Here is a 56793-nt window from a genome sequence, read left to right as displayed (position 1 = left end):
CATCTTGGCTTTGGCCTTATTAAAAGAGTAAAAGATAGCTTTTTCTAAGACTTCATAACTTAAAAGCTCTATACCTTTTCTGCCTATTATCACACAAGCTAGTCTTTCTTTTTCTAGGTTTTTGTAAATGTTAAAGCACACGCTTCTAAGGCGTCTTTTAGTGAGGTTTCGAACTACTGCCCCTCCTATCTTTTTACCTATGCTAAGTCCTAATAAGAAGTTAGGGGATGCAAGAGTAGAAGGAGGAAAGCTAGAAGTTTTATTATTGCTATTTAGTGGTCTTTGTTTTTTAAGTTTATAAAAGCTACTTAAGTCTAAAAGTATGACTGTGAAAGCATCTTGATTGTACTTAAAACCATTTTTAAAGACTATATCAAAGTCTTTGCTAGTTTTTAAGGAGTCAAACTCTTTTAAGGTCATACTCTGGAGATGTGTATCATTTAAGAGATGCTTAGTCTTTTTCTACCTTTAGCACGTCTTGCGTTTATGACTTTTCTGCCATTTTTTGTACTCATCCTTAATCTGAAGCCATGAGTTCTTTTTCTTGGTGTGTTGTGTGGTTGATAAGTGCGTTTCATAGTTAACCTTAAGTACAAATTAAAAGTTGTGATTCTAGCTTATGTAATATTTAACAAAGCTTAAGGCAGTTTTAATGAGAAGTTTTTAGTGCAGTATATAAAACATTAAAAACAAGTACTTTTTGGAGATATATCTAACTTATAGCCATCTTCTAGATCAAAAAGTATAAGTTTCAAGTCTTTTAGTGATATAGACTTTAGCGTGCTAGCACCTAGTAAGGTGTTATCTTGCAGTAAGGCTTCAAGCCTTCCTATAGTAGCCCTTGCTATCATGGCGGCGTTGTCTGAGCAAAACTCTAGTGGGGCTAGTTTTAACTCCTTATCTCCAAGTAAAGCAAGCATCTTTTTTCTTAAAAGCGAGTTAGCAGAAGCCCCTCCTATTAAAGCAAAAGTATTGACATCACTTTTAGAATCTAGATACTTTTTAGTCTTTTCTATTAGATGGGTTGTAGCACTTTCTTGAAAGGCTAGGGCTAGCTCTGCTTTATGTGTCTCATCTAGATTGCTAGCTTTTTTTAGTTCATCAATCTTTAGTCTCACTGCATTTTTAAGGCCTGAGAAACTAAAATCAAGCGTATTTTTATGACGTAAAGGCACTGGAAAGCTAAAGCTAGGAGAGCTTTTATGGCTTTGAGCAAGCTTATCTATAACGGGTCCTCCTGGGTAGCTAAGCCCAAGCATCTTACTTACTTTGTCATAGCACTCTCCAAAGCTATCATCTAGCGTAGTTGAAACTAGCCTTACATCACTGTAGTTTTTAAACTCTATAAGCATAGTGTGACCGCCAGAGACTAAGAGGGAACTAAGTGGCTTTTCTTCTTCTCCTATAAAGCAAGAGTAGATGTGGCCTAAGAGGTGGTTTATACCAAAAAGGGGTAGTTCATAGATGAGACTAAGCATAGATGCTAGCATGAGGCCTTCTAAGAGTGAAGTGGCAAGACCTGGCTCATTAGTAACGCCTATGCATACAACTTGTGACATGGAATCTAAAAGTGTTTTATCCAACAGGGTAGGTAAGTCTTTGGCGTGGAGGCGGCTTGCAAGCTCAGGGACTATACCTCCATGCATATTGTGGAAGTTTTCTTGGGATATCTTTTGATGATGGAGTAAGGCCTTTGAGTTAAGGTCCATTAAAGACACAGCACAGTCATCACAGCTTGTTTCTATAGCAAGTACTAGCATTTTTATCCCTTTGATCGATCTCTTTGGTTAGGTATAATTTTACCTTTAAAAATTAATTAATAAAAAGGTTTTATTATAATGTACGCAGAATGGGAAAAACAAAGGGCAGTTGTACTAATCTACCCTCACAAATTTTGTGATTTTAAAGATGACTTAAAGGCTGTAAGGAAGGTCTATGATGAGATAATCTCTAACATAGAAACAGAAGTTTGGCTTATAAAACACACTCAAGATTCAATCAGAACCAGTTTTAAAGAAAATGTAAGAATTATAGAAATAGATACTAATGACTTATGGGCAAGAGATAGCCTAGCTATAAGCATAAAACCAAGTAAAGCTAGCCCTAAGGCACATTTAAAATACACTTATAAAAACTTTGGCTTTAATGGCTGGGGGTTAAAGTTTGCCGCAGATTTGGATAATCAGATAAATGCCAAGCTTGCTTGCCTAGGCTTTTTAAAAGATATGAAAACTGAAAGCTTGATACTAGAAGGTGGAAGTATAGACTGCAACTCAAAAGGCGACTTACTTACTAACACACAGTGCCTTCTTTCTCCTAATCGCAACCCAGCCCTAAGTAAAGACAAAATAGAATCTAAACTCTTAAAAGAGCTTAATGTAAAGCGTGTACACTGGCTAAGCCATGGCTTTTTGCTAGGTGATGATACAGATAGTCATATAGATACTTTAGCTAGATTTATAGATGATGAAACTATCGCTTATATAAAGTGTGATGATCCTAAAAATGTGCATTTTAAAGGTTTAGAGCTTATGGAACAAGAGCTAGAAGCTCTACCTTTTAAGCTAGTAGCACTTCCTTTTTGTGACTATGTGCACGAAGGTGAGGCCTTGCCTGCAAGCTATGTGAACTTTTTGTTTACAGAAGGTAAGCTTTTAGTGCCACTTTATGGCAAGCCTAGTGATGCCAAGGCTTTAGAAGTCTTGCGTGAGGCCTTGCCACAGTATGAGGTTATAGGTATAAACTGTGAAGCCTTAATAAGGCAGCATGGAAGCCTTCACTGCATAAGTATGAATGTGCATTAAAACCCTCTTTTAGATTCTATAGTTTTATAGAATCTATTTTTTATTAAATACTCCATTTTAATCTATTACACACTCTCACCCATTTTGTAGCTTACATTGCAAATCTTTTTCTAAAACACCACCACTATAAAAAATTTAGCTTTTAAATAAATATGCATTTTTGTTGATAATTGTCAGCTTTTTTATAAAACTTTATTATTTTAAGTGATATTATGATACTTATTTTTAATTTATAAAAAGAAAGGCTGGATAGTTAGCATGGTTGATGATAAGAATCAAAAAAATAATATTTTAGAAGATGTAAAAAACTATTGGGATGCAAGATCTCAAAGCTACTCAGAGCTAAACAACAAAGAACTACAAAGCTTTAAGTCTCAAGCTTGGGAAGAGCTTATAAGGGCTAATGTAGATATAAAAGAAGGCATGAAAGTGCTAGATTGCGGTTGTGGGCCGGGCTTTTTTAGCGTGCTTTTATGTAAGCTTTTATGCAAGGTAACTTCTATAGACTACAGTGAAGACATGCTTGCAAGGGCTAAGATTAATGCAAATACTCATCTAAGCACTAACAAACCAGAGTTTTTTAAGATGGATGCACAAAACTTAGACTTTAAAGACGAAAGCTTTGATCTAGTCATAAGTAGGAATCTTACTTGGAATCTACCTAATCCTCCCCGTGCTTATAAAGAGTGGCTGCGTGTGCTTAAAAAAGGAGGCACGCTTTTAATCTTTGATGGCAACTGGTATTTGCACCTTAGTGATAGCAAGCAAAAAGAAAGGTTTGATGAGGTAAGAAAGGAGCTTGCTAAGCGTGGGCTAGAAGATCATATGAGTAGAACTAAAGACGGGGTAGATACAAAAATCATGGAAGATATAGCAAAAGATCTTTTCTTTAGCTATCACAAAAGACCAGAGTGGGATAAGCAGTTTTTCCAAGACATGGGGTTAAGGGTTATGATAGATGAAGATATAGCTAGAAGAGTTTATGATGACTTAGAGCTTTTAACTTATAACTCAAACCTCCCTTTTATGATAAAGGTACTTAAATGAAGCCTTATATAAAATATAGCCTACTTTTAGGTTTGCTTTTAGGAGCAAGTAGTCTTTTCGCAGATGAAGCAAAGACTGTAAAGCTTGATGACTTAGTTAGCACAGGCAGCCTTCTTGCTACTCCTATATCAAAAGTCCCGGGTAATGTCAGCATAGTCACAAACAAAGAAATGAAAGAGACTGATAATCAAAAAGTAGCTGATTATGTAAGACGCCTTGAAGGAGTGCATGTTAATAATGACGCTGGGTTTAACCCTCGCCCAAGCATAAGGATAAGGGGTATAAACTATGGAACACTTATCATGCTTGATGGTGTTATATTAAGTGACTTAGAAGGGGAAAATAGAATCTTAAATCAGATCTCGCTTTATGATGTAGAGCGTGTTGAGGTCGCACGTGGAGCATTTTCTAGCCTTTATGGCACTTCTGCTATTGGCGGTGTTATAAACTTTATAACTTCTATGCCAACTAAGCTAACCACTCAAGTAATAGTTGGCTATGGCAATGAGTTTAAAGATAGAAGTGCAGAATTAAACCTCATGCGTGCTTACTTTGAAGTGGGTAATGCCTTTTTTGACAAAAGGCTTAAGCTTAAAGTTAGTGCAGGACTTACTAACTCAGAAGGCTATCCTAGTGTGCCAGCTTTTACTACAGGTGCCCCAAGTGATGTAAGTGGCTACATTATAGATAAAAGTGGACAGACTATAGCAGGTGATGCTGGGAGGCGTGAGTGGAGGAGCTTTGATGTAAGGCTAAAAGCTAACTATGATAGTGATAACTACTCTATAAAGTCTATGTTTAGTGTCTCAAGCCATAACTACACTTTTGTAGACCCACTAACTTTTTTAAGAGATGCTTCGGGCTTGCCAGTTTTTACAGGTAAGTTTGGGAAGCAAACTAATGGAAGCATGACTGATATAAACCCATTCATCGGCACGGGCTATGAAGGACATGGACGTTATACTCACTATATAGGCAGTCTAAGCTATACCTACTTTTGGGATAATGCTAGTTTAAAAGTAGCCCTTTCTAGTGTTAATCTTGATAGCTACTGGCTAGACCCAGAAGTACAAGATGCTAGTAAAGTTAGCTTTGGAGGCGGACCTGGATACTCTCAAGATATCTATACTTCAAGTAACTATCTAGATATCCTTTATGACTATAAGATAAATGATATCCACTCTATCACGGCTGCTTTGCAGGGACGTTATCTAAACTATGACCAGCTAAACTTTACTGCAGCTAACTGGAAGGTTAGGAAGTATAATGGCAATCCGCAAGCTTATGGAGGTATGGCACTAGTTGGAAGTGCTTATGTTAACTGGAATGCTTCTTGGAGTGAGTACTTAAGCTCAACTTTAGGCTTTAGATATGACTACTGGCAAGACTTTGCTAACTATTTAAAAGGGCCAATAGCAGGCAAGACTAATGTTGACTTAAGTCCAAAAGCTACTAATATCCCTAGTCCAAAAGCAAGCCTTAACTATAAGCCCTTTGACTTCTTAAGCTTTAAAGCTGCACTTGGGCTAGGCTATAGGATGCCTACTATTAGAGAAAAGTATAGAATCTCTTTTGGAAGCTTTTGGAATGTCAATCCTAACTTAAAGCCAGAAGTTGGACTAAGTGGCGAGATAGGAGCTGAGCTTAATACTGAATACATTGCCTTTAAAGCCTACTACTATCAAACTGAGCTTAGTAATATGATCTATAGACAAGGTAATGGAAAAACTGAAGCCACGGCCTTTGAGCAAAAAAATGCTGGCTATGGGCGGATAAATGGGGTAGAGCTTGCAACCACTATACCAATCTATGATAGTTTGGAGTTTTATGCAAACTACACTTTAACCCTAGCTAGGATTATAAGTAACCCTGCTAATCCAAAAACAGTAGGCAAGCAGCTAGCTTCAACGCCAGAGCACATGGCCAACTTTGGACTAACTTATGGCAAGGCTAAAGGGGTTTATGGAAGTATAGAAGGAAGCTACGCCTCAGCTGCTTATGCAGATGATATAAACTCTCCTATACGGTTTAATACTTTTGGGCAGTATGACCCTCAGTTTAGGTTAAATCTAAAACTAGGTTATGTCTTTGAAAGTGGAATCGATATAAGTGGAAGCATCTTAAATGCTACTAATAATCGCTACTATGACTACTACCAAGTAGCAGGCATTAGTTACTACTTGCAGGCTAGATATAAAATCTAGATAAGTTATAAGTAACTTTAAGCTAGGGCTTATCACCCACAAGTAGGAGATAAGTGCTAGTTTTAAGCAAAACATAACACTAGCTAGCCTTCTTAAATGAAAGCTAGCCTCTCACATAAAAGTTTTCTTATATAATGCATTTTCTTTGTCTTGAACAAGACTGATGCAAGGGGAGTGATGAAGCACATATTTCAAATCACAATGTTTAGTCTTTTAGCTTTTTTTATATCATTAGGAAGTTTTTTAAAAGCAGATTCCTCCATGGATAACTCTTCAAGTGACTTTGTGAATCCTAATGGTATGAGTTCTAGTAATAGTGCTTCTATCCTAGCTTCTGGCATTAGATTTGATAAGAATTTATTTGCTAGTAATGATGAGCTTTACGCACTAGATAATCTAGTCTCAAGACTAGGTAGCACTACTAGTAATGATGCTTTAATAACAGCCCTAAGTCCTCTTGCTTCAAAGCCTGCATCAACCCAAAGACAAGTCCTTTCTTCCCTTCTTCCAAGTGGCGCTAGTAATGAAGTCTTGCTAACTGCTATTAGCTTAAGTGAGTTAGAAAATAAGATAATAGATTCTAATATGTATAGCTTTTATAACACCATAAAAGATAGAGGACTTGAAATCTTTCCAAGGTCTTATAACATCTATCTTCAGCCTATATTTAGAAACGCTTTTAAGGATGAAGAAGATGGTATAAGTGGCTTTAACTCTAACTCTTATGGCCTAGCTTTTGGGTTTAATAAACGTTTTTCTAGCGGGATGATATTTGGCGCTTTACTAGGCTATCTTAGGACTAGTTTGTGGGATGAAGGTGGGCTTAGTAACACTTTAGCACTAGATACCTACTCTTTAAAACTCTACACTTTAAGAGAGTTTAAAAGAATCTTTTTTCAAGCCATACTTGGCTACTCCTTGCATGATATAAGAACTACTAGAGATGTTACTTTTTTAGATGAAGCTTTAAGTTCTAATAGATTTGCTAGTCAGCTAGATGCTACTTTAAAACTAGGCTATAAGATAATAGGCTTTATGCCCTATGTCAGCTTAAACTACTTAGCTTTGATAGAAAGTCCTTATACTGAAAAAGGAGGGCTTTCTGCTTTAAGCGTGGATGCTAACTTCACTCAAAGTCTTAGTTTAAATCTAGGCCTAACTTATAAGTACTCAGTTAAAAGCTTTACTTTTGGAGTATTAGGCGAGATAGGCTATGACACTTTGGCTAGCAGGGTTAGTAATAGTGCACGTTTTATAAATACTAATATCGTTTTTAATACCCAGACTTTAGAGCGTCCAAGTTTTGGTTTTAGCACAGGGGCTAATGTTAAATACAGCTTTTTTAAAACATCTAGCTTATCTTTAGAGTACGTTTTTGCTATGAAGTCTAGCTATAAAGCACAGTATGTAGGGTTAAAGTACTTATTTAGATTCTAAGAATCTAAAAATGTTGTAAAATTAAGCATTCATATATAAGGAAGCACATGTCGTTTGTATCAGTGATAATAGGCAGCAAGACAGACTGGCAAGTTATGCAAGAGTGCATTAAAGTATTAGATAGCTTTGGAGTTAAAAACGAGATCTTAATCTCCTCAGCACACAGAACTCCAAAAAGGACTTATGACCACGTGCAAGACGCCTTAAAAAGAGGTGCTGAAGTCTTCATAGGAGCAGCTGGTATGGCAGCTCACTTAGCTGGCTTTATAGCAGCCCATACTTGCAAGCCAGTTATCGCTGTGCCACTTGGTGGTGGCGCTTTAGATGGACTAGATGCCCTTTTAAGTAGTGTGCAGATGCCAAAGACTATGCCAGTTGCAACTGTAAGCTTAGGGAAAGCGGGTGCTATAAATGCCGCCTATTTAGCTATGCAAATCCTTGCTTTAAAAGATAAAGACTTAGAATCTAAACTTATAAAAGATAGAGAGCAAAAGGCTAAGGCTTTGGAGATGGATTCTAAAGAGTTAGAGTTAGAAGTTAAAAAGTTAAGAGAAGCACGTGGATAGTAAAGATTACAAAGAGACTACTTCTAAAAGTAGTCCTATAACCAGCCAAGAAGATAAAGATGGCATACAAACATGGATGCTAGTAGATGAGTTTATAAAGCTTTCTGGCTTTAGTATAGAACAAATCAGCACTCTTATAAAACAAGGTGAGCTTAACAGCAAAGAAGAAAATGAGCTAGTTTATATAGATGTAAGTAGTGGGACTAGTGCTTTGATAAAAGGCGTGGAAAACACTCTTGTTAACCTTGATGTAAGTGGCACTTCCCTAGATCCTATATTTGTTGAAAAAACCATATCTACTATCTTAAGCCTGCATGAAAAAGTTATAAACGCTAAAGATGAGACCATAGCTTCTATAAAGTCTGAAAATGCCTTTTTAAAAGAAGGGCTAATTTCTATGCAAGATATCTATGATGATGATAAAAAGACTTTAGAGCTTTTAAGAGAAGAGCTTAAAAAGGCTAATGAAGAAGTAGAGTTTATGAAGCGAAAGTATAAGCTTATGTGGGGGAAGATTAGCAACTCTACTAAGTAGATAATAGGTAAGGTTTTAAGGTGTTAGATGTTTCTAGCTTAGATCTAAAAAGATATAACGAAACTAATAAAAACCATTTTAGTTACAAAAACAAAAGATATAAGATAAGAGCAAGCCATAAAATAGAGATGACATTAAGCTGCGTGCACTCTATAAGAAATAGGAGCTTTCACTGCTAGAATCTACTAAAAACTAAGACTAGTCTACATAGTGGGGCTTATAGGCTAACTCCCCGTATAACTACTATGATAGAAACTGCAGGTAAAAAACTTTACCTTGGCGTTATGCCTACAAAAATAGAGATTTTTTAAGTGATGTTTTAAGTTTGTTTGATAAGGAGTTAGTAACCTTGATAGACAAGGGATGCGATAAGGACGCACCGTATAATGTGATAGGGTTGTAGCCTAAAATTACAAACTTGCAAAGGGAAACAAGTTTAGTGCAGTTTCCCTGAAAAAAGCTAATTATCTAGTAAGTTAGGAAGGTTACATCTATATATCGACAAGACGACTATAGTATCATCATTAATTTCAAAAGGTATAACATAGCCTTTATAGATTAAGTCTCTTACGTTGTCTTTGTTAAGTGTTTGATTCTTTCTAAAACGATAGGGCATATGAGCTATGTTTTTAATCTTTAAAGATAGTTCGTCTCGAAATTTGTTTGCAACTTGTTCGCTTTTATCAAAGTAAAACTCTAAGATACTATTTAACTGTGCTAAAAACTGCTCACTTGGTATGATTTTCATCTTGAAGATAGTCTTTTTAAAAACTCTTTACTTCTTTGGTCAAACTCTTCCATTGTCATATATTCTAGCTCCCCACGTTTATGGGCTTCATAGAGTTCTATTAAGTTTTGTTGGTCTTCTTTGCTTAAGTAGTTTTCATCATCATAGCTTTCAAAAGTAGCATCAGGGTCAGATTTTAGTACTAGCTCTTTTATGGCTTCAAGGTTTTGTTTTGAAGCTGTTGTTGTGATAAGTGTCATCTCTTGCTCCTTATAACTTTTAACTTACATTATGCCAAAAGTGATTTAATATAGCTCGTGCGCGATATTGTTTTTCTTGAGTGATAAAAATAAAAGATTGCCACGGCTTAGGGCTAGTTATCTAGCAAGCTAGGAAGGTTGTATCTATATATAGATAAGATTTTTATAGAGTTGTCATTAATCTTAAAAGGTATAACATAGCCTTTATAGATTAAGTCTCTTACGTTGTCTTTGTTAAGTGTTTGATTCTTTCTAAAACGATAGGGCATATGAGCTATGCTTTTAATCTTTGCAAATAGCTCATCATTAAACTTATCTGCAACTTGCAAGCTTTTGCTAGAGTAAAAAAGTAAGATTTCCTTTAGTTCTGCTTTAAATTGTTTATCTAATATAATTTTCATTATGCTTTTAGGCTTTTTAAGTACTCTTTCATCTCAAGTTCTACCTCTTCTATAGGTTGGAATTCTAGCTCCCCACGTTCATCGGCTTCATAGAGTTCTATTAAGTTTTGTTGGTCTTCTTTACTTAAGTAGTTTTCATCATCATAGCTTTCAAAAGTAGCATTAGCATCTAGTTTTAATACTAGCTCTTTTATGATTTCAAGGTTTTGTTTTGAAGCTGTTGTTGTGATAAGTGTCATCTTTTATCCTTTATAGCCTTGTCTCTTATTATGCCAAAAGTGATTTAATGTGCCTCATGCGTGATATAAAATAGTGCTAGCATGATATTAATTATCTTGTATAAAGTATCAACTTTTATTATTATTTATGTAGACAATTAAGTACAGGGAGCTTAGTTATGATTTTTCTGGCATTTTTTATAGGGGTAATGTTCATTGGCTGGATGCTTAAACTCTTAATTTTCCTTGTAAACGGTGGTGGGGAAAAGATAGCAAAGGGTTTTAGTGATTTTGATAAAAGCATTAGTGAACGCATAAAAATACAAAACGAAAAACTTAAAATGCCAATAGATAAAAACGCACCACTGCAATGGAAAGACTTTAATGACGTAGGTACAAGGACTGGAAGGCTAGCTATGAGATGGTCAGGATATTTTTGTTTGTTTGTCATAAGCATCCCAGTTATAATAACTATACTTAACCTATCCTTAAATTAGTTTTTTAGTCACTATAAGTAGCTACTGCCCTTACTACTTCTTTAGGGTCAGCACTAGTTACTATAGTTATAGTATTTGCATTAGTTATATTAGAGTTAGTTGTATTAGAAGCAGTAGTGCTTTTAACTGCTAAGTTTTGAAGTTCATCCGCCTTTGGCGGGGCTTTGTGAGAAAGCTTAACAGTAGTGCTAAGCCCTAACTTATCCCCTATGCTAGCTATAAAGTTAGAAGTATCATTAAAAAAGCCACTTATTTTATTAATAATCCCACTTATAAAACTAAAAAGCTTAGAAAAGACATCTCCTACTGCCTTCCCTACTTTTTCACCAGTACTACTAAAGTCTTTTAAAGCCCCTGTAGCACTTTGCATATTACCAAAGAGGGCATTAAAGATAAAAGATATAGGTGTAAAGTCGTTATAAGGGAATATGAGAGGAGTTTTTAAGAAAGCTTGTTTTAGTACTTATCTTTCAAACTCCCTTAAAGTTGCTTGCTTTTTGCCTCTAGCCTTTCTTCTTTTTTAAAAAGACTATTTAGACGCAAAGAGTTTAAAACTACGCTTATAGAACTTATACTCATAAACAAAGCCGCAAAAAGCGGTATGACAAAGCCTAGTACTGCCACTGGCAAAGCTATGACGTTATAAACCAAGGACATCAAAAGATTTTGCTTAATCTTGCTTATGCTTGCCTTTGCTATCATAAAGGCCTTGCGAAGAGTTTTTAAACTATCATCTAAGATTATGATTTTAGATTCTTTTATAGAGGTTTGTGCTCCACTGCCCATAGAGATACCAACGTGGGCGTAGCTTAAAGCAAGGGCGTCATTAAGCCCATCTCCTATCATAGATACTATATGTCCCTTGCTAACTAGGTCTTTTACAAACTCTGCTTTACTGAGTGGGGTTTGGTTGCTAAAAACTTCAGTGATGCCAACTTTGGCTGCTATATCTTTTGCGACTTCTAGTCTATCACCACTTAAAAGTATGCAAGTTTTATGCTGTGCTTTAAGGTAGTCCATAAGTTCTTTTGCACCATCTTTTAAGGTATCAAGCAAGAAAAATCTAGCACATAGTTTATAGCCTTCTTTGGTTTTAAGTGCCATATTAAAAGTGATTGAAGAAGTCTTGTTTTCTAACTCTAAGCCAAGCTCGCTCATAAAGCTATCACTTCCACAAGCAAAGCTAAGACTATCATTACTAGCATAAAAGCCTTTGCCTGCGATGTATTTGATATCAAACTTGCCTTCTTCATAAGAATTAGATTCCACTTTAGAATCTAAAAACTCATATACAGTTTGAGATACTAGGTGGGTGTTGTGTTTTAGTATATCTTTTAAGGTGTGTTTACTAACTTTAAGGCTTTCATCAAAGTAAGAGTTTGTGACTTCTGGTCTTCCATTAGTAAGAGTGCCTGTTTTGTCAAAAACTACGTGAGTGACTTTGGCAAGTGTCTCTAAAAAGCTTGCTTCAGTAAAAAGGATCTTATGTTTAAAGCCAAGATTAAGCCCAACTACTGCAGCTATAGGCGTGGCTAGGGCTAGAGCACAAGGACAGGCTATGATGATGACACTTACTGCTATTAAAAGGCTATGATTAAACCCATCTTTTAGTAAGAAAAAGTACACACAAAATGAAATAGCAGCCAGCGTTAGAACAATCTTTGAGAACTTACCGCTAAAACGCAAAGCAAAGTTTGCAATCTGTGGACGTTTAAACTGAGAGCTTTCAAGCAGCTTAGCAAGCCTACTTGCACTACTATCTTGAAAAGTTGTAGTTGCTTCATAGAGTATATTAGTATCTAGTGCGTTATAGCCTGAAAGAAGGACATCTCCTTTTTTTAAGGATATAGGTAGACTTTCTCCTGTGACCAAAGAAGTATCAAAACTTGCATTAGGTGACTTTAAAACTGCATCTACTGGGAGTATGTCTCCGGGAAGAAGCATTAAGATATCACCTTTTTTTATTAGATCTGGAGATATCTCACTGCCATCTTCTTTCCTTGCAAGACTTGGCAAGATAGAAGTTAGCTTATCTAGAGAATCCCCCATAGACTTACTAGCCAAGCTTTCTAAAAACTTAGAGCCAAGCACAAAGAGGATTATCATACTTATGCTATCAAAGTAGGTCTCTCCTTGCCGAAAAAGCCAAGCATAGATTGAGTAGATATAAACTATAGTAGTCCCTGTTATAACTAGTAAGTCCATGCCTATCATGTTACGCTTTAAGCCATAATAGGCATTTTTATAAAACTTTGACCCACCAAAAAAGAGACAAAAACTACCTAGTATAAAGCTAGCAAAGTTTAAGATATCACGGCTATTTTGATCTATGCCCGTAAAAAAGCCAATGTATTGTCCGACATTTATCCACATGACATTCATAGCACAAAAGACAGCTACTACTAGCCTTGCGTAGTCATTTTTAAGTTTTGGAGTATTAGTGCTATCAAAAAAGATAGGTTTATAGCCTATGTTTCTTATACTTTGGACTATCTCTTTAAGTGTTATGACATTTGGGTCATAGGTCACTTTTGCTTTGTGATTTGTATAGTTGATATTAACTGAGTTTATGCCTTTTAGACCACTTAAGTATTGTTCATTAAGCCAGACACAAGCTGCACACATGATATCTTCTAAGATGAAGCTTACTTCATAGAGGTTAGGGTCTAGCTCTTTTACATAGCGTTTTAAAAAGCTAGGAGAGTCATAAACACTATCTTTAGCATCATCTCTATTTACAGGTTTTAAGGTCTTTTCACCAAGCTTGTCATAAAAAGATTCTAAGTTGTTATCTTGAAGTAGGTTATAAACAAACTCACAGCCATTACAGCAAAAATGGCACTCTTTCCCATTGATAACTACTTTATGTAGTGAGCTTTCTGGAAAGTCTAGTTTGCAGTGGTCGCATTTCATCTAAGTGCCTTTCTTAAAAGTGAAAAAAGTTTTTAATTTTAAGCTAAGTTGCCTTAAAATATTTTATTAAACCATGTAAGTTTGAAAGAGGGGGAAGATTGAAAAGTGTACTAATAGTCATAGACGGAGATATAGGAAGAGAGTTTCTTTCACAAGTGATAAATAAGCACTATAGTAGTAATAACTACGTTGTGCTTTCTAAAACGCCTTTGCAAGAAGATACTAATCTCCCTAGTACTTTTAGCTTTTATGAGTGCGACTATACTAGCACTTTTAGGTTAGATCAGATTCTTGGGTCTAGCATAAGTGATATATTTTTACTATTAGATGACTTAGAAGAAAAAAAGATAGTTTATAACTATATGCGTGAAAGGTATAAAAACGCAAGGATAGTTTCTAACTTCAAGTACGCAAAGCTTTGTGACTATAGCAAAGACACTAACTTAATCATCATAGAAGAGACAAATGCCCTAGCTTCTAAGCTACTAGCTAGACTTCCTAATGCACCTAGTGTTCCTAGAGGTTTTGGATTAGAACAAGGTGAGATAATGGAAATAGGAGTGCCAACTGGCAGCATCTATACTTACAGACAGATAGGGTCTATAGAGCAAAAAGACTGGAAGATAGTTGGAATCTATAGGGCAGGGAAGTTCTTGCTAGCACAAGATTCTTTTATGATAAAAGCTGGGGATGTGTTATTAGTAGTTGGTGAACCCAAGGTTTTAACTAGCATTTTTAATCATATCAAATCTGATATCGGACAGTTTCCACTACCATTTGGACATGATGTCTACCTCTATATAGACATGCTTACACAAAGCAAAGAAAGCATACTTTACGCCATAGAAGAAGCCCTTTTTGTGCACAACAAACTAAAGTCTTTTAGACTTTATATCAATGTCTTTAACACTTGTGATTTTAAGTTTTTAAAAGAGATAAAAGCCTTTGATAGCCATGATGTTAAGGTTAATATAGAACATAGTGGCATGGGCTTTAAAAAGCTTATAGAATCTAATAAGAGTAAAAAGATAGGCCTTATCATAGTTAGCAAAGAGATCTTTTCTAAAAGGGGTAATAGAAAAGCACTACATGCTTGCTTAAGCCCAGTTTTAAAGCTAGGAAGCCACTCTATGAAAGAGGTAAAAGAAAGCCTAGTTATCATTAATGGCACTATAAAAGAGGGCAATAATCTCTCATCAGTTATATTTGATGTAAGCAAGCAGCTTGATTTAAAGATTAAGATTTATGACTATGAGCCAGATGGTCACTTTGAGCCAAGCGTGGAAGAGGGCTATCAAAACGTCGCTAGAATCTATAATAAAAAGATAAGGTATCTAAAAGTCACTTCTAAAAATCCCCTTTTCCACCTAAAGACTTTAAAAGTCCCAGTCTTCCAGTTTATGCCCTTTACTAAGGCTATCACTAAAACTAAAGCCTTTGCCTTTTTTAAGACAAATATAGAAGCTTTATCTTTCTTGCTTGATAACAACCCACAGATTTTTATACCCATAGTTGAGGACTTATAAGGTAGTAATTAGTTATACTTTTAAGCTTAAAGTAGCCCCTAAAGGAAGCCCTATGACAGAGATAAAACTAGACTTAAATGCTAACCCATACACAGTTTATGTCGGCCCGCTAAATGAGCTTAGCATCAACACAAGCGTTTTGATAGTCACTTCAAAAGTTATAGCTAGCTTTTATCTTACTAACTTAGTAAATCTTATAAAAGATAGTTTTAGAGAAAAAAGTTTTGACATAGCAACTTGTGTGCTTGAAGATGGCGAAGAGACTAAAAATATGCAAAGTGTAGAATCTATCTTAGATGCTGCTTTTAAAGCTAAGCTTCATAGAAACTCGCTAATGATAGCCCTAGGTGGAGGGGTCATAACTGATATGGTTGGCTTTGCTAGTGGAATCTATCAAAGAGGGATAGACTTTATAAGTATCCCAACTACACTTTTAGCGATGTGTGATGCAAGTGTGGGTGGAAAGTGCGGGATAAATAACGCCTATGGGAAGAATCTAGTAGGGCTTTTTCATCAACCGCGTGCTGTCTATGTAGACTTAGTGTTCTTGCAGACTTTGCCAAAAAGGGAGTTTAACGCTGGGATTGCTGAGATGTTAAAGATGTTTGCAGGCTTTGACTTTAGTGCTTTAGAAAACTTTAGTGTTAATGAACTTGATAGCTTTATAGCCTACGCTATAGAGTTAAAAGCACGTATCGTGCTAGAAGATGAAACAGAAAAGCTTAATAAACGTGCCCTTTTAAACTACGGTCATACCTTTGCCCATGCCATAGAGTTAGAGACTAACTATAAAAGCTTACTTCATGGTGAGGCAGTGGCAGTTGGGATGATAATGGCCAATAGGCTTTCTTTAAAGCTTGGCATCTTAGAGGCACGTAAGGCTGACTTTATAGAATCTATGATTAATATCTTCTCTCTTCCTACAACCTATAAGATAAAAGATGTAAATGCCTTTTATGAAAGCTTTTTCTTGGACAAAAAAAGCATAGATTCTAAGCTTCACTTTGTTCTACTTGATGATGCTGGCTTAAAAGTTCATAATGATGTGCCAAAAGACTTAGTGCTAGAGGTTTTAAATGAGTTTGTTTAAAGCATAATAATTTAAGCCTGCAGTTTCTTAAAAAAAAGGGGGCTTAACCCCTATTAACTCCCCTTAGGTACCAAAAAAATGAAGTATCCTTGAAGCAAGTAGAGCTACTTAAAAGCAACTAGACTTTCTTAAAAGAAAGTCTTTTTTTGGCGTAATCAAAGAAAGGGTCTTTCTATGCCTACTTTGAACTAAATGCTTACAACTATAAGACTATTTTAAAAACTAAAAGTTTTTCTTTAAATCATATTGCAAGTAGACTACGTGAGTTGCAAGGTACTCTTCAAGTCCATGTTTACCATCAGCCCCACCTATACCGCTTTTTCTAAAACCAGCGTGGAATCCTTGCATAGCTTCAAAGTTCTCGCGATTGATATAAGTTTCACCAAACTTTATCTCACGACACGCCCTCATGGCGATATCAAGATTTTGAGTATAGATACTTGAAGTTAGACCATAGTCACTATCATTTGCCATCTCTATAGCTTCATCTAAAGTATCAAAAGTAACTATAGGAAGCACTGGGCCAAAGATCTCTTCTTGTATAAGCTCACTTTTTTGATTTAGATCAGTTACTACAGTTGGCTCATAGTAAAAGCCATCTTTATTGCTTCCTATATGACCTCCAGTTAACACTTTAGCACCACTTTTTCTAGCCCTTTCTACCATGCCATCTATGTTATGCACAGCTTTTTCATCTATCAAAGGACCCATGTCAACTTTTGTATCCATAGGATTCCCATAAGTTACATGTTTCATAGCCTCTACCATCTTTTTAGTAAAGCTTTCTACTACATCTTTTTGTACATAAACTCTCTCAGCACAGTTACAAACCTGACCTGTGTTTATAACTCTAGAGTTTTTGATAAAGTTAACTGCGGCATCAAGATTAGCATCTTTGCAAACTATAGCTGGAGCTTTACCGCCTAGTTCAAGGTTAACTTTTATTATGTTTTTACTAGCAGCTTCCATGATTTTAACACCAGTATCTACGCTTCCTGTAAAGCTAACCATTCCTATATCTTTGTGTCCTGCTAGTGTGTTTCCTACAGTGCCACCACTTCCGCTAACTAGGTTAAAAACACCTTTTGGGAGACCGACTTTATGGGCAAGCTTTGCAAACTCAAAGGCATTATTTGGAGTTTCACTGCTAGCTTTTATAACTATAGTGTTACCTGTGATTAACGCAGGGGCAAGCTTTCTAACGATAAGGAAGAAAGGAAAGTTCCAAGGAAGGATTCCACTAGTAACTCCTATAGCTTGCTTAAAGATAAATATATTTTCATTAGGCCTATCACTTTGGACTATCTCACCTTCATAGCGTCTAGCCCACTCAGCCATGTAGTCTAGGTAGTCAGCTGTAAAGTTTACTTCAACTGTAGCAAGAGAGATGATTTTACCTTGCTCTTCTGTTATGGTTTCTGCAAGCATTTTTGCATTAGCCCTTATCTCAGCTGCTATCTTTCTTAGGTAGTTTCCTCTTTCAACTGCAGGCAAGGCTTCCCAAGCTTTTTGAGCTTTTTTACTAGAAGCTATGGCTTCTTCTACTTCAGCGTTGCTTGCTGCAGGGATGTGAGAGATAACTTTTTTAGTGGCTGGATTTATAACTTCTATAGTTTTGTCAGTCTTGCTTGAAACAAAAGCGCCATCTATATACATCTGATAAGTACGCATGTTTTTTCCTTAATTACGAATTTGTACTTTCATTCTATAGCAGCTTTAGAAATGCAAAAGTAAAAGCTAGAAACAATGATGCTTAATTAGCCTACTTTGGAAAAAGTGTAACGTATATATGAACTAGGTTTGTATATACGACTTATTTAGCACTGTTTTAATTTATAAAAGCATGGCGATCATATATTTTTTAAATTCTTTAAAATTACAGAATCTAATTTTAATGACTAGGTCTAAAAAACTAGATTCTATCTCCTAGTGCTCCCTTCAAAAAAGACCAAAGCAAAAACTACCGTGCAAAAAAATGTTAACATCAAATTAACTGCTAAAATAAACAAATCAATATTGCATTACAAGTTACTAAAAACAACAAAAGAAATCTTTCTAAGTTGTTTTTATGGCAAAGATGCTTTATAAGGGAGATTGATGCAGAAGGCGTTTTTATATTTTTTTAGCATGGGCTTTGCTTTGATTTTGATGCTTATCTTTGCCTTTGCTAGTGGGGTAGCTACTATCATAGAAAGCATAGCTGGGAGTGAGGCAGCTTGGGCTATAGTCTATGGGACTAACTGGTTTGGCTTTGTGCAACTTTTAATAGTTATAAACCTAGCCTATAACATCTATAGATATAAACTTTATCAGTACAAAAAGTTACCAGCTTTTTTATTTCACATAAGTTTTATCTTTATCTTTTTAGGTGCCTTAATCACCAGATATGCAGGCTTTGAAGGCACTATGCACATTAGAGAAAATGCAAAAAGCAATGAAGTCTCTACTAGAGAAGTCTCTATACAGCTTACTAGTAAAGATAGTAGTGGTAAAGAGATAGAAAAAAGTCTAAGTAAGTATATAAATCCAAATGGCAGTGGTAATAGATTTACCCTTACCCTCCCACTTGATGATAAAAAAGCACAGCTTTCATACAAGGGACTTGTGAGTAATGGCGTATTAAGGTGGGTTGAAAGCAAGGATGGAAGGCCAGTAGTAGAGCTTTTATTCTCCGATGATAATAATAAAAGGCTAATAAGTCTAAAGGATGGAGAGATACTAGAAATTGGCGATATAGACCTTACTTTTAATACTAAGCCAAAGCAAAAAAAATACATAGAAGTCTCACTAAAAGATGGAAGATTTTATATCAAGACCAATCAAGACATAGACTATATAAACATGACTGATATCAATCAAGGAAAGGTAAAGCTAGAAAAAGACATAAATCTCCCACTAGATACTAAAGACCTCTACACTATAGATGGTGTTAACTTCGTTGCTAAGACCTTGCTAGCAAAAGGAATTAGGAAAGTCTTGCAAGTCCCATCAAGTGAGATAGGGACTAATGCTTTAAAGGCTACTTTAAGCTATAACGGTGAGACTAAAGAAGTCTTTACTTTTTTTGGTGATTTTCCAAGGACTTTTAAGGTAGGTGGTAAGGACTTCATGCTAGCTTGGGGGACAAAAACTATAACACTTCCTTTTAGCCTTTATCTAAAAGACTTTAAGATTGACAGATATCCGGGGTCAAACTCGCCATCAGGCTATAGCAGTGATGTGATAGTAAAAGATGGAGTTAAAGAGTTAGAACATAAAATCTTTATGAACAATGTACTAGATTATGATGGTTATCGCTTTTTTCAAAGCTCATATGACCCAGATGAAGGAGGCACTATACTTTCAGTAAACAAAGACCCGGGCAAGTGGCCTACTTACATTGGCTACTTTTTACTAACCTTAGGCATGCTTTTAAACCTCTTTAATCCAAACTCTCGCTTTTTAAAGCTTTCAAAGATGATAGATAAAAGTGCTAAAAGAGATAAGCTAGAAAAAAGCAGTGTTGTAAGTAAAGATGACGCTAGTAAAGCACAAACGATTAAGCTAGCAAAAACAGGCAAGATTCTAGCCTTGCTTTTAGTAGTAAGCCTAGCTAGTTTTTTTACCCCAAGCTTACAAGCTAGTACTCTACCAATCATAGATAAAACTCATGTCAAACATCTTGAAACCCTAGTCGTACAAGGCTATGATGGACGGATGGAGCCTTTTGATACTTTAGCAAGAGATGTGCTTCAAAAGGTGCATAGAAGTGATACTTATAAGGGGCAAAGTGCATCTTTAGTAATGCTATCAATTATGATAAATCCAGAATCTTGGAAAAGTGTGCCCTTCATCAAAGTAAGCGATAAGGAGCTAAAAAAGCTTTTAGGCATCAATCCAAAAGCAAACTATGCTAGTTTTGATAACTTTTATGGACTAGATCCTAATAAAGGAATCTATTATAAGCTTGGCAAGGTTGCAGAAGAGGTTAATAGAAAGCCACCGGGTAATAGAAGTAAGTTTGATAAAGATGTAATAAAAGTAGATGAGAGGTTTAATGTCTTTAATCTTGCCTTAATAGGCGAGCTTTTTAAAGTCTTACCAAAAGAAAATGACTTAAATAACAAGTGGATATCTCCTAATGAAGCTATGATGGATCTTAGTGGGAGTGAGGGCAAAAACGCTAGAGCTTTGGTTAATAACTACTTTGCAAGCGTTATAAACGCAGAAAAAAGCGGAGACTGGAGTAAGGCTAATAACGCACTAAGCGCACTAAAAAGCTATCAAGGCACTGTAGGGCACGCAGTTTTGCCGTCTTTAACTAAGCTAAATTATGAAGTGTTTTTTAACCAAGCTAAGGTTTTTGAAAGACTTATGCCTATTTATCTAATCGCAGGCTTTTTGCTTTTAATCTTTGTCTTTTTACGTATGATGAACCCAAAGTTAAATATGAATCTAGCCTTTAAAGTCATCTACACTATTAACATACTAGCCTTTGTTGTCCATACTTTAGGGCTGATACTTCGCTGGTATGTTTCAGAGCATGCCCCTTGGTCTAATGCTTATGAATCCTTAGTCTATATAGCATGGGCACTTTCACTTAGTGGGGTAGTCTTTTCAAGGACTTCAGCTATATCATTATCTTTAACTTCAATACTTGCAGGCATTACGCTTTTTGTAGCTAACCTTAGTCACATAGACCCGCAAATTACTCCTTTGCAACCAGTGCTTAACTCCTACTGGCTAACTATACACGTATCAGTTATCACTGCAAGTTATGGCTTTTTAGGACTTGGGTCACTACTAGGCTTTTTTACACTTATACTTTTTATCTTACAAAAGCCAAAGGCAAAAAGCGAGCTTAAAAATACTGAAGTTTCAAGAAATATTATAGAAGCTACTAGGATTAATGAGATGAGTTTAATCTTAGGGTTATGCCTTTTAACTGTAGGTAACTTTTTAGGAGGTATCTGGGCAAATGAGAGCTGGGGAAGGTACTGGGGCTGGGATAGTAAAGAGACTTGGTCGTTAGTTACTATCTTAGTTTATGCCTGTGTTATACATATGAGATTTATCCCAAGAGTTAACTCACAGTACTGGTTTGCTGTAGCTTCTATGTTTGCTTATGCTTGTGTTATCATGACTTACTTTGGTGTGAATTTTTATCTAACTGGTATGCATAGCTATGCAGCAGGTGAGAGTGTGCCAGTGCCAAGTGCTGTGTGGATAGCAGCTTTAGTAATGATAGTTTTAGCAGTGGCTGCTTACTTTAAAAGAGGCTATTCAACAAGGCTTTAAAAGAGTTTATAAAAGGAGTTACATACCTAAGAGGCTATCACCTTTTGGGATAACTTCTACTTTAGATTATAAAAAATCTATATTTTACTTTAATTACCATTTGTGTAGTTATGGTTTCTTTTTGTAAAAATATATTCTAGTAACTACTATTTTTAGCATTATGCTAAGTAGTTGGCATCATTGCTAGATGCTGTGTGATAGGGGCTTATCTTTTTATATATCAATAAATCTTTACTTTTTTATAATCTGTATTCCCCTTGTTTTCTACTACAATAAGACATAGAGTTATTAATAATCATATTGAAGGATGTTTTTATGAAGATGAGTAAGATTCCCTTAGTTTTACTAGGTGTAGGTGTGCTTTTAAGTGGGGCAGTTTATGCCAAAAGTGGAGTCTTTGTAGGACTTAATGCAGGCGTGCCTATAACTGCCACTAACTATAATCTTAAGCCAAATTACCAGCAGTTTAAAGACCAACTACCTACTTCTGGTATAGGCTACACTGTGGGTGCTGAGGTGGGTTATAAGCAAGATTTTAACTGGCAGTTTGGAATGAGAATCTATGCAAGCTATAACTTCTCTCAAAGCTATGGAAGTAAAAAAAGCTCTGAAAACGATCCGCTTTTACCTTTAGCAGAGAAGTTTGTCGCTAGCGATCCTACTTTATCAGCTTTTTCAACTACTGTCCCAATTGCACTAGATTCTAATTCAAGCGTGAAAACAGATACTAACTTAAATGCCACTTTAACTAATCACTTAGTAGCTGCTAATATGGACTTTACTTTTAAGGCTACTAAGCATATAGGCTTTTTCTTAGGTATGGGCGTAGGGGCTGACTTTTATAGTGGTTCTTATAAGTATGACGCCCACGCTGCTCCTAGTATCATCTTAACTGACTTTGGAAAAGCTGTCTTCCCTTCTACTTTAGTGGCAAACCCTAGGCTAAAAAGCTTAAGTAATCCAAGCGATCATAAAGGCTCTATAAATGGTGCCACCGCAGTGGGTCTAGCCGTGCCAGTAAACGTTGGTGTGAATTTAGACTTTGGCTCTTCTGCTTTTAGTATAGGTGCTAAGCTACCTCTTCTTGCTACAGCTATGAATATACAAGGGCCAAGTGATCAAACTGATGCAAGCAGTCCTTCTACTAGCTATGGAACCATAGATCTAAAAAACTATATCTTACAAGCAGGTTATAGCCATACCTTTTAGAGTATGATAGTTTTTATGTAGTGATTTAATGCTGCCACTAGTTATGTTGGAAGTGGAATCTTAAGTGTTAACATGGCAGTAAAAGCACATACTTGATAATAGACAAGATCGCCTCTTTTCTTATTAGAACAAGGTAACATCTCAAAGAGATACTCACCTCTTTGAGATGCTATCTCTACTTTGAGATTACAATAAAGCCACTTTTTACCCCTTTTTGCCATTTACTTACCACTCCTTTTAGCCTTCTTCTTTTTAGGTGATAACTATAATCATCGTATAAAACATAAGCATTATTTTTATTAAGTTTCAAACATTTACTTTTCTTCTTTTTAATTAATAAAAATTATTAATTATTAATATTCATTAACTTTCTGTTAGTTTTTATATATATTTTTGAAGTTTTCTTCTCTTTTACTACTATAATTCACTTACGTTCTAATTTAACTAAAGGAGAAGAAGATGGTTAAGAATGATAGACGCAGTGCACTAAAAACTCTTGCTTGCTGCTCAGCAGCGCTAATGCTACCAAGCATGGCTTTTGGCAAGATGTTTGAAAAAGACGTACCGAGGTGGGATGAGAGCTTTGATGCTATCGTCGTAGGCACAGGCTATGCTGGAAGTGCAGCTATGCTTTCGCTATTTAGAAATGGCGTTAAAGGTGCCATTATGATAGATAAGATGCCTTATCTAGGAGGTAACTCAGCTTATAGTGGGGGTTCGCTTGCAGCTTCTGAAACTCCAGATCAAGCAAGGGAAGGCATAAAAGATTCCCATGCCCTCCATTATCAAGACACTATGAAAAGTGGACATAACCTTAATGACCCAGCCCTTGTTAAGCTAATGGTTGATCAAAGTCCAGTCATACTTCAGTGGCTTAAAGATAATGGTGTTAAGTTTATTAACGTCGGAAGAAGTGGAGGGCACTCAGTTAGACGTTCTCACGCAACTGGTGTTGGAAGCTATATAACTAGACCTTTGCAAAAAAAGATTCTAGATGAAGGCGGCAAGATTAGAAATAGAGTCATTATGGATGAGATAATCTATAACGCCAAAGGTGAGGTTGTTGGCATTAAAGTTAGAGAAAAATATCAGTTTAACTTTGAGCGTGGCTTTGATGAAAATGAAAATAAAAGCGGGCAAGTTAAGTACTACAGGGCATATGGCGGCATCATAGTTGCCACTGGTGGTTGGGCTGCTGATCTAAAGTTTAGACAAAAGATGGATCCAAAACTTCGTCCAGATGTTTTAACTACTAACCACCTTGGGGCTACTGCCTACACTATAGAAAAGCTTATGAGTGATGGTGTAAAAGTAGTAGATATGCAATACATTCAAAGTATGCACGTTACTAGTCAAGATGAAGGTAGCTTTGGCTATGGCTATAGGTGGATAACTAAGGCCTATGTTTATGGGATGATGGTTAATCCAAAAACTGGCCTTAGATTTATGAACGAGATAGCTGATAGAAAGGTAGGCTCAGATGCTATATTAAAGATGAATGAAGGCGGCAAGAATCCCCCAGTCCTCATCATGGATATAGATGGAACTAAGACAGTTGATTTAGCCCAGCTTCAAAGAGGCATGATGGTTGATGCTGTAAAGCAGTTTGAAACTATGGATGAGTTAATTGACTACTACCATATCAACAAAAAGCCATTTTTAGAGCAGCTTAAAAGATATAACGGCTTTGTAGATGCAGCCGCTAAGGATCCAAACTACAGAGACCCTGAGTTTGGTAGAAACTTCTCTGATTATAAAGGCAAGTTTATCAAGGTAGAAAAACCGCCATTTTTTGCAGCACGTCCGGGGCCAAAAGTGCACCACTGCATGGGTGGGGTAAAAACTACGATTGATTGTGAAGTCTATAATGATAAGTTACAAATCATTCCGGGATTTTATGCTGCTGGAGAGGTAACTGGCGGAAGGCATGGCTATAACAGGCTTGGGTCAAACGCCGTGCTTGATTGCTGTTTGTTTGGGCAAAGAGCTGGGGCTGCACTGGCAAGAAGATATGACAAGTTAAGGAGTATATGATGAAAAAACTACTTTTACTAACACTACTTGCTTGCGGTTTTATGCTTGGGGCTAATGCTAATCCTCACGCTAATACCACTACTAACGCTAACGCTAATGCTAATCCTCACGCTAGTTCTAAGATAATGGACGCTTTGCGTGATTCTAAAGGTGAAGTCGTAACTGACTTTAGTCAAAATGCTTTTAGCATCAAAGGAATCCACAAAAAGCTTGATCTTAAGTGTAGTGACTGTCACTTAGAAAAAGATCCAAAAGACTACTCAAGTGCTATGAATAAGAGCTGCTTAAAGTGTCATGGTACTTATGAACAGTTACGTGAGTATACTGGTGGACTAGGACATGACCTTAACATCCACGCTGGCCCTCACTATGAAGCACTTGATTGTGATAACTGTCATAAATCTCACAGCGATGAAAAACCTATAAACATGTGTTCAAGGTGTCACAACCAAGAATCTATGAAAAAACTAATGCCAAAGTGAAGGATTAAACTATGAAGACTACAAAAAGAAAAATTGTATATACAGTTATAATAACAGTAATAGTGGTTTTAATCGTGATTTGGGGTGGTTTTAAAGCTGTGCATCTAACTGGAAGCCATCCATTTTGTGGAAGCTGCCATGCTTGGGATGGAAAGATAGCAGAGACTAACTTAGCTGATACGGTTCATGGAGCTAGCAATCCAAAAGGTGTGGTTGTAGACTGCGTTGACTGCCACTTATCTCATAGCAGCATAGCATCTTATCTTTTCACTAAGGCTAAAAGTGGTGCAACTGATGCCTTTGTCGCACTAACTGGCAATCCAGATAAAAAAGACTGGCTAGCTAATAGAGAGCATGCAAGGGAGCACTATACTTTTGATAGTGCATGTATTAAGTGCCATGAAAATGCATTTACTGGTATAAGTGATCATAAAACCTCTCCAGTATCTCCTATGCACACTAAGTATCTTGAGTTTAAAGGGACTAGTGAGGCTATGAAGTGTACAGATTGCCACTTACATGTAGGACATAAAAATCTTGGTAAGACTTTATATGATGCCAAAGATAAAAAACCTAAAACTTGGGCAGAGTGGGATAAACAAAGAGAAGAGATGCTAAAGGCTAAAAAGTAGACTTATCTCCTAATGTAGCCTAGCAAATGCTTTTAGATTCTATAGATTTATAGAATCTAAAATTAGATTTAATGTAGCTAAGTGGAAGCCTTGCTTCCAGCTTTTGCTTTTAAGTCTTGCTTTTAATGTGGCAATGATATATTTAACATTAGCCACAGCAAGACTTGCATCTTAAAAAGATAAATCAGTACTCGTTAAAGTACTCTTTTATCTTTTCTTTATCACTAGTTTTAGTTAGGGCTACTTGAAGTAAAACTCTAGCTTTTTGCACATTTAGATTATCACTAGTTAAAAAGCCATACTTATCATCATTTACTTCTTCATTACGCACGACATATCCACTACCAGTCCTACTTCCTCTAACTACTATAACTCCTTTTTTGACCGCTTCTGCCATAGCTTTTAGTACGCTTGGGTAAGCATTCCCATCGCCCATGCCAGCTAGGACTATGGCCTTAGAGCCATTTTTCACGGCAGTTTCTAGTAAGTCGCTTGTGTCATTAGGATGGGCGTAGATGATATCTACACGTGGGAGTGTTTTTATATCTTCTATGTTAAAGTCACTTTCATAGGTGTGCTTTCTAAGTGATTGCATATAGTAGTTAACTTTGCCATAGTACACAGTGCCAAGTTTCCCAGCATTAGGCGAGGCAAAGGTGTTAAGTGAGGTAGTATCAGTTTTGGTTGCTTCTCTAGCAGCGTGGATCTCATCATTCATCACTACTAATACACCTTTTTTATAGCTTTGTTTATTAGCAGCAACACTTACTGCATTGTAAAGATTAAGCGCACCATCACTACTCATAGAGCTAGCATTTCTCATAGCACCAACTAAAACTATAGGCTTTTTAGTATGCACCACTAAGTCTAAAAAGTAAGCAGTTTCTTCCATGGTATCAGTGCCATGAGTTATAACTATGCCATCTACATCTTTTTGCTTTAAGAGGGTATCTACTTCTTTAGCAAGCTTAAGCCATATGGCATCATTCATATCTTGTGAGCCTATGTTTGAGACTTGCTTGCCTTTGATATTAGCTATATCTTTTATCTCAGGGACTGCGGCTATAAGTCTGTCTACTCCTACAACTCCAGCGGCGTAAGAAGAGTTAGTAGAACTCTCACTACTTCCAGCTATGGTGCCACCAGTGGCTAGTATGACTATATTAGGCTTGGCTAGTAGTAAGCCAGAAGTTAAGGCTAGTGCCATAAGTATCCTTTTAAGCAATGTAAATCCTTTAAAGTAAAATGTGTATATATTTTACAAAAAAGAATCACTAGCTACATGATAGACATTACTTTTCATATTTTTAGATTCTAGAGATTTATAGAATCATTACCATTGATAATTGTTTTAAGCTTTTTTATACTCTAACATCTTCTCTATTATCTCTTTTGTGCCATCTTTATGTATAAGTGTTTGAAGCTTGCTTGAAGCCTCTTTTAAGGGGAAAGCTAAAATCTCATCTAAGAGTGCCTTAGGACTTTTTTCCTCTAAGTCATCTTGAGTATAAAGCAAGCACAAGCTTTTAGATTCTAAAAACTTAGCGTTAAAAAACTGATGATTTTTAGCAGCAAAAGGGTAGGGCACAAAAAGGGCAGGGAGGCCAGTTGCACTTAACTCCCAAAGTGTGCTTGCCCCACTTCTGCTTATAGCAAAGTCTGTGCTTGCCATAAGCTTTGGCATGTCATTACTAAAGTCAAAAACACTAGCTTTTATGTCTAAGTCTAAGTAGGCTTGTTTTACGCGCTCACAGTCAAGCTTTCCTGTTTGATGTACTATCTTTATGCCTTTAGAATCTAGTAAAGGAGCTAGTTTTAAAGCTAGGTCATTTATAGCCTTAGCGCCTTGAGAGCCCCCAGCAAAGAGGATGGAATCTATACTTTCTCTAGTGCGTGCCTTATCAAAAAACGCGCCTTTAACTGGATAGCTAGTTTGAAGTACTTCTTTATCTGCTACTTTTAAAGGAAAGCTTGAAAATATCGCTAGTGCCTTCTTTGCCAAGACGCTATTAGCCTGCCCAAGGATAGAGTTTTGTTCGTGTAAAAAAAGTGGGCACTTATACATAAAAGCACCAAAACTTGCAGGAGCACTGCTAAAGCCACCAACACTTATAACGTGGCTTACTTTTTCTTGCTTTAAGATCTTCCTAGCTTGTAGGCTTGCTTTTAGGATAAAAAGTAAATTGATAAGCTTTTTGATTATATTTCTACCAACTACAGGCTTGGAATCTAAAAAGTAAGTCTGGCTAAAAAGGGCATTATCTAAGCTATCTTTTCCAAACCACGCCTTATCTTGACCCATAGTTGAGCCTATATATATGCACTTTATATTAAGATCTTTGCAAGCACTAGCAAGGGCTTTAACTATGCTTAGATGCCCGCCTGTGCCACCTCCTGCTATGCAGATATTTACATTATCTAGTTTTCCCATGAAGCTAACTTCTCCTTTTTAAACTCTAAGAATCTAGATTCCATTATAGCCTTCCTAGCCTCTTTAACTAGGTTTAGATAAAAGTGGAGATTATGTATACTTGCAAGGCGGTGATAGGTTATCTCGTGGGCTTTAAAAAGGTGGTGAAGATAGCCTCTTGTGTAGTTTAAGCAAGTATGGCAGTTGCAGTTTTCATCAAGTGGTAGATGGCTTTTTGCATGCATGGCATTTTTGATATTTATCTTGCCTTTACTTGTGAAAATGCTTGCATTTCTTGCATTTCTTGTAGGCATAACACAATCAAACATATCCACACCTCTCTCTATCCCTTCTAATATATCTCTAGGAGTTCCAACTCCCATTAAGTATCTAGCTTTATCTTTTGGTAAAAACTCACAGCTAAAATCTATCGTAGTCACCATAGCTTCAAAGCCTTCACCTACTGCAAGCCCACCTATGGCGTAGCCATCAAAGTCTAGCTCTACTAACTCACTAGCACTTTGTTTTCTTAAGGCGTAGTCTGTGCCTCCTTGCATGATTCCAAAGATATTATTAGTTTTAGCAAGACCACGCATCTTTTGAAGCTTATGATACTCTATACTTTCTTTTGCCCATCTTGTAGTTCTTTTTAGAGAATCTAAGATCTTATCTTTACTGGCAGGAAGTCCTATAAGATGATCTAAAACCATCATGATGTCTGAGTTTAAAGCGTACTGTATATCAAGTACCTTACTTGGCGTGAACTTATGAGTGCTGCCATCTATATGGCTTTTAAACATAACACCTTCTTCTAGTATCTTAACATTACCCCCTAGGCTAAAGGCTTGAAAGCCCCCACTATCACTTAGATAGTTACCTTTAAAGTTTGCAAACTTATGCACGCCTCCAAAGTCTTTAAGTATGCTAACTCCGGGTCGTAAGTACATATGATAGGTGTTAGCAAGGATTAGGTTGCAGTTAAGATTTTCTACATCTTTGCTATCAAGGGCTTTTATGACGCCTTGTGTGCCTACTGGCATAAAGATTGGCGTTTCTACGTCACCATGACTTAAGTGAAGAACTCCAGCACGGGCTTTATTATCTTGATGTTTTAGTTCAAAAAGCATTTAGTTACTCTTTAGTGTTTGGTTTTAAAAAATAGATTCTAGTAGAAGTATTGCAATCTTGATGCGAGATGAGGAATATTATGTTTTAATAAAATGAAAATATGGGCTATATTAGCTATTTGCAAAATAGGATTTATAAAGTCTTAAACTCCACCTTGCAACAACTAAAAAAACAATTAGGGGAGTTTTATAAGGTATTTATGAAAAAGACTTTTTATATTTTAGTAGCTAGTCGTATGCAAAAGATAGCAACGCTAAACTTTAAAAGTATCTTTTTGTTGTTGCAAGGTAGATACACAACGAAAAATGCTAACTTAGACCTAGTTAAAACACCTCTTAAGTTTAAGGCTTAAGAAGTGCTAGCTTTTTAGATTCTAAAACTTGAGAGCTAATTTTTATTTTTATGTCTTATTTGCCGCCAAAGTAGTAAGCGTAGTTTAGAGTTATCTCATTACTACTAAAGTTGTTTTGACTAGCAAATCCAAAGTAGTGTTGATACTCTAAAGACACAGACTGTCTTGTGCCTATAAATGCTATAACGCCTAGTTTTGCAGTAGGAAGTATAGTTGTGGCTGTAGAAGACTTTGGTTGGCTTGCTTCTTTTTTGGTATTATTAGCTGCTAGGGCTAGTTTTTGTGCCTCATCTTTTGCTTTTTTAGCTTCTTCTAGATTGTTTTGGGCTGATGCTGCTAGGGCTGTTTGTGCGGCTGCTATACCTTGTAAAGTAGCCTTTAAAGTAGTAGCTGCTGCATTTATTTTATCAAGATCACTTTTGGCAGCAGTAGCTTTAGTTGATAGATCTTGTGCACTCTTCTCAGCTGCAGTCACTTTAGCTAAAGCTTGTGTTACTAGGGCGTTATTTGTATCTATTACTCCTAGTAGCTCTGCTTTTGGATTTTCGATCTTAGCATCAGTTGATTTAACTACCATTTTTATAGGGACTACTAAATCTTGTAGATTTTGTATTACACTATTATAGTATCCAAGATCTTTTAAAGCAGTATCTGCTGCACCTTGAAGCTCAGTTAGCTTACTTGCTTCAGCTTTAATAACTGCATTATAAGTGTCTATAGCACTTTGTGCTGAGGTTTGTAGCGATTTTATATCACTTATTTTAGAAGTATCAAATGAATTGCTAGTTCCTCTTGTGGCATTTACCCCATCAACTATTCTTTGTGCTTCATCATTAAGGCTTGTAGAGGTACTTTTTAGGCCATCAAGCACACTTTGATCTAATTTTGCAAAGAAAGTCACAGGGGTTTTACCGCCATTTTGATTGGCTATATTTTCCTTACTAAGGGCTAGTGCTTGATCTGTTGTAAGAGGCTTGCCCTTTTCATCTAGCACTTCTCCTATATAAACACTTTTTATATTTTTGCTTGGATTAGGAGTTATGATTAGATCTTTTATTAGGTCTGCAGGTTTAGTGCTTTTAAAAGCGTCTATATTTGTTTGTAAGCCTGTTTGATCAGTTAGCAAAGATACTCTTCCATTTGCATAATTAGCCTTTGTAGTTTGATTATTTGCCTCAGTAGTTGCTGCATCAAAGGCTTTAGTAGCACTTTGAAGTTGTGCTGCAGTTAGAGCTGCTAAACTAGTATTATTACTAACACTACCACTTCCACTATTTACATTATCATTAGTCCTTATAGCAGCACCAACACCAGCTATATAACCTATCTTGATATATCCAGTATTACCCACATTAAAGGCTTGTATGAAGTCTAAGTTTAAAGAGTACTGAGGCACAAAACTTCTACTTACATTAGCCCCTATACCTAGTGTTGCTTGAAGGCCTATAGTGCTACTATCTAAAGTCTTAAATACAGCACCACCAAGTTTTAACCTAGCATCAAACCCAGCCTTAGGAGTATTTAGTGTAACTCCATTTGCATTTTTTTCTGCTCTTATATCAGTGCCTATACCAACACCTACTAGAGCTTTTAGCCCACTTATATCATTAGCCCCACTAGGAGTTAAAGAAAACTTAGAAACTTTAGCTTTTTTTGCTTTAGTATCTTTTTTTGCATCATCATTGCTTATATTAGTACTAGTGCTACCATCACTATCACTTTGTATCTTTGAAACAGAGCTTGTATCAGTACTTACTCCATCTTCTGCCATAGCTATACTTCCTAAGCTTAATATTAAACTAGTGGCTAAGACTATTTTTGTAACTTTTAGCATACCTCATCCTTTTAAAATGTAAAAAATTATGTTTTGGTGTACTTAGAGCGGTTATTAGTCTCTCTAAGTAGTGACGAGGGTAAGTCTAATTGTTTTTTTTTTTTTGTATTAAAGTTTCCTTAAAGTGATAAATTTCATATAAATCCTTGATATCAGTCAATATTTACTCTCTTAGAAGTAATATCTATATAAGCACTAATACATAAAAGTAAAATATAAGTTAACTAAAAGTAGATAAAAAAGCTATATTTTGCTAGTTAAGTTAAGTAGAAATTTTCTTAAGTTGTTAGAGTGGATTTGTATTAAAAAGTAGATTTATTTAGAGTTGCTAGGCATTGTTAGCATTGCTTTGCTTGCTGCATTTGTAATATATAAGGTGGATATTATGAAAAATACTAGCTTAAGACCCATAAAGCTTAAGGCTAAGTGCTTATAAACTAGCTTAAGTAATGACTTTAGATAAGGCTAGGCTAGATTATAGACCGCCAAAACGCCTTTGTCTTTCATCAAAAGAATCTAGTATCCTTCCAAGCTCTTCTACACTAAGCTCAGGCCAAAACGTATCAGTAAAAAAAAGCTCAGCATAGCTTAGCTGCCAAAGCAAAAAGTTTGAAAGCCTTTTTTCCCCACCAGTTCTAAGCAGTAAGTCAACTGGGGGCATGTTAGCAGTGTCAAGATTTTTATCGATTAGTTCTTGAAGTAAGTCTTTAGTAAGTATGGAATCTAAGGTGCTTAAAGCTTGCTCTTTTGGTAAAGGCTTAATCTTTTTTATGATGCTTTGAAAGCTTAAAAGAGCAGCGCGTGATATCTCATCTTGTGAGCCGTAGTTTAAGGCTAGAATCTGAGTTAGATTTGAAAAGTCTTTAGTTTTTTCTTTTAAGTAGGAGATTCTTTCTTGTAGTTTTGTGTTTAGGTAAGAGATATCGCCTATGGTGCTAAAGCGGATATTATTTTTTATGTAGCTTTCTTCCTCATCATTTAGGTACTTTTCTAAAAGGTGCATCAAAAAGTCAACTTCTATCTTTGGGCGCTTCCAGTTTTCAGTAGAAAAGGCATATAAAGTTAGATGAGTTATCTTTCTTTTAGCACAAAACTCAGTTATCTCTCTTACTTTTAAAGCCCCTGCTTTGTGCCCTTCTTTTCTCTTTTTTCCGTTTGCATTAGCCCACCTGCCATTCCCATCCATAATAATGGCTAAATGTCTTAAACTCATTCAATGATTTTAGGAACTATAAAAAAGCCATTTTCTACAAAAGGTGAAAGCTTGCTAACGTCTATGTTTGCATCTATGACTTCATCTTCTCTTAGAGGGGTAAAGTGTTTAAGCTCGCAGTCTATCTCTTTTACATCTATCTCTTTTAAGTTATCCATAAATGAAAGCACTTCACTTAAGTCTTGTTTGAAGGCTTCTTTTTTATCATCTTCTAGCTTTATCATGCTTAGACTTTCAAGCTTACTTAGTGTTTTGTCATCTATTACCATAATGTCTCCTTTTTAAGAGTTATCTGCCACTTTAAGTTTAAGAGTTATCATTACCCAAAGCTAGACTTTGTGAATGGGCGATTAGCGGGTCTATAACTTGGTCTAAAAGTCCCCCCATCATAATCTCTTCTAGGCTATAAAGTGTAAGACCTATCCTATGATCACTTAAGCGGTTTTGCGGGTAGTTATAAGTGCGTATACGCTCGCTTCTATCTCCACTTCCAACTTGATTTTTGCGATTAGCTGAGTTTTTGGCATTTTGCTCTTCAAGTTTCGCTTCATAGATTCTAGCTTGTAATATCTTTAATGCCTTATCTTTATTTTTATGTTGAGACTTTTCATCTTGCATGGATACAGATATGCCAGTTGGGATGTGAGTAACCCTAACTGCAGAATCTGTAGTGTTAACACTTTGCCCTCCATGCCCTCCACTTCTAAACACATCTATCTTTAAATCGCTTGGATTTATATTAACTTCCACACTATCAACCTCTGGCATGATGGCTACAGTGATGGCTGAAGTATGAATCCTGCCTTGAGATTCCGTCTTTGGTATACGCTGAACTCTGTGAGTGCCACCTTCATACTTTAGCTTAGAGTATGCCCCTGCACCTTTTATAAGTGCTATTATCTCTTTATAGCCACCTACTGAGTTTTCACTACTACTAATTATCTCAACCTTCCACTTCTTGCTTTCAGCATATCTTACATAAGCATCAAATAAGTCACCGACAAAGATTCCAGCCTCATCCCCTCCAGTACCAGCCCTTATCTCTAAATATATGTTTTTAGAATCATTTGGATCTTTTGGTATTAAAAGCAGTCTTATATCTTTTTCTAAAGTCTCTTTTTGTGCTTCTAAGTCCTTTATCTCTTCTTTAGCAAGCTCAGCTAGAGAGGAGTCTTCTAAGAGGGATTTTGAAGATTCTAAGTCTTCTAAGACTTTTAGATAAGAAGTTGCTTTTGTGGCTATGTCTTCTAGTTCGCTTTTTTCTTTGCTTAGTGCAGTTAGACGTTCTATGTCGTTTAAAACTGTAGGATCGCTAAGGAGGTTTTCAACTTCCTTGCTTCTAGCAATGATTGGCTTTAGCTTCTCTATAAACATGTAGTAGTTGGGGGTGTTTTAGCTGGCTTGGGCTATTTTTTTGATAGCAGCGTTTAGGCGAGATACTTTTCTAGAAACTGTGTTTTTCTTTACAACGCCTTTGCTTACAAACTTGTGAAGCTCTTTGTTTGCTATCTTAAAAGCGTCATTTGCCTTAGTTAGGTCGCCACTTGCTATAGCTTCTCTAGTATTTCTAAGGATGTTTTTGATACGAGTTCTGTAGTATCTGTTTCTAATAGTGCGTTTTTCTGTTTGTCTGATTCTCTTTTTTGCAGATTCATGATTAGCCATTACTGAGTCCTTGTGATTTCAAAGTTTAAAAGCCTTGATTGTAGCACAATATGATAGAATTTTAAAAACTTAAAACAACTTAAGGCAGTTAAGATGAAGATTTTTGGTACAGATGGAGTTAGAGGTAAGGCAGGGAGGGATATAAATGCCCTAAGTGTTTTAAAACTAGGCATGGCAGCAGGCGTTTACTTCCAACAAACTTCAAAATCTACCAATAAGCTTATAGTCGGTAAAGATACTAGAAAAAGTGGTTATATGATAGAAAATGCCCTAGTTAGTGGTCTTACAGCAGTTGGCTTTGATGTCATACAAACTGGTCCTATACCAACTCCAGCTATATCTTTTTTAACTCAGGATTTGCGTTGTGATGCGGGCATTATGATAAGTGCAAGTCATAATCCTTTTGAAGATAATGGCATAAAGTTTTTTAACTCTAATGGCTTTAAGCTTGATGAAGACAAAGAAGCAAAGATAGAAGAGATCTATCACAGTGAGCTTTTAAAGTACTCTAAAACTGACAAGGAGATAGGCTACTCAAAACGCATCGATGATGTAGTAGGGCGCTATGTAGTTCATATCAAAAACTCCTTTCCCAAACACCTAACTTTGCAAGGTCTTCGCATAGTAGTAGACTGTGCTAATGGGGCAGCTTATAAGGTAGCACCTTTGGTTTTTAGCGAGTTAGGGGCTGATGTAGTTGTGATAAATGATCATCCAAATGGCTATAACATTAATGAATCTTGTGGTGCCATGCACCCTTATGAGCTAAGTCAAAAAGTAAGGTATCTTAGGGCTGATATAGGCTTTGGACTAGATGGAGATGCTGATAGATTAGTAGTGGTTGATGACTTAGGCAATATAGTCCATGGAGATAAGTTAATAGGAGCACTAGGGGCTTACTTAAAGTCAAAAAGTTTACTTAGAAATGACGCCATAGTAGCAACTATAATGAGCAATCTTGCCTTAAAAGACTTCTTAAAAACTCACAACATAGACGTAGTTTCTTCTAATGTTGGAGATAAGTATGTGCTTCAAGCTATGAAAGAAGATGGCTTAAACTTTGGTGGTGAGCAAAGTGGACATGTGATATTTAGCGACTTTTCTCAGAGTGGAGATGGACTAATATGTGCCTTGCAAGTTATGGCAATGGTTTTAGATAGCAAGAAAAAAGCACATGTTGTGCTAAATCCTTTCTCCTTATATCCGCAGATTCTAAAAAATATACCAGTTAGTAAAAAAGTCCCACTTGAAAAGATAGAAGGCTTAAGTAAAAAACTTAGCGAAATAGAATCTAAAGACATAAGACATCTTATCCGCTACTCAGGCACAGAATCTAAACTTAGAATCTTGCTTGAAGGCAAAGATGATGCACTTTTACACTCTTATATGGAAGACTTAGAAGACTTTTTTGCAAAGACTTTGTCTTAAGGTAGATTCTTAGTTCTATCACTTTAATGCTAGTAGGGCAGTGTTGTTTTGTCTTGATGCTGCTTTATTTGCATTTTGGGGGTTTGTAAAATGCCTTGAATATAGCCTTTTTACTTTGGGTAAAGATTCTAAAAAACTCTCTTATAAGCTTGTATTTAAAAGGCTTTTTAACACTATATCTATTAGGTATAGTAGTAGCTACTACTAGCTCATCTCTTATAGAAAAAGGCTTATAGATGATGTTATCAATCTTATGTCTTGCGACATAGTCCATCTGCAAGTCTGCTGGTAAGTCCCAGTACTTTATGGCACTAAAAGCACGCGCAGCGCGTGGGGTTAGATAGTAGCCTTGCCCACCTGCTACATCTTCTAAAGTGTAGTAAAAGTGCTTATTTATAGGCTTTAAGCCTTTTTCATCTATGCAGGCAAGACGCACATAAGAAAAGCCACTTGCTTTTATATCTCTTATGGAATCTAAAAAGTTGGGATTAAAACTTATATCATCTTCTAGCACTACTATAGGCTCATCTAACTCCAAGCATTTTTGCCAAAGGCTAAAGTGAGAGGCATAGCAGGCGTTTTCGCCTTTTGTGTTAGGCATGGCGCGATTACGTATGGCTTTTTTGTCATTTATATACTTTTTAAAAGCAGCCTCTTCTCCCTTGCTAGCATCAACTGCTTTAAAAAATATAAACTCTAAGTCATTAGATTCTAACTCATCTATCTGGGCTTGCATCTTAGTCTTTCTTTCAAGACTAGATGGAAGATTGATTATAAAAACCTTAAGCACTAACTAGTAAGCCTGAATGTAAGTAGTTTATAGTGTGGAGTTTGTTTATAAGAGTAGCTATTAGACTTCTCATCTCTACACTTAAGTTTTCATTTCTTAAAACTTTATCAAAATCTTCTAGCTTTGAAGTAGGGCTGTGACTGCTTAAAAACTTCACTGCTATCATATCGCCTGAGTTAAGGATATCTTCTCTTTGAAGCCTATTAGCAAGGGCTTGAAAGCTAGTCATGTCATTTAGCCCGCCTTTTATATCATTTCCTAGTTTTTCTATCTTTTGAGTGTACTTTGACTTTACAAAAACATCTTGAGGGATGCTATCTAGTGGGACGTGAGTTTTTTGTCTATCTTGTCTTTCATCATTGCTTGGAGTTAGGGCTCCTATATATCTAGCTTGAGTTATGTGGGTAGTTTGCATTTTTGCTCCTTCAAAATATGAAAACTACAAGCAAAAAAGAATCCAAGTTGATAGTTAGTCAAATATGATAGAATCCTAAACTTTAATGCCACTAAGGAGTTATCTTTGAGTAGTTGGGTTATAGCTTTAATGCTAGGGATGTCAATTTTCATGGGTCTCATGGGACTTATAGCATTTCTCTGGGGGCTTAAAAATGGTCAGTTTGACGATAAAGATAAAATGATGCAAGGTGTGTTATTTGATAGCACAGATGACTTAAATAAACTTGCAGAAACAACAAAACCAAGGAATAAAAAATGAATTCAGAAAATACAGTACACGAAGTAGCAATAATTGGCGCTGGTCCCGGAGGTATATCTGCGGCTGTGGAATGTAAAAAATACGATGTAAAAGACGTTATAGTTTTTGAAAAAACTGATAGCATTCTAAGCACTATACATAAGTTTTACAAAGCCCATAAGCACGTTGATAAAGACTATAAAAACCAAGTAGTACAGCTTAGAGGTCATATACCTTTTAGTGATGGCTTTAAAGAGAGCACTTTAGAGCTTTTTGAAAGCCAAGTTGCAAGCAATCATATAGATGTTAGATTTAACACTGAGATTGATAAAGTTGAAAAAGAAGGCGATTTATTTGTCATAAGAAGTGCGAGTAATGAAGTCTTTAAAGCTAAGTTTGTAGTAGTTAGTATAGGTAAGATGGGACAGCCTAATAAGCCAACTTATGCCCTTCCTCCGACAGTTAGAAAGTTTATAAACTTTAATGCTAATGACTGTCAAAAAGGTGAAAAAGTCCTTGTCGTTGGTGGTGGGAACTCTGCAGTTGAGTACGCAGTAGACTTGACTAACCTTACTGATACTACTTTAAACTATAGAAAGTCAGAGTTTACTAGGATTAATGATACTAATGCTAGTGCACTTAAAGGCGTTTTAGATTCTAAAAAGCTAAAAGGCAAGTTTGGTATAGATATAACTAGCCTTGAAGCAGCTCCAAGCATAAGTGGTAATGCCGACAGAGATAGTATAAAAGTTAACTTTACTGATGGAAGTAGTGAAGTTTATGACCGTATAGTTTATGCTATAGGTGGGGTAGCACCACTTGACTTTTTACATAAGTGTGGAATCAAAGTTGATAGTAATGGCGTCCCGCTAGCTGATAGCAACCACGAAACTCCGACAAAAAATCTTTTTGTAGTTGGAGATATACTATTTAAAAATGGCGGCTCTATAGCTATAGCTATGAATGATGGACTTGATATAGTTGAGTGCATAAGGAAGCGAATAAGCTAAGATAAAGGTTGATAGATGGGTATTATTAGACTTTTTGGTAAGGGCATATTAGCCCTTCTGCCATTTATTATTTTGATATGGATTATAAATTTTGTTTTTGGCATAGTGAAGGGTCTTTGGCAAATAGTTTTTAATACTACTTCTAATAACATAATAGCAACTACTATTATCTTAATAGTGAGTGTTTTAGTTATCATTTTCATAGGGTATCAGTTCGAAAAGAAGCAAAAAAATCTCTTTATGGGGATTTTTGAGTTTACTGTGTCTAAGATTCCTATGATAGGGAGTATATATCACGTTTTAAAAGACATGGTTGGTATGTTTACTGGGAATGCAAAAGAGGCTTACTTAGGTGTGGCTTATGTAGACTTAGTGGGTACTAGACTTATGGGTTTTATAACAAAGCAAGAAGGGGACTACTACTGGGTTTTTGTGCCTACTACTCCTAACCCAACTTCAGGCTTTTTGCTAAGTGTGCATAAAGACCAGTTAGTGCATGCTGATATAACAGTAAGTGATGGTCTTAAAAAGCTGCTATCTCTTGGCATGAAGTAAGGGCTTTTTATAAGTTTATGCTAGTAGGTCTTAAAAAAGCGATTAATAACTTTAGCGAGCTAGTAGTTTTTAAACACACTATCTTTAGTGCAAGTTTTATACTAGTATCGCTAGTTGTAGCAAGCAAGCAGTTAAATGGCACGCCGTGGTTTGGCTGGCGCTTATTAATCTTATGCGTTATAGCTTTAATTACAGCTAGGAACTTTGCTATGGCGTTTAATAGATTCTTAGATTATGATATAGATAAGACTAATCCAAGGACTATGTCACGCCCTAGCGTAGATGGTAGGATAAGTAGGAGTGCAATAGGGCTTTTTTGTATAGTAAATGTAGTTATTTTCATAGTTGATAGTTACTTTATTAATAGTCTTGCTTTTTATCTATCCTTTCCTTTTATCATCATCTTGGGATTTTATAGCTTTGTAAAGCGTTTTAGTTATCTAGCCCACATAGTTTTGGGAGTTAGTCTTGGCTTAGCACCACTTTCAGGCGTTATAGCAGTTTTAGGAGATATACCTCTTTGGAGTATCTATCTAGCTATAGGTGTGCTTTTTTGGGTGGCTGGCTTTGATATCTTATACTCTATACAAGATATAAACCACGATAAAAAAGAAAAGCTTTATTCCATACCGTCTTATTTTGGACTTAAAAAGTCTTTACTTATATCAAGGGTGTGCCATGTGCTAACAGTTATCTTTTGGATAGCTTTTATAGCTAGCTATGGTGGCGGAATCTTTGCTTACATAGGGCTTATACTTAGTATATTGATGCTTTTATATGAGCACTACTTAGTAGCTAAGAATCTAGAAAATATCCCAAAAGCTTTTTTTGTGACTAATGGTTATCTAGGCTTTGTATTTTTAATCTTTATCATCTTAGATACTATTTTTAAAGGCTAGGATGTGGAGTTAAATGATAGACTTAAAGGACTAGGTACTAGACTAGTAGAGACTAGGTTAAAACTTGAGCTATCTTTAAGCACAGATTCTCAAAATGCCTTTGAAGCCGAGTTCTCAGATATAAGTTTTAATCAGGTAAACCCAGTTGATAGATGGATAAATAATATCTACTCAAGAAGTGAGGCAAGGGATAGTGATCCTTTAGTTTTAGAGCTTTTGTGTGAGCTTTATAAAAAGATAGATAGGTTAGAAATGGCTTTAAGTAAGGAATCTAAAAGCTTTTTAGAACTAAAATATGAGAGATTTAGCACCTTTCTTGGACATGGAGTGATAGTCTTAGAAGATTCCAAAGACTTAGAGCTTTCTAAAGAGTATTATGCAAGATTATCCCTACCTGTTTTTCCCACTAGGGAAGTGCCTTTGTTTGCCACTTTAGAATCTGATAATGTATTAAAAATATGCAAAATGGGTAAAAAAGATATAGAAGACTTTGATAACTATATAGCTTTGGTTGAAAGAGAAAATATTAGAAATTTGAAACTTTCTTAATAAAAAATAAGGGGTAAGAGGTTATATGAACTCATTTGGAACATTGAATTTTGATCTTGTTGTTAGTATCGTTGGGGTACTTTTTTTGATTATCTTAATCTGCTTGTTAGTTTATGTCGCACTTAGAGATAAGGATGTTTCTAAGAAGTTTATACGTATAGAGCAGTCCATAGAGGACTTAAACAAAGAGATCTATAAGATCCAAAAGTGGATAATGGAATCTAAAAATATAAAAGAGCCACTAAGTCTAGATACCGTCTTAAAAAAAGACCTAGACTATATAATAAGCATGCAAAAAAAAGACCTAGATACTTTAAGTTCTAACTTACAAGCTGATAGAGACTACTTTGAAAATAAGATTCTAATCTTAGAAGAAAGATTAAGAGAGATGGGGCACTTTGGAGGATCTATGCAAAATAAAAATGAAGCCAAGATCTTGCAGATGTTTCAAGATGGCTATAGTATAGATAAGATAGCTAAAGAGCTTCGTATGGGCAAGGGTGAGGTTGAGTTTATATTAAAATTATCTGACATCAAGTAAGGTTTGCTACATGAGTTATATGCCGCATAATGACAAGATGCCTTTTAAGACGCTAGTTTGGACTACTATCTTTTTTACCATCATCATAACAGCATCTAATGTTTTAGTAGCTTTTCAGATAGGTCATACACCCTTAACTTACGGGGCTATAACCTATCCTTTTTCATTTTTGCTTATGGATGTTATGAGTGAAAAGTATGATAGAAGATCAGTAATGAATGCTTTAAGGATAGGGCTAGTTTTAGCCTTTATCCCTTCTATGTTTATAAGCGAGACGCCACGCTTTGCTATAGCTAGCATAGCTGCGTTTTGCGTTTCTCAGTATCTTGATGTAGTTATATTTTTTAAAATAAAACAGCGTTTTCCAAAACTTTGGTGGTTTAGGAATGCAACTTCAGCAAGCTTAGCGCAGTTTATAGATACTATCATCTTTTTCCATGTCGCCTTTCTCTTTAGCGTCCACTACTCAGAAGTTTGGCTTATGGGGCTAAGTGACTACTCTATAAAGCTAATCTTAAACTTTATAAATATCCCACTTTTTTACTTTATAGCAGTTAGAACTTATAAACGTTTTACTTTTATAAAAAGATAGAAGATGGAGTGCTATGAGTTTACTTCTGAACTGCATCCTTGTTCTTACTTCAAAGATAGACAAGGGCAGTTTCACTACTTCTGCATAAAAGACTGCTCAACTTACTTTTATAAAGGGCTTTTAGAGCGAGGCTATAGGCGTTTTGGAGAGTTTTTCTTCGTGCCAAGATGCCCTGAGTGCAAGGAGTGCATAACTATTAGACATCTTGTAAGTGACTTTACTCCAAGTGCTAATATGCTAAAGGTGATGAAAAAAAATAAAGAGACGCTATTTGCCTTCAAGCGACCACTAGTTAATGACGCAAGGGTTTGCCTTTATGTTAAGTATCATCTTAGGATGGCTAAGAAAAAAGGTTGGTCTTTTAATAATATAGATATGCAAACTTACAGAGATACCTTTGTTGAAGGAGCGGGTGAGTTTGGCTATGAGATGTGTCTTTATAGGGATGGTAGGCTTATAGGTGTTAGTTACTTTGATATAGTACAAGATAGCTTAAGTGCGATTTATTTCTTTTATGACCATGATTATGAGCACTTAAGTCTAGGCACGCTTAATATCTTACTTCTTTTTTCGTTAGCAAAAAGATTAAACTTAAAGTACTTTTATCCGGGCTACTGGATAAAAGATCATCACTCTATGGGCTATAAAGAGAGATTTAAACCATTTGAAATGCTAACTAATGAAGCTGATATCTTTGACAAAACGCAATACAAGCTTTATAAAACACACCAGTCTTAAAAAAGACCTACTTTAAGGAGTACTATGAACTTTAGTAATAAACTATCTCGTATCTTTGGCAAGATAGCTAATAAAGCCTTCCCTCACATCATCCAGATCTTCATCAATAGACTTTATGTTTATGTGTTTAAGATAGATATGAAGGAGTTTAATAAACCTTGTAGTTATAAAACTTTAAATGCCCTTTTTACAAGAAAGCTAACTAAGCCTAGGAAGTTAGATGCTAAGCCTTTTAATATCATAAGCCCAACTGATAGCCTTATAATGGAACAAGGTAGGCTAGAAAACTATAAAGCCCTTCAGATAAAAGGCATGGAGTACTCAGTGCTTCCTTTTTTGGGCTTAAGCGATACTAAAGATATAGAATCTATCAAACACTATAAGTTTATAAACCTCTATCTTTCACCTAAGGACTATCATAGATTCCATGCACCTTGTGACTTAGAAGTCTTAGAGGCTAGATACTTTAGTGGCAGGCTTTTGCCTGTTAATAAGACTTCGCTTTTAAAAAACAAAGACCTTTTTAATATCAATGAAAGAGTAGTTTTAAAAGTGCGCTTTAGCTATAACCAAGAGATAGCCTACTATGTCGCAGTTGGTGCACTAAACGTTGGCAAGATGCGCTTTAACTTTGATGAGAGGATAAAAACTAATGCTAGCCTTGGAGATGCTATCTATACTTATGAAAACTGCTTTTTAAAAGCAGGGGATGAAGTAGGTATGTTTGAGATGGGCTCAACTATAGTTTTAATCGCCAATGTACTCTTTGTAAAAAAAGAGCAAGATGTAGTTAGGATGGGCGAAGAGCTAGCCTTGCTAAATAAAAGCGTTTAAGAAAGGGATAGGATGCTTGTAGTTGATAGTAGGATTTATGAAGGCATGATTAGCTATGTAAAAAAAAGTATAGATGTTGAAGTCTGTGGCTATCTTTTAGGGAAAAGAGTATTAAATGGAATCTTTCAAACTAAGATAGTAAAAGACTTTATCCCTATAAAAAACGTCCATCAAACCCCACTGCACTTTTTTACTATGGACGTTAATGACCAGCTAGCAGCCCTAAAAAGTGCTAATGAAAAAGGTCTTAATATAATAGGAGTGTTCCACTCCCACCCTATAGCTAAAGCCTTTCCAAGTAAAGAAGACTTAAAATATATGGGTGAGGCTTATAGCTATGTCATCATCTCTTTTTGGGATTCTTACTCACAAAGTAGGGTGTTAGATAAGGTAGCTTTTAACTCTTTTGGTATGGATAAAAGTAGACTTAAGCAAGAAAGAGTGCTTATATTTTAATTTAGGAGGCTATATGAAGCTAGTAGTTTTTGACTTTGATGGAACACTAATGGATAATGAGACCATAGATGAACTAGCAGCAGCTTACTCTATAAACGATGAGGTATCATTAATCACAAAAGAGGCCATGGAAGGAAAGATAGACTTTTTTTCTGCCTTAACCAAAAGAGTGGCTTTACTAAAAGGTATGCCTTTAAGTCTTGCGACAAAAGTAGCCCACTCCCTAACTCCTATGCCTAATGCAAAAGAGTGCATAGATAGGCTTAAAGAGGCAGGCTTTATAGTTGTATGTTTTAGTGGTGGGTTTAGCTTGGCTACTGAGTACTTTAAAGAAGTGCTTGGACTAGATGCTACTTTTAGCAATATCTTACATGCAAAAGATTGTGTTCTAACTGGGCAAGTTGGCGGCAGTATGATGTTTTCAGATTCTAAAGGCGTTATGCTTAAAAGCTTTGCGTCCATGCTAGGACTTAGTAAAAGTGACTGCATAGCTATAGGTGATGGGGCTAATGACTTAAGTATGTTTGAGTATGCAGATACTAGGATTGCTTTTTGTGCAAAGCCTAAGCTTAAAGAAAAAGCCACTCATATAGTAGATACTAAAGACTTAGGATTGATAGCAGATATAGTTTTGCAAGAAACTAAGTGCTAGAATCACAGGTTTGCATCAAACTTTAAAAGGATATACATGTTACAGGCAGGGGTAAGTAAAACTTTAGTTTTAAGTTCAGTTTTAGTATTTGGTTTAATTGGAAGCTTAAACGCTAAGCAGTGGTATGATAATGGCGACTATGGGGTATTTGTAGGGGCTAGCTTGCAAGGTCAAAGAAACTTAAAGCCTTTTATAGACACCAAAAGTAGCACTCTTTTAACTAGCAACACTTTAGATGCTACTACAAGCTCTAAGCTTGGCTATCTAGTGCAAGCAGGTGCTTTTTACTATCCTATGAAGTATGTTGGATTTAGGGCATATTACGCTTATGGGTCTTTTAACATAGCTAATAATGCTACTTTTACCCAGACTACAGGCACAGGCAGCACTACATCTAGCGGTATGCTTGATAATCAAGGAAGCTTTCAAAGTGCTAACTTAGACTTGCTTTTAAAGTATGACATTTCTAGCTATCTAAGTGCTAGCTTTTTTGTAGGGCTTGGCTTTGAACACTTTAGTATGAGTGGAAGTTCTACTACTTTGCACAGTAATGATACTGGAGTAGTAGAGCCTACTTTAAGCATAGACCCACAAAAGAGAAACGGTGCTGTTGTAAACGCTGGGATATTAGTTAACTTTTTTAGATTTAACCAGATAGAACTAGGCATGAAACTTCCAACTTATGACTTAAATACTACTAGTTCTTATCAAGCTAGTTCTATTACAACTAAGCAGTTTTATAGTTCAAAACAAAGTTTGCCAGCAAGATTTTATATGGGTTATAACCTAGTTTTTAACTTTTAGAGGCAGTATATGAACATTTCTTAATAAAATATCCACAAAAAATTATCTTTATTTAAACTTTGTTAATAAACATAATTTTTTTTCTTGGTTTTTATCACTTTTTATCATTATTAGTTATATAATGCGTTAACTAAATATTTAGGAGTAGATAATGAAAAAGTATATTTTAATTGGAAGTTTGGCTGCTTTTTGTGCAGTAGGTGCTATAAGTACAGTTAGTGCTAAGGACATTGATGGTGCCACTCTTCTAAAACAAGCTAAAGATGCTGGCCTTGTGGCTATGCCTACAGGTGAAGCCCTTAAAAAAAGGCAAATCGAGCTAGCTAATCACAACAAACTAGCCCCGGGCTATAAAGATAAAATGACACCAGCACAAGTTGAACTTGGTAAACAACTATTCTTTGACCCAAGGATCTCAACTTCTGGAATCATCTCTTGTAACACTTGCCACAACCTAGGATTAGGTGGAGTTGATGGCGTTCCTGCAGCTGTTGGTAACCGCTGGACTCCAAACCCACACGGACTTAACTCACCTACAGTTTATAACTCAGTCTTTAACAGCAGACAGTTCTGGGATGGAAGAGCACACCACCTAAGTGATCAAGCACAAGGACCTATCCAAGCATCTAATGAGATGGCAGCTGATCCAAAAGTAGTTATAGAAAAAATTCTTTCTATGCCAGGATATGTATCTGAGTTCCAAAAAGCCTATGGTAAAAATGTAAAAATAGACTTTGACTTAGTAACTGATACTATAGCTATGTTTGAAGAAACTCTAGTTACTCCAGATTCTAAATTTGATAAATTTATGAGTGGTGATACTAAAGCTTTAAATGAAAAAGAAAAAGAAGGTCTAGAGCTTTTCGTAACTAAAGGTTGTGCTGCTTGCCACAATGGTATAAACCTTGGTGGACAAATGAGACCTTTCCAACTAGCTGGCAAATATAAATTTGACAACGTTGGTGACTTCCGTGGAAACAAAGAAGGACTAGTAAAAGCTCCTACTTTAAGAAACATACTTCAAACTGCACCTTACTTCCACAACGGTCAGTTCTGGGATGTAAAAGACGCTATTAAAGAAATGGGTAGAGTACAACTTGGTATAAAAATTACCAATGATGAAGCACAAAAAATAGAAGCCTTCTTTGCTACTTTAACAGGTAAAAAACCAGTTGTGACTTATCCAGAGTTCCCAGTATCAACTACTAAAACTCCAAGACCACAATTCTAAGCCTTACTAGCATTTTAGGGTTTTTAGATCTAGCCTCTTTAAGGGGCTAGATTCTTACTTGCCTCTTTGACTTTCGTTTTTCCTCATCTTATATTTTTCTTTCCCACGCTACTTAGCTACTTTACTTTTTAAGAATCTTTTTTGTGATTTGATATTTGTGCTAGTTTGAAGTAGTAAAATTCTTTCTAGATTAAAAGATAAAGTATATATAAAAGGATAGATATGGGAAGGATAGTGACTTTTAGTGGTGCAGGGCTAAGTGCGGAATCTGGACTTAATACTTTTAGGGATAAAGGTGGCATATGGACAAAGTATGATGCCAATGAAGTATGTAATATCAATAAGTGGAAAAAAAACTTTGAATTAGTACATGAGTTTTATAACAAAAGACGTGTGCAGCTAGGCACGGTAAATCCAAACGCCATGCATAAGTATTTTAAAGATTTAGAAGATAGATATGACACGCTTCATATTACTCAAAATGTTGATGATCTTTTGCATAGGGCAGGCTGTAAAAATGTCTTGCAGATTCATGGGCAGATAGATAAGGTTTACTGCACAGAGTGCGGCGAGGTTTATAGGCTAGGTCATGAAGAGTATACGTTTTGGCCTTGCAAGAAGTGCGGCAGTAAGTGGATAAAGCCCTATGTTATCTTTTTTGGTGAGAGTGCACCAAAGTACAAAAACCTCTGGCAAGAGATAGCAAGCTTAAAAAAAGATGACATAGTATTAGTTGTTGGCACAAGTGGGGCTGTTATAGATATAGCTTCCATGACAGCTAGGAAGCCAAGCCTAAAAATCCTAAATAATCTTGAAGAAGATAAGTACATGGATGATTCTGTATTTGATTATGTTTTTTATGGCAAGGCTACTACCAAGATAGATGAGATAGATAGGTTAATAAGAGATAAGATGGGGCACTAGAGACTGTGATGAGCAAAGAGTTTGTGTTTAACGAGCTAGAAGATTCCATATTTGAAAACCTAAAGGTTACTAGGAAGTATATAAAAAGCTTTATCTTGAGGGTTAAAGGAGATGGTAGTCTCTCAGTTAGCATGCCTTTTAGGGCTAGTAAAAAAGAACTAAGCAGCTTTTTACAAGCAAGGGCTATGTGGGCAAAAGAAGCAAGAAAAAAAGCCCTTGCACATCAAGAAAGATATAAAGCCCTACTAGAAAGTAAAAAAAGAGACTTTATTAGTGATGAAGTCTTTTTTTATCTTGGGAGAAGCTATATCTTAAAGGTTATAGAATCTAAGAGTAATAAAGTAGAGCTAGAAGGTGCATACTTAAAGCTTTATGTAAAAGATATAAACTCTAAAGACAATACTTGAAAGCTGGTATAAAGCAAGGGCTAAAGAGTGTTTTTCAAGCCTCATAGAAACTTACTCTAAAGTAGTGCAAAAAGAAGTAAAGGCACTAAAAATAAGAGGGATGAAGACTAGGTGGGGGGTTTGCCACTACCAAAGAGCACAAATCACGCTTAACTTAGAGCTTATAAAAAAGCCTCTTTCTTGCATAGAGTATGTAGTCTTTCATGAGCTAGCCCACCTTATCCACCCTAACCATTCGCGTGACTTTTGGGACTATATACAAAGTCATATGAGTGATTATAAAGAAAGAAAAAAGCTTTTGGAGGTAGGGCAAAACTTATAAGCTAGCTATAATCACTAATAAACAAAGTGGAGTTTTAATATATGAATATACGAGTTTACTATGAAGATACAGACTGTGGCGGCATAGTCTATCACGCCAACTATTTTAAGTACTGTGAGCGCGCAAGGAGTGAGTTTTTTTACGATAAGGGCATGTCTCCTGAGGTAGAAGGCAAAGGCTTTGTAGTAGTGCATATAGAATCTAGTTTTTTAGGTGTGGCAGTTTTGGCTGACTTACTAGAAGTCAAAAGTAGGGTAGTAAAACTTGGTAAAAGTGGTATGAGTGTAAGTCAAGATATCTATCTAAAAGATAAGCTTATATTTAAAGCAGTCATAAAACTAGCTTGTATTGATATGAGCACTAAAAGGATAGCTAGGATTCCAGAAGAGACTTATAATATATTAGAGCGTGATATGGAAGAGGGGATAAAAGAAGCTAGCAAAGATAGCTAGCTTTATGTTTATTTTTACTTTATATAAGACAAAAACTAGGTTTTAAAGATACTAGTAATCTTTATCACTACGTAAACGTTTTATGCTGCAATAAGCTTTTGGTGAATTAAAAACTGAGTATGAATTATATAGAATCAAAAACGAAGTTAAAGTTGTAAGACTTAGAATCTAAATGTGATCCAAAATATAATCCCTACTTTTAAAAGTAGGGATTTACTCCAATTAATCATAAAACAAAAAACGCCACCACAAAGGGTTTAAAAATCCTTAAGCAATCTCTTTTTTGTAGCAAGAAGCTATGAAGCTAGAAGCACCAGCATAGAAAGCAACTACAGCAGTTACAAGTCCAAAGTATCCACCAGTTACATTCCATCCATTAATACCAGTCCATGCACCTATGGCTAGAAGCACAAAAGTGATAGTTAAGATGATAAGTACAAGTGCTACAGCTTTTGAACCTTTAAGAGAACCTATAAAGTAAGTAAGTGATAATATAGCCCATAGTATAAGGTAAGTACCTATGCCACCAGCTGTTACACCATCTCCAAAGAAGTGAGTAAGTAGTACGTAAGATATCCAGAACGCACCATATGTTGAGAATACTACAAAGCCAAAAGTATTACCTTTTGGGTACTCGAAAAATCCAACTAGTAGTTGTACTATACCACCAAAGATAACAGCTAATGCCAGCACAACACCCATGCTAGAGCTAGATATCCACTCAGCATTAATCGCTGAAAGAAGAAATGTAGTGAAAGCAAATCCAAATAGTCCTAAAGGCCCTACATTAGTATTTTTAAAATTCATAATCAATCCTTTTATTTTTTAATAGTATGAGGCATACCGCCACTTGCTAGACTTATAACTTCACCATTTTCTAGTATGTCATAAGCTTGTCCGAATCCTTTTACAAATCTGCCTTTTCCAAAATGTAGTTCAACTAGGTGGAAGTCAAGCATATTTCTAATTTGCCTGATTCCTCCTCCGCTTCCCTCTTTTTGTATAAAGCTGTCAAAAACTTCATCAAAAAAAGCTCCCCTATCTATAAAAGCTGCCTTAGTTTGGAATCTAAGTCTTTTCCTCGCTATAGGGTTTTTAGCCTTGCTTTCATCTTCTAAGAACATGGCTTCTATGTTGCTAGGGTGTAGCTTAATGTTTTCATAGTGCTCACTTACTTCACTTATATAAATATAACTTTTACCTTTATAGTTAATAAGTGGGGCATAGGTCGCACAAACATGCTTGTCTTTGTTTAAAGTTGCAAGCACCACTGAGCTAAACTCTAGTTTGAAGCTTTCTAGCTCTTTTGAGATATCAGCACTTTTCATGTTTAGGTTTTGACATAGCTTTATTATTGCGTCTTTGTAGTCTTTAGGTTCAGTTTTTTTAGGAAAAGGTACATTTACTATTACATTTTCCTTGCTATCTTTTGCTTCTATCTTTAAACCATCTCCGTTTAAGTCTAAAAGCACAGCGTCCTTTACCTTTAGATTCCCATAAGTGTTAGCAAGTGCTATAACCTCGTCTTTGTGATGATCGTTCATGTGAGATATGATTAATTTTAAGTCCATTTTTTTCCTTTTTATAAGTTTGGCTTGACCTTGCCTTTTGTGATTCTATCCTTGCTTTCTTTGAATAGTCTTTTTTGTGAACAAAGTACCTAACTTAAAGTAAAAACTTTGCAAATATGTAACAATAGTTCACTTATTATTTTCATATATGTAACACCGTTTTTACAGCTTTGCTTCTATTCTCTTTAATTCCTCATTTATGCTTTCATTTAGACTTTGACTAAAGTTTAGATTCTGTGGTATTAAGGCTTGCATATTTTTTAGATAGTTAGCATAGTCACTAAGGGTTAGATTCCCTTTAGTTAGTTCGTATTTTAAAAAAAGCCAGTAGGTATTTATAACATCACTTTGACAGTAGATATCTATAGAGGCAAGATCATTTTTTGCATACGCTAGCTTATAGACATCTCCTCCTGCTACTTCAAACTTACCCATGATATTTGCCATCTTGCAAACTGTGTCTAGATTTAAAGCACGCGTTGCACCAAAACTTCCAAGACTATCAAATAGATCAAGATGAAACTTTTCACTATATCTTTGCCTATAGTTTTCCCACTTACTTTTATTAAGAGAAGGATTGTTTTCTTCATAGTAAGCATTAAGACTGATGTTATATTTCATAGCCCTTAGGCAGATTACTGGGAGGTCAAAGCCACGTCCATTAAAGCTTATAAGTCTTGGATTACTCTTATTTAAAAAGCTTGCAAACTCATCTAATAAGACTTCTTCTCTATCTTCTAAGCTTACATCTTTAGCAAAGCTACCTACTTTTTTAAAGTTGCCAAAGTCATCTGCTATAACACTAGCTATGGAGATAACTTTATGAAAACAAAGAGGTAAAAAAGTAGTGTTGTTTGCTGCTTGCTGGGCACTAAAAGCAAGCTCACAAACTTCTAAGTCACTTCCTTCATATCCGTGTATAGTTTTTAAAAGACTAGTATCAGGCACTGTTTCTATGTCAAATACACATATCATCTTAATCTCTTTCTAGCTCTAGATTAGGTATGTCAAAAAACTTAGTTCCTTCTTTCTTAAAAGCATTAAGTTTTATCCTACTTATTAGACTTTTTGTCATACTCTCTCCATAAATATCTTTAAGTGCTCTAAACTCAACGCTTTCATATACTTCTTTTAAGCTTAAGGCTTCTAGACTCTTAAAGTTAGTGTAGTCTTTTAGGAATCTATCTATATCTTCATACTTATAACCTATCTCATCTTCATCTTTTTGATTGGCAAATAAATCAGCACTTGGTGGCTTAGTAAGTATAGAATCTGGAACACCTAAAAACTTAGCCAGCACAAAGATATCACTTTTATAAAGAGAAGATATTGGATTAAAAGCACAGGCTAAATCTCCGTGCATAGTGCCATAGCCAAGTAGAAGCTCACTTTTATTACTAGTGCCTACAACTAGGGCGTTAGTTAGGCTTGAGTGATAGTAAAGTGTTGCCATCCTAAGTCTTGCACAAAAGTTACCTCTTTGAAGAGGGCTAGCTTCTGGATACTCTTTTATAAAATCTTTATCCATGCTTTCTATACTTGCTAGTTTAGAATCTATATTATGCTTTTGGCATAGCTCTTTGGCGTCTTTTAAACTTTCTTCACTAGAAGTGCTTGAAGGCATCAAAAGTCCAAGCAAGTTTTTTTCATTTTTATTAGATTTGGCTAAAGCTTTTTTACAAAGAAGGGCAACTACTGCACTATCTATACCACCACTTAAGCCTAAGACTAGACGCTCAAAACCTTTTTCTTCCATAGTTACATTTATAAAGTTAGTTATCTTTTTTACTAGTTCTTCTAAAGAGGTTTTCAAAACATCACTCCTTAATATTTATATCAAAATCTTATCTCTAGCCTTAGCTTAATCTTACCTTTATTAGACTCTATCTTAAGGTACACGCTTATAAGCCATTTAATAGTAAAAGATTCTATCTTAAATCTAGTAAGAGTATTTTCACACTGTCCAAAATGTACCCAATATCTGGTTTTGATCTTAACGCTAATTTGTATTTAAGCTTGTTTAAATTACAATCAGCGGTTGCCAACACCTACCTAAAGATGGAAACATAATTTTTATTTGAAGCGTAATTTTATTAATTGATAAAGGAATATAATTGATTCCACAATGTGTAAGATCGCGAGTTTTTGTATAAGGAGTAAAACATGGCTGATGATGTGAACGAAGTCAAAGACGTCAAGAGACGAGACTTTATGGGTATGACCGTAGGAGGGTTTGCTATACTTGGAGTTATAGCAACCATCTACGGTATAAAAAGGACCTGGGACCCGCTCCCTAGCGTAGTGTCTGCTGGATTTACCACGGTTGATTTAGCGGGTATGAAAGAGGGAGAGTTTAGAACAGCCACTTGGCGTGGTAAGCCTGTTTATATGAGAAGGAAGAGGGGCGATGAGGACTTTGTTGCTTATCGTGACTTTAAGCTAGGAGATGGTGCTTATACTATAGGCATACAGATATGTACTCACTTAGGTTGTATACCTTTATGGAAGCCAGATATTAATCAGTTCTTTTGCCCATGTCATGGAGGAGAGTACACAGAAGATGGCGTAAACATCGCTGGAACCCCACCGCCAAGACCGTTTGATATGCCACCTTTTAAAGTGACTGGTGCCACTACGCTTTTACTAGGTGAATCAGGCCCAGAGTATGAAGCAATGATTAAAGCAAAAGCTTAAGGAGAGATAAATGGCACACATAAGGAAATCGAAGAATTTTGGCGATTGGATGGACCAACGCTTAGGAACTAAGACCCTTTGGAAGGTCTTAATGACAGAATATTGGGTACCTAAAAATATCAACTTTTTATGGGCTATGGGCGTTGTCCTACTTGGTCTTTTCTTTGTCTTGATAGTTTCAGGTATCTTCTTACTTATGTATTACAAGCCAGATGCTAATCTTGCTTATGATAGTGTTAACTACACTATCATGCAAGAGGTGTCTTTTGGTTGGATGTGGCGTCACATACACGCAGTAGCAGCTAGTATTGTATTTGTTATCATTTATATACACATGTTTGTAGCTATCTATTATGGTTCTTACAAAAGAGGTAGGGAGATGATATGGATAACAGGTATGCTACTTTTTGTATTCTTCTCAGCAGAGGCCTTTAGTGGATACATGCTACCTTGGGGGCAAATGAGCTACTGGGCTGCAACAGTTATAACTAACCTTTTTGGACAAGTACCTGTGATAGGTCCTGATTTGGTAGACTGGATTAGAGGAAACTACATAGTTCAAGATGCTACATTGACAAGATTTTTCATGTTACATGTGTTCTTAATCCCTGTTATTATCCTTGCCATCATAGCTATACACTTCTACTCACTTAGAGTTCCTCACGTTAACAACAAAGATGGTGAAGAGCTAGACTTTGAAGAAGAATCTAAAAAATACATAGAAGGTAAGAAAAAATCTTCTAAAGTTATACCTTTCTGGCCTGTATTTATGAGTAAAGATATATTTGTACTTAGTGTATTTATGATCTTTTTCTTCTATCTTGTTGGCTATCACTTTGACTTTGCCATGGACCCGGTTAACTTTGAAAGAGCTAATAGTTTGGCAACTCCAATCCACATCTATCCTGAGTGGTATTTCTTATGGAGTTATGAAGTATTAAGAGGATGGTTCTTTAGCTCAGGTCTTGGTCTAATAGCCTTTGGTGTAGCACAGATTGCCTTCTTCTTCATCCCTTGGCTTGATAGAAGTCCGGCTATAAAACCAGCGCATCAACGTACTGGATTTATGGTATTTTTCATACTATTAATTATTGACTTAGTCGTTCTTACTATATTTGGAAAACTCCCACCAGAAGGAAGTGCTAAGTATGTAGGATTTATCTTCTCTGTAGCATTTATAATTCTTATCTTTGTAGTTTTACCTTCGGTAACTTTATATGAACGCAAAAAGCAAGAGCGCAAAGAAAGAGGAGTTAAGTAATGAAAGCATTGAAAGAAATCGGAATACTTATCATATTGATAATAATTTTTGGAATCATATATTGGGGTGTTGAGCCTTTTGCTCACTCAGTTATGTATCCAAAAACCGCCCCAGCTGACTATCAATATAAAGACTTAGATAGACTTGGTAAGATAGACTTAAGCCATGGTGATGTAGCTAAGGGTAAAGCTATAGTTGCTACTACTTGTAGTGCTTGCCACGGTGTACATTCTCAAGGTATAAAAGCTCCAAGTAGCGATGCAGATGCAGCAGCAGCTTATGGCGTAGTACCACCTGACTTATCAGATATAGGACTAATTTATGACCATAAGTATCTTGCTCACTTCATAAAAGATCCAGTAAGAGCTACTAAGCTAAATGCTAAGTTTGCTACAAGCTGTGCAGGCCTTACAGGCGAAGAAGCTGCTAAGTGTGCTGAGTTTAATAAAGGTAAGGCTGCTTACCCTATGCCAAGTGCTGATATGTTGGGTTTAAGCGATGCTGATATATCAAACGTAGTTGCCTACTTTGCAAGTATCGCACCTAAATCTTTAAGCGATAAAGAAGTGTTTAAAAACGCTTGTGAAAGATGCCACTCAGTTAACTATGATAAAGGCCAGTATGATGAGTACTTTGGTAAAGAAGTAGGTAAAAAAGTAGAATCTCACTATGGTGAAGGTTTAAAAGCTTTAACTCCAACTGATGATATAGCTAAGTATCTAGGTGCTCATGCTCCAGATCTATCTATGATGATACGTGTAAAAGGTGTTGATGGACTAGCTAAGTTTGTAAATAACCCTCAAAACGTGCCTTTAGAAGATATTAAGAAAAATATTCTTTCTAAACTTTTAAAAGAAGCTCAAACAAAAGAGATAAAAGCACTACCTGCTAATTTACCTCACCAAGAGCTAGTTGCTAAAGTTAATGCTATACAGTCTAAAACACTAAGTGACTACGGTATAAAACTACCTGCTAACACTATGAAAGACTCTTGGCAAAGTGAAGATGACTACACTAACCTAGCTTTAAGCATGGACGCTATGCCTATAGGTAAGTCTATGCCTAGAGTTGGTTTAACAAAAGCTTCTGAAGTACAAGTTGTTAACTACTTACAAAAAGTAGGCGATAGCAAAAAAGATCAAAGAGATGGTCTTGGTATCAAAATCATGATCTTCTTCTTAATCCTTGCAATTCTTGCCTTTATATGGAAAATCAAAATCTGGAAAGATATACACTAGTTTTCCATTAGCCTTTTGTCTTACCTTATAGTTTTAAAGTCTTCTACCCCACTTAGGGGATAGAGGCTTTAAGATATTAATCTTCTTTTTTAATTTTCATTTTTTTTAATCATATTTTTTAGGTAGTTTCTTATATATTGAATTTATAAATAACTATATTTTTGTTGTAATGAACTTTGTGCTTTGCATGGCAAAAAAGTGGAAAGAGATAACACAAAGCGAGGCTTATAAGGCTAACTTTATAAGAAGCTTTTTTGCTAATAAAAAAGAGGCTGTAAAAGACTTAGCACAAAGTAATGACGCCCCTAAAGTCGCCCCTAAGATAAAAGAGGATGAAACACTAAGCAATAAAGAAGTAGATGCAAACATAGACATCCCAAAAGCTGCTACAGACTTAAACGTGCCTAAAGTTGCAAGTAAGATAGACACTAACAAAGAAGCTATCCTTCCTCCCTTAAAAGAGCTAGGAGTTAACTACCCTAATCTTAAAGGCAACCCAACAGCAGCTTTTTATAAGTTAAGACAAAATCCAAGCATAAAAGCACAAGTTAAAGGGGCATGGCATAGAGATGATATAGGGGATATAGATATGATTAATGGTGAAGTTATAGATGCACAAAAACATACTGGCTATGGACTAGCCCATATTATCGATAAGCATGGAAAAGAGTTTGAAAGATTTGGACAAGGAGAAGATGGAGTAATAGAAGGCTTAAATAAAATAATAAACGAAGGTAAGCCTATTGATGTTGATGTACAAAGAGGATTAAAGGACATATGGTTAAAAGATGGAGAAGACTACTTTAGAGTAAGGCTTAGAAAAAGCTTTGATAACAAAGAGACTAATCACTGGGTAGCAACTGGATTTAATCACAAAAATGACAATATCCCTGAAAGCGTGAGTGGCATCAAACAAAGTTTTCATACTGGTGATGATCTTACTGGCTCTCAGAATCTTTCGCCAACCACTCCTAGTAATAATGCCTTAGATAATTTAACTAGTCAAGAAGCCACACAAGCTATAAAAGAAGCAGGTGTTAGAGAAGTTAAAACTATAAACAAAGAAAACTTAAAAGACTTTATAGAGCATGAAGACATCATGCAAGGAGCAACGCCTTTACCTAAAAGCATCACAGAAGAAGAGTTTTTAGATAAAACTTATAAGTTTGATAATATAGCTAACTTCTTAAAGCATCTTAAAACTAGAAAAGACGCAGATGCTAGGATGGCTTACTTAAATCTAGTAGAAACAACTTTTAATGAACCTAAATACATCCTAAACTTCCCGAATAAAAAAGAGTACCTAAAGCCTTTTAAAACCCAAAGCGGTGAGTTTATGTATCTTTTAGTGACTAGAGAAGATGATAGATTACTTATAACTGGGTTCCCTAGATCTAATATCAATAAGATAAAAAAAGAAATATTGAAAAGTGATAGTGTAGAAGTGTCGGCATTATCCAAACTTTCATCCGACCGGACAGCAAATGAAGCAAAGCTTCAGTTTGGGCTATCTAATGGAGATGATATTACCAAAGAAGCAAAAATTAGTCAAGAAGTAAGTAAAAAGGAAGAGCCCTAAAATATTAAAGCAGTTTCAAAAAGGATTAGCACCTTTAGACTTTATAGACAAAAATGGCAAGGCTTATACTATAAGCCCTGAAGTTCAAAAAGAGTGGATGGATACTTTTGG

59 protein-coding genes and 1 pseudogene (1 of these 60 only partly in view) are annotated in these 56793 nt (G+C 35.9%); 35 read left to right on the top strand and 25 right to left on the bottom strand.

Annotation, left to right across the window (positions count from 1 at the left end; translation table 11 throughout):
• The 3 genes from rnpA to tsaD all read right to left on the bottom strand — a co-directional run.
• On the bottom strand, positions 1 to 420 hold the 5' portion of the coding sequence (gene rnpA / locus BKH40_RS05710; RefSeq protein ID WP_095277721.1) for a ribonuclease P protein component. It extends 105 nt beyond the left edge of the window; 420 of the gene's 525 nt are visible here — the first part of the coding sequence; it begins with the start codon at positions 418 to 420; its stop codon lies off the left edge, out of view.
• A 20-nt stretch (positions 421 to 440) separates the two neighbouring features.
• The gene (gene rpmH, locus BKH40_RS05705) at positions 441 to 578 is read right to left on the bottom strand and encodes a 50S ribosomal protein L34 (protein ID WP_095228020.1); all 138 of its coding nucleotides are present in this window, start codon (positions 576 to 578) and stop codon (positions 441 to 443) included.
• Positions 579 to 683: 105 nt separating this feature from the next.
• Positions 684 to 1760: a tRNA (adenosine(37)-N6)-threonylcarbamoyltransferase complex transferase subunit TsaD gene (tsaD, locus tag BKH40_RS05700; protein WP_095277719.1), complete on the bottom strand. Its 1077-nt coding sequence runs from the start codon at positions 1758 to 1760 to the stop codon at positions 684 to 686.
• Between the two features lie 78 nt (positions 1761 to 1838).
• Between tsaD and BKH40_RS05695 the strand changes: the two genes are divergently transcribed.
• The 6 genes from BKH40_RS05695 to BKH40_RS05670 all read left to right on the top strand — a co-directional run bounded on the left by BKH40_RS05695 (position 1839) and on the right by BKH40_RS05670 (position 8593).
• Positions 1839 to 2804 (top strand): agmatine deiminase family protein, encoded by a 966-nt coding sequence (locus tag BKH40_RS05695; protein WP_095277718.1) that lies wholly within the window; start codon positions 1839 to 1841, stop codon positions 2802 to 2804.
• 258 nt (positions 2805 to 3062) lie between these two features.
• Positions 3063 to 3851, top strand: a complete 789-nt coding sequence (locus BKH40_RS05690) for a class I SAM-dependent methyltransferase (protein ID WP_095277716.1) — start codon at positions 3063 to 3065, stop codon at positions 3849 to 3851.
• Positions 3848 to 6055 (top strand): TonB-dependent receptor, encoded by a 2208-nt coding sequence (locus tag BKH40_RS05685; RefSeq protein WP_095277715.1) that lies wholly within the window; start codon positions 3848 to 3850, stop codon positions 6053 to 6055. The genes BKH40_RS05690 and BKH40_RS05685 overlap by 4 nt, the downstream gene beginning before the upstream one ends.
• Before the next feature lie 177 nt (positions 6056 to 6232).
• Positions 6233 to 7492 carry an autotransporter outer membrane beta-barrel domain-containing protein gene (locus BKH40_RS05680; RefSeq protein WP_095277714.1) on the top strand — a complete coding sequence of 420 codons (1260 nt, stop codon included), beginning with the start codon at positions 6233 to 6235 and terminating at the stop codon, positions 7490 to 7492.
• Between the two features lie 47 nt (positions 7493 to 7539).
• Positions 7540 to 8058, top strand: a complete 519-nt coding sequence (gene purE, locus BKH40_RS05675) for a 5-(carboxyamino)imidazole ribonucleotide mutase (protein ID WP_095277713.1) — start codon at positions 7540 to 7542, stop codon at positions 8056 to 8058.
• Complete coding sequence (locus tag BKH40_RS05670) at positions 8051 to 8593, top strand: DUF3972 domain-containing protein (protein ID WP_257842527.1); 543 nt, start codon at positions 8051 to 8053, stop codon at positions 8591 to 8593. Before purE ends, BKH40_RS05670 begins: the two co-directional genes overlap by 8 nt.
• A gap of 460 nt (positions 8594 to 9053) precedes the next feature.
• Here the strand turns inward: BKH40_RS05670 and BKH40_RS05665 are convergent, their stop codons facing one another.
• From BKH40_RS05665 to BKH40_RS05650, 4 genes are all read right to left on the bottom strand, one after another.
• Positions 9054 to 9341 carry a type II toxin-antitoxin system RelE/ParE family toxin gene (locus tag BKH40_RS05665; protein WP_095277711.1) on the bottom strand — a complete coding sequence of 96 codons (288 nt, stop codon included), beginning with the start codon at positions 9339 to 9341 and terminating at the stop codon, positions 9054 to 9056.
• Positions 9338 to 9580, bottom strand: a complete 243-nt coding sequence (locus BKH40_RS05660) for a hypothetical protein (RefSeq protein WP_095277709.1) — start codon at positions 9578 to 9580, stop codon at positions 9338 to 9340. Before BKH40_RS05660 ends, BKH40_RS05665 begins: the two co-directional genes overlap by 4 nt.
• 113 nt (positions 9581 to 9693) lie before the next feature.
• The gene (locus BKH40_RS05655) at positions 9694 to 9981 is read right to left on the bottom strand and encodes a type II toxin-antitoxin system RelE/ParE family toxin (RefSeq protein ID WP_095277708.1); all 288 of its coding nucleotides are present in this window, start codon (positions 9979 to 9981) and stop codon (positions 9694 to 9696) included.
• The gene (locus BKH40_RS05650; RefSeq protein WP_095277706.1) at positions 9981 to 10220 is read right to left on the bottom strand and encodes a hypothetical protein; all 240 of its coding nucleotides are present in this window, start codon (positions 10218 to 10220) and stop codon (positions 9981 to 9983) included. Before BKH40_RS05650 ends, BKH40_RS05655 begins: the two co-directional genes overlap by 1 nt.
• Before the next feature lie 158 nt (positions 10221 to 10378).
• Here BKH40_RS05650 and BKH40_RS05645 point away from each other — a divergent pair, with 158 nt between their 5' ends.
• Positions 10379 to 10696 carry a hypothetical protein gene (locus BKH40_RS05645; RefSeq protein WP_095277704.1) on the top strand — a complete coding sequence of 106 codons (318 nt, stop codon included), beginning with the start codon at positions 10379 to 10381 and terminating at the stop codon, positions 10694 to 10696.
• A gap of 4 nt (positions 10697 to 10700) precedes the next feature.
• On the opposite strand, the gene BKH40_RS05640 is transcribed toward BKH40_RS05645, so the two are convergent.
• Both BKH40_RS05640 and BKH40_RS05635 read right to left on the bottom strand, forming a co-directional pair.
• The gene (locus tag BKH40_RS05640) at positions 10701 to 11066 is read right to left on the bottom strand and encodes a hypothetical protein (RefSeq protein ID WP_095277702.1); all 366 of its coding nucleotides are present in this window, start codon (positions 11064 to 11066) and stop codon (positions 10701 to 10703) included.
• A 110-nt stretch (positions 11067 to 11176) separates the two neighbouring features.
• Positions 11177 to 13609: a heavy metal translocating P-type ATPase gene (locus tag BKH40_RS05635; protein WP_095277700.1), complete on the bottom strand. Its 2433-nt coding sequence runs from the start codon at positions 13607 to 13609 to the stop codon at positions 11177 to 11179.
• A gap of 98 nt (positions 13610 to 13707) precedes the next feature.
• Here BKH40_RS05635 and BKH40_RS05630 point away from each other — a divergent pair, with 98 nt between their 5' ends.
• Together BKH40_RS05630 and aroB are read left to right on the top strand one after the other, a co-directional pair.
• A complete protein-coding gene (locus BKH40_RS05630) occupies positions 13708 to 15135 on the top strand; it encodes a TrkA C-terminal domain-containing protein (RefSeq protein WP_095277698.1) in 1428 nt (475 codons plus the stop codon).
• A gap of 52 nt (positions 15136 to 15187) precedes the next feature.
• On the top strand, positions 15188 to 16225 hold the full coding sequence (gene aroB / locus BKH40_RS05625) for a 3-dehydroquinate synthase (protein WP_095277696.1): 1038 nt from the start codon (positions 15188 to 15190) through the stop codon (positions 16223 to 16225).
• Between the two features lie 222 nt (positions 16226 to 16447).
• Here aroB and aldA read toward each other — a convergent pair whose 3' ends face one another.
• Positions 16448 to 17896, bottom strand: coding sequence for an aldehyde dehydrogenase (gene aldA, locus BKH40_RS05620; protein ID WP_095277694.1), 1449 nt, complete (start codon positions 17894 to 17896; stop codon positions 16448 to 16450).
• Between the two features lie 426 nt (positions 17897 to 18322).
• On the opposite strand from aldA, the gene ccsA reads away from it, so the two are divergent.
• Positions 18323 to 21502, top strand: a complete 3180-nt coding sequence (ccsA, locus tag BKH40_RS05615; RefSeq protein WP_095277692.1) for a cytochrome c biogenesis protein CcsA — start codon at positions 18323 to 18325, stop codon at positions 21500 to 21502.
• Positions 21503 to 21817: 315 nt separating this feature from the next.
• Positions 21818 to 22711, top strand: a complete 894-nt coding sequence (locus BKH40_RS05610; protein ID WP_095277690.1) for an outer membrane beta-barrel protein — start codon at positions 21818 to 21820, stop codon at positions 22709 to 22711.
• A 41-nt stretch (positions 22712 to 22752) separates the two neighbouring features.
• Here the strand turns inward: BKH40_RS05610 and BKH40_RS05605 are convergent, their stop codons facing one another.
• The gene (locus BKH40_RS05605) at positions 22753 to 22932 is read right to left on the bottom strand and encodes a hypothetical protein (protein ID WP_095277688.1); all 180 of its coding nucleotides are present in this window, start codon (positions 22930 to 22932) and stop codon (positions 22753 to 22755) included.
• A 238-nt stretch (positions 22933 to 23170) separates the two neighbouring features.
• Between BKH40_RS05605 and BKH40_RS05600 the strand changes: the two genes are divergently transcribed.
• The 3 genes from BKH40_RS05600 to BKH40_RS05590 are packed head-to-tail and all read left to right on the top strand — an operon-like array spanning position 23171 to position 25859.
• Positions 23171 to 24745 (top strand): flavocytochrome c, encoded by a 1575-nt coding sequence (locus BKH40_RS05600; protein ID WP_095277686.1) that lies wholly within the window; start codon positions 23171 to 23173, stop codon positions 24743 to 24745.
• Positions 24745 to 25227: a cytochrome c3 family protein gene (locus tag BKH40_RS05595; RefSeq protein WP_180675142.1), complete on the top strand. Its 483-nt coding sequence runs from the start codon at positions 24745 to 24747 to the stop codon at positions 25225 to 25227. Before BKH40_RS05600 ends, BKH40_RS05595 begins: the two co-directional genes overlap by 1 nt.
• Positions 25228 to 25238: 11 nt before the next feature.
• Positions 25239 to 25859, top strand: a complete 621-nt coding sequence (locus BKH40_RS05590; RefSeq protein WP_095277682.1) for a NapC/NirT family cytochrome c — start codon at positions 25239 to 25241, stop codon at positions 25857 to 25859.
• Positions 25860 to 26043: 184 nt separating this feature from the next.
• On the opposite strand, the gene BKH40_RS05585 is transcribed toward BKH40_RS05590, so the two are convergent.
• The 8 genes from BKH40_RS05585 to rpsT all read right to left on the bottom strand — a co-directional run bounded on the left by BKH40_RS05585 (position 26044) and on the right by rpsT (position 34461).
• Positions 26044 to 27066, bottom strand: coding sequence for a type II asparaginase (locus BKH40_RS05585; protein WP_095277751.1), 1023 nt, complete (start codon positions 27064 to 27066; stop codon positions 26044 to 26046).
• Between the two features lie 144 nt (positions 27067 to 27210).
• Positions 27211 to 28290 (bottom strand): UDP-N-acetylglucosamine--N-acetylmuramyl-(pentapeptide) pyrophosphoryl-undecaprenol N-acetylglucosamine transferase, encoded by a 1080-nt coding sequence (locus tag BKH40_RS05580; RefSeq protein WP_095277680.1) that lies wholly within the window; start codon positions 28288 to 28290, stop codon positions 27211 to 27213.
• Positions 28278 to 29396, bottom strand: coding sequence for a tRNA guanosine(34) transglycosylase Tgt (tgt, locus tag BKH40_RS05575; protein ID WP_095277678.1), 1119 nt, complete (start codon positions 29394 to 29396; stop codon positions 28278 to 28280). Before tgt ends, BKH40_RS05580 begins: the two co-directional genes overlap by 13 nt.
• Before the next feature lie 408 nt (positions 29397 to 29804).
• Positions 29805 to 31583 (bottom strand): hypothetical protein, encoded by a 1779-nt coding sequence (locus tag BKH40_RS05565; RefSeq protein ID WP_095277675.1) that lies wholly within the window; start codon positions 31581 to 31583, stop codon positions 29805 to 29807.
• 475 nt (positions 31584 to 32058) lie between these two features.
• Positions 32059 to 32796, bottom strand: a complete 738-nt coding sequence (uppS, locus tag BKH40_RS05560) for a polyprenyl diphosphate synthase (protein ID WP_095277674.1) — start codon at positions 32794 to 32796, stop codon at positions 32059 to 32061.
• On the bottom strand, positions 32793 to 33065 hold the full coding sequence (gene gatC / locus BKH40_RS05555) for an Asp-tRNA(Asn)/Glu-tRNA(Gln) amidotransferase subunit GatC (RefSeq protein WP_095277672.1): 273 nt from the start codon (positions 33063 to 33065) through the stop codon (positions 32793 to 32795). Before gatC ends, uppS begins: the two co-directional genes overlap by 4 nt.
• A gap of 37 nt (positions 33066 to 33102) precedes the next feature.
• Positions 33103 to 34170 (bottom strand): peptide chain release factor 1, encoded by a 1068-nt coding sequence (prfA, locus tag BKH40_RS05550; protein WP_095277671.1) that lies wholly within the window; start codon positions 34168 to 34170, stop codon positions 33103 to 33105.
• An 18-nt stretch (positions 34171 to 34188) separates the two neighbouring features.
• Complete coding sequence (gene rpsT, locus BKH40_RS05545; protein WP_095277669.1) at positions 34189 to 34461, bottom strand: 30S ribosomal protein S20; 273 nt, start codon at positions 34459 to 34461, stop codon at positions 34189 to 34191.
• 93 nt (positions 34462 to 34554) lie between these two features.
• Here rpsT and glmM point away from each other — a divergent pair, with 93 nt between their 5' ends.
• Positions 34555 to 35889 carry a phosphoglucosamine mutase gene (gene glmM, locus BKH40_RS05540; RefSeq protein WP_095277667.1) on the top strand — a complete coding sequence of 445 codons (1335 nt, stop codon included), beginning with the start codon at positions 34555 to 34557 and terminating at the stop codon, positions 35887 to 35889.
• A gap of 64 nt (positions 35890 to 35953) precedes the next feature.
• Here glmM and BKH40_RS05535 read toward each other — a convergent pair whose 3' ends face one another.
• Both BKH40_RS05535 and BKH40_RS05530 read right to left on the bottom strand, forming a co-directional pair.
• A complete protein-coding gene (locus BKH40_RS05535) occupies positions 35954 to 36679 on the bottom strand; it encodes a glycosyltransferase family 25 protein (RefSeq protein WP_095277665.1) in 726 nt (241 codons plus the stop codon).
• Entirely contained in the window at positions 36672 to 37094 is a 423-nt protein-coding gene (locus BKH40_RS05530) for a hypothetical protein (RefSeq protein ID WP_095277664.1), read from the bottom strand. Before BKH40_RS05530 ends, BKH40_RS05535 begins: the two co-directional genes overlap by 8 nt.
• Positions 37095 to 37199: 105 nt before the next feature.
• On the opposite strand from BKH40_RS05530, the gene ccoS reads away from it, so the two are divergent.
• From ccoS to BKH40_RS05445, 16 genes and pseudogenes are all read left to right on the top strand, one after another.
• Positions 37200 to 37394 (top strand): cbb3-type cytochrome oxidase assembly protein CcoS, encoded by a 195-nt coding sequence (ccoS, locus tag BKH40_RS05525; protein WP_095277662.1) that lies wholly within the window; start codon positions 37200 to 37202, stop codon positions 37392 to 37394.
• Positions 37391 to 38383: an NAD(P)-binding domain-containing protein gene (locus BKH40_RS05520; RefSeq protein WP_095277661.1), complete on the top strand. Its 993-nt coding sequence runs from the start codon at positions 37391 to 37393 to the stop codon at positions 38381 to 38383. The genes ccoS and BKH40_RS05520 overlap by 4 nt, the downstream gene beginning before the upstream one ends.
• A gap of 15 nt (positions 38384 to 38398) precedes the next feature.
• Complete coding sequence (locus tag BKH40_RS05515) at positions 38399 to 38938, top strand: DUF502 domain-containing protein (RefSeq protein WP_095277659.1); 540 nt, start codon at positions 38399 to 38401, stop codon at positions 38936 to 38938.
• 17 nt (positions 38939 to 38955) lie between these two features.
• Entirely contained in the window at positions 38956 to 39837 is an 882-nt protein-coding gene (gene mqnP, locus BKH40_RS05510) for a menaquinone biosynthesis prenyltransferase MqnP (RefSeq protein WP_095277658.1), read from the top strand.
• A gap of 3 nt (positions 39838 to 39840) precedes the next feature.
• Positions 39841 to 40386, top strand: coding sequence for a hypothetical protein (locus BKH40_RS05505; protein WP_095277656.1), 546 nt, complete (start codon positions 39841 to 39843; stop codon positions 40384 to 40386).
• A gap of 25 nt (positions 40387 to 40411) precedes the next feature.
• Complete coding sequence (locus tag BKH40_RS05500; protein WP_143428459.1) at positions 40412 to 40927, top strand: hypothetical protein; 516 nt, start codon at positions 40412 to 40414, stop codon at positions 40925 to 40927.
• Between the two features lie 10 nt (positions 40928 to 40937).
• Positions 40938 to 41519 (top strand): queuosine precursor transporter, encoded by a 582-nt coding sequence (locus BKH40_RS05495; RefSeq protein ID WP_095277653.1) that lies wholly within the window; start codon positions 40938 to 40940, stop codon positions 41517 to 41519.
• 3 nt (positions 41520 to 41522) lie between these two features.
• Positions 41523 to 42257: an arginyltransferase gene (locus tag BKH40_RS05490; protein WP_095277651.1), complete on the top strand. Its 735-nt coding sequence runs from the start codon at positions 41523 to 41525 to the stop codon at positions 42255 to 42257.
• Positions 42258 to 42281: 24 nt separating this feature from the next.
• Positions 42282 to 43091 (top strand): phosphatidylserine decarboxylase, encoded by an 810-nt coding sequence (locus BKH40_RS05485; protein ID WP_095277649.1) that lies wholly within the window; start codon positions 42282 to 42284, stop codon positions 43089 to 43091.
• Between the two features lie 12 nt (positions 43092 to 43103).
• Positions 43104 to 43547, top strand: coding sequence for a M67 family metallopeptidase (locus BKH40_RS05480; protein ID WP_095277647.1), 444 nt, complete (start codon positions 43104 to 43106; stop codon positions 43545 to 43547).
• 13 nt (positions 43548 to 43560) lie between these two features.
• Entirely contained in the window at positions 43561 to 44199 is a 639-nt protein-coding gene (gene serB, locus BKH40_RS05475) for a phosphoserine phosphatase SerB (RefSeq protein WP_095277645.1), read from the top strand.
• A gap of 36 nt (positions 44200 to 44235) precedes the next feature.
• Complete coding sequence (locus tag BKH40_RS05470; protein ID WP_095277644.1) at positions 44236 to 45003, top strand: outer membrane beta-barrel protein; 768 nt, start codon at positions 44236 to 44238, stop codon at positions 45001 to 45003.
• Positions 45004 to 45154: 151 nt separating this feature from the next.
• Entirely contained in the window at positions 45155 to 46234 is a 1080-nt protein-coding gene (locus tag BKH40_RS05465) for a cytochrome-c peroxidase (protein WP_095277642.1), read from the top strand.
• Between the two features lie 222 nt (positions 46235 to 46456).
• Positions 46457 to 47158 carry a Sir2 family NAD-dependent protein deacetylase gene (locus tag BKH40_RS05460; protein ID WP_095277641.1) on the top strand — a complete coding sequence of 234 codons (702 nt, stop codon included), beginning with the start codon at positions 46457 to 46459 and terminating at the stop codon, positions 47156 to 47158.
• 8 nt (positions 47159 to 47166) lie between these two features.
• Positions 47167 to 47887 (top strand): annotated as a pseudogene (locus BKH40_RS08975) (SprT family zinc-dependent metalloprotease).
• A 41-nt stretch (positions 47888 to 47928) separates the two neighbouring features.
• Positions 47929 to 48339, top strand: coding sequence for a YbgC/FadM family acyl-CoA thioesterase (locus BKH40_RS05445; protein ID WP_095277636.1), 411 nt, complete (start codon positions 47929 to 47931; stop codon positions 48337 to 48339).
• Positions 48340 to 48606: 267 nt separating this feature from the next.
• Here the strand turns inward: BKH40_RS05445 and BKH40_RS05440 are convergent, their stop codons facing one another.
• From BKH40_RS05440 to BKH40_RS05425, 4 genes are all read right to left on the bottom strand, one after another.
• Complete coding sequence (locus BKH40_RS05440) at positions 48607 to 49146, bottom strand: GPR1/FUN34/YaaH family transporter (RefSeq protein ID WP_095277634.1); 540 nt, start codon at positions 49144 to 49146, stop codon at positions 48607 to 48609.
• Positions 49147 to 49157: 11 nt separating this feature from the next.
• The gene (locus BKH40_RS05435) at positions 49158 to 49910 is read right to left on the bottom strand and encodes a HugZ family heme oxygenase (RefSeq protein WP_095277633.1); all 753 of its coding nucleotides are present in this window, start codon (positions 49908 to 49910) and stop codon (positions 49158 to 49160) included.
• Positions 49911 to 50072: 162 nt separating this feature from the next.
• Positions 50073 to 50885: a 3'-5' exonuclease gene (locus tag BKH40_RS05430; protein ID WP_095277631.1), complete on the bottom strand. Its 813-nt coding sequence runs from the start codon at positions 50883 to 50885 to the stop codon at positions 50073 to 50075.
• 1 nt (position 50886) lies between these two features.
• Positions 50887 to 51723 (bottom strand): NAD+ synthase, encoded by an 837-nt coding sequence (locus tag BKH40_RS05425; RefSeq protein ID WP_095277629.1) that lies wholly within the window; start codon positions 51721 to 51723, stop codon positions 50887 to 50889.
• 350 nt (positions 51724 to 52073) lie between these two features.
• Between BKH40_RS05425 and petA the strand changes: the two genes are divergently transcribed.
• From petA to BKH40_RS05405, 4 genes are all read left to right on the top strand, one after another.
• Positions 52074 to 52604, top strand: a complete 531-nt coding sequence (petA, locus tag BKH40_RS05420) for a ubiquinol-cytochrome c reductase iron-sulfur subunit (RefSeq protein WP_095277628.1) — start codon at positions 52074 to 52076, stop codon at positions 52602 to 52604.
• Positions 52605 to 52614: 10 nt separating this feature from the next.
• A complete protein-coding gene (locus BKH40_RS05415; protein WP_095277626.1) occupies positions 52615 to 53865 on the top strand; it encodes a cytochrome bc complex cytochrome b subunit in 1251 nt (416 codons plus the stop codon).
• On the top strand, positions 53865 to 55103 hold the full coding sequence (locus tag BKH40_RS05410) for a c-type cytochrome (RefSeq protein ID WP_257842526.1): 1239 nt from the start codon (positions 53865 to 53867) through the stop codon (positions 55101 to 55103). Before BKH40_RS05415 ends, BKH40_RS05410 begins: the two co-directional genes overlap by 1 nt.
• A 187-nt stretch (positions 55104 to 55290) precedes the next feature.
• Positions 55291 to 56682: a hypothetical protein gene (locus BKH40_RS05405; protein ID WP_143428458.1), complete on the top strand. Its 1392-nt coding sequence runs from the start codon at positions 55291 to 55293 to the stop codon at positions 56680 to 56682.
• Positions 56683 to 56793 lie beyond the last annotated feature (111 nt).

Source organism: Helicobacter sp. 11S02629-2, assembly GCF_002272875.1.
GTDB lineage: Bacteria > Campylobacterota > Campylobacteria > Campylobacterales > Helicobacteraceae > Helicobacter_I.
This window is presented reverse-complemented; position numbering and strand designations above follow the sequence as displayed.

Excerpts from the sequence above, each read along its gene's own strand:
- rpmH (WP_095228020.1), bottom strand. The coding sequence starts at position 578 with ATGAAACGCACTTATCAACCACACAACACACCAAGAAAAAGAACTCAT.
- tsaD (WP_095277719.1), bottom strand. The coding sequence starts at position 1,760 with ATGCTAGTACTTGCTATAGAAACAAGCTGTGATGACTGTGCTGTGTCT.
- BKH40_RS05695 (WP_095277718.1), top strand. The coding sequence starts at position 1,839 with ATGTACGCAGAATGGGAAAAACAAAGGGCAGTTGTACTAATCTACCCT.
- BKH40_RS05690 (WP_095277716.1), top strand. The coding sequence starts at position 3,063 with ATGGTTGATGATAAGAATCAAAAAAATAATATTTTAGAAGATGTAAAA.
- BKH40_RS05685 (WP_095277715.1), top strand. The coding sequence starts at position 3,848 with ATGAAGCCTTATATAAAATATAGCCTACTTTTAGGTTTGCTTTTAGGA.
- BKH40_RS05680 (WP_095277714.1), top strand. The coding sequence starts at position 6,233 with ATGAAGCACATATTTCAAATCACAATGTTTAGTCTTTTAGCTTTTTTT.
- purE (WP_095277713.1), top strand. The coding sequence starts at position 7,540 with ATGTCGTTTGTATCAGTGATAATAGGCAGCAAGACAGACTGGCAAGTT.
- BKH40_RS05665 (WP_095277711.1), bottom strand. The coding sequence starts at position 9,341 with ATGAAAATCATACCAAGTGAGCAGTTTTTAGCACAGTTAAATAGTATC.
- BKH40_RS05660 (WP_095277709.1), bottom strand. The coding sequence starts at position 9,580 with ATGACACTTATCACAACAACAGCTTCAAAACAAAACCTTGAAGCCATA.
- BKH40_RS05655 (WP_095277708.1), bottom strand. The coding sequence starts at position 9,981 with ATGAAAATTATATTAGATAAACAATTTAAAGCAGAACTAAAGGAAATC.
- BKH40_RS05650 (WP_095277706.1), bottom strand. The coding sequence starts at position 10,220 with ATGACACTTATCACAACAACAGCTTCAAAACAAAACCTTGAAATCATA.
- BKH40_RS05645 (WP_095277704.1), top strand. The coding sequence starts at position 10,379 with ATGATTTTTCTGGCATTTTTTATAGGGGTAATGTTCATTGGCTGGATG.
- BKH40_RS05640 (WP_095277702.1), bottom strand. The coding sequence starts at position 11,066 with ATGCAAAGTGCTACAGGGGCTTTAAAAGACTTTAGTAGTACTGGTGAA.
- BKH40_RS05635 (WP_095277700.1), bottom strand. The coding sequence starts at position 13,609 with ATGAAATGCGACCACTGCAAACTAGACTTTCCAGAAAGCTCACTACAT.
- aroB (WP_095277696.1), top strand. The coding sequence starts at position 15,188 with ATGACAGAGATAAAACTAGACTTAAATGCTAACCCATACACAGTTTAT.
- aldA (WP_095277694.1), bottom strand. The coding sequence starts at position 17,896 with ATGCGTACTTATCAGATGTATATAGATGGCGCTTTTGTTTCAAGCAAG.
- ccsA (WP_095277692.1), top strand. The coding sequence starts at position 18,323 with ATGCAGAAGGCGTTTTTATATTTTTTTAGCATGGGCTTTGCTTTGATT.
- BKH40_RS05610 (WP_095277690.1), top strand. The coding sequence starts at position 21,818 with ATGAAGATGAGTAAGATTCCCTTAGTTTTACTAGGTGTAGGTGTGCTT.
- BKH40_RS05605 (WP_095277688.1), bottom strand. The coding sequence starts at position 22,932 with ATGGCAAAAAGGGGTAAAAAGTGGCTTTATTGTAATCTCAAAGTAGAG.
- BKH40_RS05600 (WP_095277686.1), top strand. The coding sequence starts at position 23,171 with ATGGTTAAGAATGATAGACGCAGTGCACTAAAAACTCTTGCTTGCTGC.
- BKH40_RS05595 (WP_180675142.1), top strand. The coding sequence starts at position 24,745 with ATGAAAAAACTACTTTTACTAACACTACTTGCTTGCGGTTTTATGCTT.
- BKH40_RS05590 (WP_095277682.1), top strand. The coding sequence starts at position 25,239 with ATGAAGACTACAAAAAGAAAAATTGTATATACAGTTATAATAACAGTA.
- BKH40_RS05585 (WP_095277751.1), bottom strand. The coding sequence starts at position 27,066 with ATGGCACTAGCCTTAACTTCTGGCTTACTACTAGCCAAGCCTAATATA.
- BKH40_RS05580 (WP_095277680.1), bottom strand. The coding sequence starts at position 28,290 with ATGGGAAAACTAGATAATGTAAATATCTGCATAGCAGGAGGTGGCACA.
- tgt (WP_095277678.1), bottom strand. The coding sequence starts at position 29,396 with ATGCTTTTTGAACTAAAACATCAAGATAATAAAGCCCGTGCTGGAGTT.
- BKH40_RS05565 (WP_095277675.1), bottom strand. The coding sequence starts at position 31,583 with ATGCTAAAAGTTACAAAAATAGTCTTAGCCACTAGTTTAATATTAAGC.
- uppS (WP_095277674.1), bottom strand. The coding sequence starts at position 32,796 with ATGAGTTTAAGACATTTAGCCATTATTATGGATGGGAATGGCAGGTGG.
- gatC (WP_095277672.1), bottom strand. The coding sequence starts at position 33,065 with ATGGTAATAGATGACAAAACACTAAGTAAGCTTGAAAGTCTAAGCATG.
- prfA (WP_095277671.1), bottom strand. The coding sequence starts at position 34,170 with ATGTTTATAGAGAAGCTAAAGCCAATCATTGCTAGAAGCAAGGAAGTT.
- rpsT (WP_095277669.1), bottom strand. The coding sequence starts at position 34,461 with ATGGCTAATCATGAATCTGCAAAAAAGAGAATCAGACAAACAGAAAAA.
- glmM (WP_095277667.1), top strand. The coding sequence starts at position 34,555 with ATGAAGATTTTTGGTACAGATGGAGTTAGAGGTAAGGCAGGGAGGGAT.
- BKH40_RS05530 (WP_095277664.1), bottom strand. The coding sequence starts at position 37,094 with ATGCAAACTACCCACATAACTCAAGCTAGATATATAGGAGCCCTAACT.
- BKH40_RS05520 (WP_095277661.1), top strand. The coding sequence starts at position 37,391 with ATGAATTCAGAAAATACAGTACACGAAGTAGCAATAATTGGCGCTGGT.
- BKH40_RS05515 (WP_095277659.1), top strand. The coding sequence starts at position 38,399 with ATGGGTATTATTAGACTTTTTGGTAAGGGCATATTAGCCCTTCTGCCA.
- mqnP (WP_095277658.1), top strand. The coding sequence starts at position 38,956 with ATGCTAGTAGGTCTTAAAAAAGCGATTAATAACTTTAGCGAGCTAGTA.
- BKH40_RS05500 (WP_143428459.1), top strand. The coding sequence starts at position 40,412 with ATGAACTCATTTGGAACATTGAATTTTGATCTTGTTGTTAGTATCGTT.
- BKH40_RS05495 (WP_095277653.1), top strand. The coding sequence starts at position 40,938 with ATGAGTTATATGCCGCATAATGACAAGATGCCTTTTAAGACGCTAGTT.
- BKH40_RS05490 (WP_095277651.1), top strand. The coding sequence starts at position 41,523 with ATGGAGTGCTATGAGTTTACTTCTGAACTGCATCCTTGTTCTTACTTC.
- BKH40_RS05485 (WP_095277649.1), top strand. The coding sequence starts at position 42,282 with ATGAACTTTAGTAATAAACTATCTCGTATCTTTGGCAAGATAGCTAAT.
- BKH40_RS05480 (WP_095277647.1), top strand. The coding sequence starts at position 43,104 with ATGCTTGTAGTTGATAGTAGGATTTATGAAGGCATGATTAGCTATGTA.
- serB (WP_095277645.1), top strand. The coding sequence starts at position 43,561 with ATGAAGCTAGTAGTTTTTGACTTTGATGGAACACTAATGGATAATGAG.
- BKH40_RS05470 (WP_095277644.1), top strand. The coding sequence starts at position 44,236 with ATGTTACAGGCAGGGGTAAGTAAAACTTTAGTTTTAAGTTCAGTTTTA.
- BKH40_RS05465 (WP_095277642.1), top strand. The coding sequence starts at position 45,155 with ATGAAAAAGTATATTTTAATTGGAAGTTTGGCTGCTTTTTGTGCAGTA.
- BKH40_RS05460 (WP_095277641.1), top strand. The coding sequence starts at position 46,457 with ATGGGAAGGATAGTGACTTTTAGTGGTGCAGGGCTAAGTGCGGAATCT.
- BKH40_RS05445 (WP_095277636.1), top strand. The coding sequence starts at position 47,929 with ATGAATATACGAGTTTACTATGAAGATACAGACTGTGGCGGCATAGTC.
- BKH40_RS05440 (WP_095277634.1), bottom strand. The coding sequence starts at position 49,146 with ATGAATTTTAAAAATACTAATGTAGGGCCTTTAGGACTATTTGGATTT.
- BKH40_RS05435 (WP_095277633.1), bottom strand. The coding sequence starts at position 49,910 with ATGGACTTAAAATTAATCATATCTCACATGAACGATCATCACAAAGAC.
- BKH40_RS05430 (WP_095277631.1), bottom strand. The coding sequence starts at position 50,885 with ATGATATGTGTATTTGACATAGAAACAGTGCCTGATACTAGTCTTTTA.
- petA (WP_095277628.1), top strand. The coding sequence starts at position 52,074 with ATGGCTGATGATGTGAACGAAGTCAAAGACGTCAAGAGACGAGACTTT.
- BKH40_RS05415 (WP_095277626.1), top strand. The coding sequence starts at position 52,615 with ATGGCACACATAAGGAAATCGAAGAATTTTGGCGATTGGATGGACCAA.
- BKH40_RS05410 (WP_257842526.1), top strand. The coding sequence starts at position 53,865 with ATGAAAGCATTGAAAGAAATCGGAATACTTATCATATTGATAATAATT.
- BKH40_RS05405 (WP_143428458.1), top strand. The coding sequence starts at position 55,291 with ATGGCAAAAAAGTGGAAAGAGATAACACAAAGCGAGGCTTATAAGGCT.